General features: G+C 59.3%; 45 protein-coding genes, 1 tRNA gene and 1 pseudogene (2 of these 47 only partly in view). 22 read left to right on the forward strand and 25 right to left on the reverse strand.

The annotated features are described in order from the left end of the window. The 6 genes from AC3IT6_RS14210 to AC3IT6_RS14235 form a co-directional block, all read right to left on the reverse strand. On the reverse strand, positions 1-1,465 hold the 5' portion of the coding sequence (locus AC3IT6_RS14210) for a CoA-acylating methylmalonate-semialdehyde dehydrogenase (protein WP_489356370.1). It extends 44 nt beyond the left edge of the window; 1,465 of the gene's 1,509 nt are visible here — the first part of the coding sequence; it begins with the start codon at positions 1,463-1,465; its stop codon lies off the left edge, out of view. A 102-nt stretch (positions 1,466-1,567) separates the two neighbouring features. Continuing rightward, positions 1,568-3,271 carry an AMP-binding protein gene (locus AC3IT6_RS14215; RefSeq protein ID WP_489356372.1) on the reverse strand — a complete coding sequence of 568 codons (1,704 nt, stop codon included), beginning with the start codon at positions 3,269-3,271 and terminating at the stop codon, positions 1,568-1,570. 350 nt (positions 3,272-3,621) lie between these two features. Next, positions 3,622-4,872, reverse strand: coding sequence for an OprD family porin (locus AC3IT6_RS14220; protein ID WP_489356374.1), 1,251 nt, complete (start codon positions 4,870-4,872; stop codon positions 3,622-3,624). 347 nt (positions 4,873-5,219) lie between these two features. Further along, positions 5,220-5,942: a nitroreductase gene (locus tag AC3IT6_RS14225; protein WP_489356376.1), complete on the reverse strand. Its 723-nt coding sequence runs from the start codon at positions 5,940-5,942 to the stop codon at positions 5,220-5,222. 59 nt (positions 5,943-6,001) lie between these two features. Further along, complete coding sequence (locus AC3IT6_RS14230; protein ID WP_489356378.1) at positions 6,002-7,348, reverse strand: MFS transporter; 1,347 nt, start codon at positions 7,346-7,348, stop codon at positions 6,002-6,004. A 641-nt stretch (positions 7,349-7,989) separates the two neighbouring features. Then, positions 7,990-8,472, reverse strand: coding sequence for a MaoC/PaaZ C-terminal domain-containing protein (locus AC3IT6_RS14235; RefSeq protein ID WP_489356380.1), 483 nt, complete (start codon positions 8,470-8,472; stop codon positions 7,990-7,992). Between the two features lie 393 nt (positions 8,473-8,865). Here AC3IT6_RS14235 and AC3IT6_RS14240 point away from each other — a divergent pair, with 393 nt between their 5' ends. Further along, entirely contained in the window at positions 8,866-9,888 is a 1,023-nt protein-coding gene (locus tag AC3IT6_RS14240; RefSeq protein WP_489356382.1) for an AraC family transcriptional regulator, read from the forward strand. 424 nt (positions 9,889-10,312) lie between these two features. Then, positions 10,313-10,762, forward strand: coding sequence for a hypothetical protein (locus tag AC3IT6_RS14245; RefSeq protein ID WP_489356556.1), 450 nt, complete (start codon positions 10,313-10,315; stop codon positions 10,760-10,762). 356 nt (positions 10,763-11,118) lie between these two features. Here the strand turns inward: AC3IT6_RS14245 and AC3IT6_RS14250 are convergent, their stop codons facing one another. Next, positions 11,119-12,033, reverse strand: coding sequence for a LysR family transcriptional regulator (locus AC3IT6_RS14250; protein ID WP_008053644.1), 915 nt, complete (start codon positions 12,031-12,033; stop codon positions 11,119-11,121). Positions 12,034-12,303: 270 nt separating this feature from the next. On the opposite strand from AC3IT6_RS14250, the gene AC3IT6_RS14255 reads away from it, so the two are divergent. The 4 genes and pseudogenes from AC3IT6_RS14255 to pgm all read left to right on the forward strand — a co-directional run bounded on the left by AC3IT6_RS14255 (position 12,304) and on the right by pgm (position 18,582). Next, on the forward strand, positions 12,304-13,326 hold the full coding sequence (locus AC3IT6_RS14255) for a zinc-dependent alcohol dehydrogenase family protein (RefSeq protein ID WP_489356385.1): 1,023 nt from the start codon (positions 12,304-12,306) through the stop codon (positions 13,324-13,326). Positions 13,327-13,890: 564 nt separating this feature from the next. Further along, entirely contained in the window at positions 13,891-15,381 is a 1,491-nt protein-coding gene (locus tag AC3IT6_RS14260; RefSeq protein ID WP_489356387.1) for a hypothetical protein, read from the forward strand. Positions 15,382-15,421: 40 nt separating this feature from the next. Next, positions 15,422-16,822: pseudogene (locus tag AC3IT6_RS14265) on the forward strand (aminotransferase-like domain-containing protein). Between the two features lie 113 nt (positions 16,823-16,935). After that, the gene (gene pgm / locus AC3IT6_RS14270) at positions 16,936-18,582 is read left to right on the forward strand and encodes a phosphoglucomutase (alpha-D-glucose-1,6-bisphosphate-dependent) (RefSeq protein WP_489356389.1); all 1,647 of its coding nucleotides are present in this window, start codon (positions 16,936-16,938) and stop codon (positions 18,580-18,582) included. 189 nt (positions 18,583-18,771) lie between these two features. Here the strand turns inward: pgm and AC3IT6_RS14275 are convergent, their stop codons facing one another. Next, positions 18,772-19,467 (reverse strand): pirin family protein, encoded by a 696-nt coding sequence (locus tag AC3IT6_RS14275; RefSeq protein ID WP_489356391.1) that lies wholly within the window; start codon positions 19,465-19,467, stop codon positions 18,772-18,774. 279 nt (positions 19,468-19,746) lie between these two features. Between AC3IT6_RS14275 and AC3IT6_RS14280 the strand changes: the two genes are divergently transcribed. Beyond that, on the forward strand, positions 19,747-22,221 hold the full coding sequence (locus AC3IT6_RS14280; RefSeq protein ID WP_489356393.1) for a UvrD-helicase domain-containing protein: 2,475 nt from the start codon (positions 19,747-19,749) through the stop codon (positions 22,219-22,221). A gap of 173 nt (positions 22,222-22,394) precedes the next feature. On the opposite strand, the gene AC3IT6_RS14285 is transcribed toward AC3IT6_RS14280, so the two are convergent. Next, positions 22,395-22,667, reverse strand: a complete 273-nt coding sequence (locus AC3IT6_RS14285; protein WP_489356558.1) for a DUF1652 domain-containing protein — start codon at positions 22,665-22,667, stop codon at positions 22,395-22,397. A gap of 265 nt (positions 22,668-22,932) precedes the next feature. On the opposite strand from AC3IT6_RS14285, the gene AC3IT6_RS14290 reads away from it, so the two are divergent. From AC3IT6_RS14290 to AC3IT6_RS14305, 4 genes are all read left to right on the forward strand, one after another. Next, positions 22,933-23,748, forward strand: coding sequence for a helix-turn-helix transcriptional regulator (locus AC3IT6_RS14290; RefSeq protein WP_489356395.1), 816 nt, complete (start codon positions 22,933-22,935; stop codon positions 23,746-23,748). Between the two features lie 50 nt (positions 23,749-23,798). After that, entirely contained in the window at positions 23,799-25,205 is a 1,407-nt protein-coding gene (locus AC3IT6_RS14295) for an NAD(P)/FAD-dependent oxidoreductase (RefSeq protein ID WP_489356397.1), read from the forward strand. Positions 25,206-25,248: 43 nt separating this feature from the next. Continuing rightward, positions 25,249-25,590, forward strand: coding sequence for a cupin domain-containing protein (locus AC3IT6_RS14300; protein ID WP_489356399.1), 342 nt, complete (start codon positions 25,249-25,251; stop codon positions 25,588-25,590). A gap of 75 nt (positions 25,591-25,665) precedes the next feature. Continuing rightward, positions 25,666-26,751: a polyamine ABC transporter substrate-binding protein gene (locus tag AC3IT6_RS14305; RefSeq protein WP_489356401.1), complete on the forward strand. Its 1,086-nt coding sequence runs from the start codon at positions 25,666-25,668 to the stop codon at positions 26,749-26,751. 46 nt (positions 26,752-26,797) lie between these two features. Here the strand turns inward: AC3IT6_RS14305 and AC3IT6_RS14310 are convergent, their stop codons facing one another. Together AC3IT6_RS14310 and AC3IT6_RS14315 are read right to left on the reverse strand one after the other, a co-directional pair. Continuing rightward, positions 26,798-27,469, reverse strand: coding sequence for an MliC family protein (locus AC3IT6_RS14310; protein ID WP_489356560.1), 672 nt, complete (start codon positions 27,467-27,469; stop codon positions 26,798-26,800). A 137-nt stretch (positions 27,470-27,606) separates the two neighbouring features. Next, complete coding sequence (locus AC3IT6_RS14315; RefSeq protein WP_150723809.1) at positions 27,607-27,834, reverse strand: YgdI/YgdR family lipoprotein; 228 nt, start codon at positions 27,832-27,834, stop codon at positions 27,607-27,609. A 195-nt stretch (positions 27,835-28,029) separates the two neighbouring features. On the opposite strand from AC3IT6_RS14315, the gene AC3IT6_RS14320 reads away from it, so the two are divergent. Next, complete coding sequence (locus AC3IT6_RS14320; RefSeq protein ID WP_489356403.1) at positions 28,030-29,697, forward strand: VRR-NUC domain-containing protein; 1,668 nt, start codon at positions 28,030-28,032, stop codon at positions 29,695-29,697. Further along, entirely contained in the window at positions 29,694-31,961 is a 2,268-nt protein-coding gene (locus AC3IT6_RS14325) for an ATP-dependent DNA helicase (RefSeq protein ID WP_489356405.1), read from the forward strand. Before AC3IT6_RS14320 ends, AC3IT6_RS14325 begins: the two co-directional genes overlap by 4 nt. 79 nt (positions 31,962-32,040) lie before the next feature. Here AC3IT6_RS14325 and AC3IT6_RS14330 read toward each other — a convergent pair whose 3' ends face one another. Continuing rightward, a complete protein-coding gene (locus tag AC3IT6_RS14330; RefSeq protein WP_489356407.1) occupies positions 32,041-33,195 on the reverse strand; it encodes a MalY/PatB family protein in 1,155 nt (384 codons plus the stop codon). A 319-nt stretch (positions 33,196-33,514) separates the two neighbouring features. Here AC3IT6_RS14330 and fdnG point away from each other — a divergent pair, with 319 nt between their 5' ends. From fdnG to AC3IT6_RS14365, 7 genes are all read left to right on the forward strand, one after another. Next, positions 33,515-36,580, forward strand: coding sequence for a formate dehydrogenase-N subunit alpha (gene fdnG, locus AC3IT6_RS14335; RefSeq protein ID WP_489356409.1), 3,066 nt, complete (start codon positions 33,515-33,517; stop codon positions 36,578-36,580). After that, entirely contained in the window at positions 36,581-37,516 is a 936-nt protein-coding gene (gene fdxH / locus AC3IT6_RS14340) for a formate dehydrogenase subunit beta (protein ID WP_458369929.1), read from the forward strand. It begins immediately after the preceding gene. Then, positions 37,513-38,178 (forward strand): formate dehydrogenase subunit gamma, encoded by a 666-nt coding sequence (locus AC3IT6_RS14345; RefSeq protein WP_489356412.1) that lies wholly within the window; start codon positions 37,513-37,515, stop codon positions 38,176-38,178. Before fdxH ends, AC3IT6_RS14345 begins: the two co-directional genes overlap by 4 nt. A 3-nt stretch (positions 38,179-38,181) precedes the next feature. After that, complete coding sequence (gene fdhE, locus AC3IT6_RS14350) at positions 38,182-39,108, forward strand: formate dehydrogenase accessory protein FdhE (protein WP_489356414.1); 927 nt, start codon at positions 38,182-38,184, stop codon at positions 39,106-39,108. Positions 39,109-39,159: 51 nt separating this feature from the next. Further along, on the forward strand, positions 39,160-40,590 hold the full coding sequence (gene selA, locus AC3IT6_RS14355) for an L-seryl-tRNA(Sec) selenium transferase (RefSeq protein WP_489356416.1): 1,431 nt from the start codon (positions 39,160-39,162) through the stop codon (positions 40,588-40,590). Beyond that, positions 40,587-42,494: a selenocysteine-specific translation elongation factor gene (gene selB / locus AC3IT6_RS14360; protein WP_489356418.1), complete on the forward strand. Its 1,908-nt coding sequence runs from the start codon at positions 40,587-40,589 to the stop codon at positions 42,492-42,494. Before selA ends, selB begins: the two co-directional genes overlap by 4 nt. 32 nt (positions 42,495-42,526) lie before the next feature. After that, positions 42,527-42,622: transfer RNA gene (locus tag AC3IT6_RS14365), tRNA-Sec, on the forward strand. A gap of 118 nt (positions 42,623-42,740) precedes the next feature. Here AC3IT6_RS14365 and AC3IT6_RS14370 read toward each other — a convergent pair. From AC3IT6_RS14370 to AC3IT6_RS14385, 4 genes are all read right to left on the reverse strand, one after another. Further along, on the reverse strand, positions 42,741-43,031 hold the full coding sequence (locus AC3IT6_RS14370; protein ID WP_008015847.1) for a type II toxin-antitoxin system RelE/ParE family toxin: 291 nt from the start codon (positions 43,029-43,031) through the stop codon (positions 42,741-42,743). After that, on the reverse strand, positions 43,024-43,269 hold the full coding sequence (locus AC3IT6_RS14375) for a type II toxin-antitoxin system ParD family antitoxin (RefSeq protein ID WP_046043337.1): 246 nt from the start codon (positions 43,267-43,269) through the stop codon (positions 43,024-43,026). Before AC3IT6_RS14375 ends, AC3IT6_RS14370 begins: the two co-directional genes overlap by 8 nt. 148 nt (positions 43,270-43,417) lie before the next feature. Next, positions 43,418-44,734: an OprD family porin gene (locus AC3IT6_RS14380; RefSeq protein WP_489356562.1), complete on the reverse strand. Its 1,317-nt coding sequence runs from the start codon at positions 44,732-44,734 to the stop codon at positions 43,418-43,420. A 10-nt stretch (positions 44,735-44,744) separates the two neighbouring features. Further along, entirely contained in the window at positions 44,745-44,918 is a 174-nt protein-coding gene (locus AC3IT6_RS14385) for a hypothetical protein (protein ID WP_489356420.1), read from the reverse strand. 80 nt (positions 44,919-44,998) lie between these two features. On the opposite strand from AC3IT6_RS14385, the gene AC3IT6_RS14390 reads away from it, so the two are divergent. After that, a complete protein-coding gene (locus AC3IT6_RS14390) occupies positions 44,999-45,730 on the forward strand; it encodes a hypothetical protein (protein WP_489356422.1) in 732 nt (243 codons plus the stop codon). Between the two features lie 177 nt (positions 45,731-45,907). On the opposite strand, the gene AC3IT6_RS14395 is transcribed toward AC3IT6_RS14390, so the two are convergent. The 9 genes from AC3IT6_RS14395 to AC3IT6_RS14435 all read right to left on the reverse strand — a co-directional run bounded on the left by AC3IT6_RS14395 (position 45,908) and on the right by AC3IT6_RS14435 (position 56,491). Then, positions 45,908-47,398, reverse strand: coding sequence for a DUF1254 domain-containing protein (locus tag AC3IT6_RS14395; RefSeq protein ID WP_489356424.1), 1,491 nt, complete (start codon positions 47,396-47,398; stop codon positions 45,908-45,910). A gap of 109 nt (positions 47,399-47,507) precedes the next feature. Then, the gene (locus AC3IT6_RS14400; protein ID WP_489356426.1) at positions 47,508-48,575 is read right to left on the reverse strand and encodes an alpha/beta fold hydrolase; all 1,068 of its coding nucleotides are present in this window, start codon (positions 48,573-48,575) and stop codon (positions 47,508-47,510) included. Positions 48,576-48,800: 225 nt separating this feature from the next. After that, positions 48,801-49,442: a dimethylsulfonioproprionate lyase family protein gene (locus tag AC3IT6_RS14405; RefSeq protein WP_489356428.1), complete on the reverse strand. Its 642-nt coding sequence runs from the start codon at positions 49,440-49,442 to the stop codon at positions 48,801-48,803. Between the two features lie 117 nt (positions 49,443-49,559). Then, positions 49,560-50,711, reverse strand: coding sequence for an MFS transporter (locus AC3IT6_RS14410; protein WP_489356430.1), 1,152 nt, complete (start codon positions 50,709-50,711; stop codon positions 49,560-49,562). 97 nt (positions 50,712-50,808) lie between these two features. After that, the gene (locus AC3IT6_RS14415) at positions 50,809-51,843 is read right to left on the reverse strand and encodes a GlxA family transcriptional regulator (RefSeq protein ID WP_489356432.1); all 1,035 of its coding nucleotides are present in this window, start codon (positions 51,841-51,843) and stop codon (positions 50,809-50,811) included. Between the two features lie 48 nt (positions 51,844-51,891). Then, positions 51,892-53,241, reverse strand: coding sequence for an MmgE/PrpD family protein (locus AC3IT6_RS14420; RefSeq protein ID WP_489356434.1), 1,350 nt, complete (start codon positions 53,239-53,241; stop codon positions 51,892-51,894). Between the two features lie 87 nt (positions 53,242-53,328). After that, positions 53,329-54,372 carry a glycine betaine/L-proline ABC transporter substrate-binding protein ProX gene (proX, locus tag AC3IT6_RS14425; RefSeq protein WP_489356436.1) on the reverse strand — a complete coding sequence of 348 codons (1,044 nt, stop codon included), beginning with the start codon at positions 54,370-54,372 and terminating at the stop codon, positions 53,329-53,331. 67 nt (positions 54,373-54,439) lie between these two features. After that, the gene (gene proW / locus AC3IT6_RS14430) at positions 54,440-55,405 is read right to left on the reverse strand and encodes a glycine betaine/L-proline ABC transporter permease ProW (RefSeq protein WP_489356438.1); all 966 of its coding nucleotides are present in this window, start codon (positions 55,403-55,405) and stop codon (positions 54,440-54,442) included. Between the two features lie 48 nt (positions 55,406-55,453). Further along, positions 55,454-56,491, reverse strand: a complete 1,038-nt coding sequence (locus AC3IT6_RS14435; protein ID WP_489356440.1) for a quaternary amine ABC transporter ATP-binding protein — start codon at positions 56,489-56,491, stop codon at positions 55,454-55,456. Between the two features lie 448 nt (positions 56,492-56,939). Here AC3IT6_RS14435 and AC3IT6_RS14440 point away from each other — a divergent pair, with 448 nt between their 5' ends. After that, positions 56,940-57,671 carry the 5' portion of a LysR family transcriptional regulator gene (locus tag AC3IT6_RS14440; RefSeq protein ID WP_172435296.1) on the forward strand. It continues 222 nt past the right edge of the window, so 732 of the gene's 954 nt are visible here — the first part of the coding sequence; its start codon is at positions 56,940-56,942; the stop codon falls past the right edge of the window.

Consider the following 57,671-nt stretch of genomic DNA (forward strand, 5'->3'; position numbering starts at 1 on the left):
CCTCGTCGAACCAACGCTGGGTGACCGTCTTGGTCTGGGTGTAGAAGGTCACCACTTGCTTGCCGTAAGGGCCCAGATCACCGAGCTTGGAGGCGCGCGAACCGGAGAAGGAGAACAGCGGCACCGGTACCGGGATCGGCACGTTGATGCCTACCTGGCCGACGTCGATTTCTTCCTGGAAGTGACGGGCCGCAGCGCCGGAGCGGGTGAACAGGGCGGTACCGTTGCCATTCGGGTTGGCGTTGATGATCTCGATCGCCTCGCTCAGGCTGGCGGCGTGCATGACGCACAGCACCGGGCCGAAGATTTCTTCGCGGTACACCGACATTTGCGCAGTGACGCCGGAGAAGATGGTCGGGCCGACGAAGTTGCCGTCCTGGTAGCCAGGCACGCTCGGGTTGCGTCCATCCAGTTCGAGTTTGGCGCCTTCTTCGATGCCGCTGGCAATCAGGCTGTGGACGCGGTCCAGGGCTGCGCAGGAAATCACCGGACCGATGTCGGTGCCAGGCTCGGTGCCGCCATTGATCTTGAGGGTCTTGGTCCGCTCGATCAGGTCCGGTAACCAGGTCTGTGCTTCACCCACCAGGATCACCACCGGCAGGGCCATGCAGCGTTGACCGGCGGCGCCGAAGGAGGCTCCCAGCAGGTTGTTCAACGTCTGCTGCTTGTTGGCATCGGGCAGGACAATGGCGTGGTTCTTCGCGCCCATCATGCACTGTGCGCGCTTGCCGTTCTGGGTGGCGCGGTTGTAGACATGGGTACCGACTTTGGTCGAACCGACGAAGGACACGGCTTTGATGTCCGGGTGGTCGCAGATCAGGTTCACCGCGTCGACGCCGCCGTGGATAACGTTGAGCACGCCCTTGGGTACACCGGCCTCCAGGGCCAGCTCGACCAGGCGCATGGTCACCAGCGGGTCTTGCTCGGACGGCTTGAGGATGAAGGTGTTGCCGGTGGCGATGGCCATCGGGAACATCCACAGCGGGATCATCGCCGGGAAGTTGAACGGGGTGATGCCGGCGCACACGCCCAGCGGCTGCATCAAGGTGTAGGTGTCGACGCCGTTGGCGACGTTGTTGGCCAACTCGCCCATCTGCAGGTTGCCGATGGAGGTGGCGTGTTCGACCACCTCCAGGCCGCGGAACACATCACCTTCGGCATCCGGCAGGGTTTTGCCCTGTTCGGCGGTGAGCAGGGCAGCCAGTTCTTTGATGTTCTCGCGGATCAGCTGCTGGTATTTGAAGAAGATCCGGGAGCGGGCGCCGATCGGAGTCTTGCGCCAGGTCTTGAAGGCTTCCTTGGCGCTGGCCACGGCGGCGTCCATTTCCTCGGCAGTGGCGAAGGGTACGCGGGCCAGAACTTCCTGAGTGGCCGGGTTGACCACGTCGCGCCACTGAGTGGTGCGCGATTCAACGAATTCGCCATTGATGAGGAGCTTGACGGTTGGAATGCTGGAGGAGGTCATTTTCGGGTCCTGTCTACTTTCTTTGAGTCGAGTGAGGCCCCTCGGCCTGGTTGGCCGAGCGGTCGCGTTTGAATTCAGAAGGGCCGGCGTACCGGCCCGGGTTCAGCCCTTGAGGTGCGGGAAGTCTTCTTCGAAGTATTCTTGCGCGCCGCGTGCATCGCTCTGGCGGCGCTGCACTTCCATTTGCCGCAGTTCTACCCGACGGATCTTCCCGGAGATGGTCTTGGGCAGTTCGCTGACGAATTCGATACGTCGCACCCGCTTGTAGGGCGCCAGGTGCTCGCGGGCGAAGGCGAGGATGTTGGCGGCCAGCTCGGCACTGCCGGGTTCGTCATGGGCCAGGATCAGGAACGCCTTGGGCACGGCCAGGCGTAGCGGGTCTGGGCTTGGTACAACGGCCACTTCCATCACCGCCGGGTGCTCGATCAGCGCGCTCTCCAGCTCGAAGGGGCTGATGCGGTAGTCGGAGGCTTTGAACACGTCGTCGGCGCGGCCGACAAAGGTGATGTAGCCCTCTTCGTCGATTTGTGCGGTATCGCCGGTACGGTAGTAACCGTCGCGCATCACTTCAGCGGTTTTTTCCGGGCTGTCCTCGTAGCACAGCATCAGGCCGAGGGGACGCACGTCCAGCGGCAGGGCGACTTCACCCTCATCGCCGGGTACGCCGTCGGGGTCAAGCATAGTCACCTGGTAGCCCGGCAGCGGACGGCCCATGGAGCCGGGCTTGAGCAGTTGGCCGGGTGTGTTGCCGACCAGGGCGGTGGTTTCCGACTGACCGAAGCCGTCGCGCAGCGGCAAGTCCCAGGCATGCAGGATCTGCTCGATGATCTCCGGGTTCAGCGGTTCACCGGCGCCCACCAGTTCACGCAGGTTCAAGCGTTCCTTGTAACTGGCCAGGTCTTCCTGGATCAGCATGCGCCACACGGTGGGTGGGGCGCACAGGCTGGTGACGCCGTAACGCTCCAGCGCACCGAGCAGAGCCGTGGCGCTGAAGCGCGCGACGTTGTGGATGAAGATGCAGGCGCCGGCGTTCCACGGTGCGAAGAGGCAGCTCCAGGCATGTTTGGCCCAGCCCGGTGACGAGATGTTCAAGTGCAGGTCACCCGGCTGCAGGCCGATCCAGTACATGGTCGACAGGTGGCCGACCGGGTAGCTCTGGTGACTGTGCAGCACCATCTTCGGTTTGGAGGTGGTGCCGGAGGTGAAGTACAGCAGCATCGGGTCGGTGGCTAGCGTGCGGCCCTCAACTTCGAACTGCTCGGAATATTCGCTGGCGGCACTGTGCGGGGTCCAGCCAGCGGGAGCCGGGCCGACGCAGATGCGACTGCAGCCGTCTCCCAGGCCGACGAACTTGTCGACATGGGCGCTGCCGACCACCAAGTGACGAACCTGGCCACGCTCGATGCGGTCGCCCAGGTCATCGGGGGTCAGCAGGGCGGTGGCGGGGATAACCACGGCGCCAAGCTTGAAGGCGGCCAGCATGGTTTCCCACAGGGCCACGTCGTTGCCGAGCATCACCAGGATACGCTCGCCGCGGCGCACGCCAAGGGCACGCAGGTGATTGGCCACCTGGTTGGAGCGCGCGGCCAATTGCTGGAAGCTGTAGCGCTGTTCGCTGCCGTCTTCTTCGACGATCCACAGGGCGTTGGCCTGGTTGCCCTCGGCCATGGCATCGAAATAATCCAGTGCCCAGTTGAACTCGTTCAGTTGCGGCCAGCGGAAGTCACGCACGGCAGTGGCGTAGTCGGTACGGTGGGCCAGTAGGAAGTCTCGAGCGGCGAGGAAGGGTTGGCAGTTGCTGTTCATTGGAGTCTCCATCGATCGTGGTGACGATCAGCGCGGGTACAGGTACGGGATGGTCAGGCGGCGAGGGTGGCTTCGCTGCGGGCAGCAATGCGTACGAGACGCGTGCAGGTACCTGAGAGCGGGGAGACGGCGGCAAGCATGGATGTCTTCACGGTGTATGCCCTTGTTTATTTTTGTTGGGTCTGGCCCGGTTCATGACCAGGCGCTTGAGCCCAGTATATGCATGCAAAAATCAATTAAAAATGCTCATAAAAACCGGTGCGTTGTGCAAAAAAATCATAGGTGTGGCGCGTTGGATGAGGCCACTCGCGCCGTCTGGCGACGCGAGCGGCCCCGTCTGGCGGGGGGATTTACCAGAGCGCCAGGGTATAGCTGAGGATCAGGCGGTTTTCATCCAGGTCGCTGCCGAAATTGGTCGAGCGCACCGTCGCGTTGCGCCACTTCACCCCGACATTTTTCAGCGGTCCGCTCTGCACGACATAGCCGATGTCGGTATCGCGTTCCCATTCCTTGCCTTCCGGGCGATTGCCGCCCAGATCGATATTGTCGCCGGTGAGGTAGCGAGTCATGAAGGTCAGGCCTGGAATGCCAATGGCCGCAAAGTTGTAGTCGTAGCGAGCCTGCCAGGACTTTTCGTCCTTGCTGGCGAAGTCGCTGATCTGCACGAAGTTCACCAGGAACGCATCGGTGCCGTTGACGTAGGCGTAGCCGGTGTCGCCGCTCATGCCTTGGTAACCCAGGCCCAACGCATGCCCGCCGAGGCTGTAGGTGAACATCGCGCCAATCGCATCGTTATCGACATTGCTGCCGCCGTCATCCGTGGAGCGGGCGAAGCGCAGATCGGTCTTCAGCGACTGGCCGGTGGTGACCGGCAACACGTAGGTCAGGTTGACCAGGTGCTGGCTGTAGAAGTTGTCGAGGTGACCGTAGCTGTAGCCGGTGGCGAGGTTGCTGGTCCATTTGTAGTTCAGGCTGGCGAAATCGAAGCTGTCGCTGTCGAGATGACGTGTGGTGATGCCCTTGGCGCCGGTGCGGGTGATGCCCATGTCCTCGTAGTCCGAGGAGTCGCGCTGATTGACTTGCGTCAGTCGCCCGGCATCCACCGTCAGGCCTTCGATTTCCAGCGACGTCAGCTGACCGCCCTCGAAGGTTTGTGGCAGCAGCCGTGAATCGTTGGCCAGTACCGTCGGCAGTTTCGGCAGCAGCGTGCCGAGTTTCAGCGAGCTTTTTGAGGCACGCACTTTGGCCGTCAGGCCCAGTTCGCCGTACTCGTCCTGAGCACCTTTGCTTGTGTCGCGGTGACGTTTGAGCAGGCCGGAGCCTGCGCGATCAGGGCTGGAATCGAGCTTGACGCCGACCAGACCGAGGGCATCGAAACCCACACCGATCAACCCTTCGGTGTATCCCGACTCATAGCGCAGCAGGAAACCCTGCGCCCATTCCTCTTGCCTGGATTGGGGAGCGTTGGTCTGACGATAATCTCGGTTGAAGTAGAAGTTGCGCAGTTCCAGGCTGGCCTTGCTGTCTGCCAGGAAGTCCGCGTGGACTTGGGTGGCAAGGCTGCTGCCTGCCAGGAACAGGGTGAAAAGGGTGGGTTTCATTGCTTGTCTCTTATTGTTATGAGCAGTGTTGTTATAAGCAAGCCGTTCCCGCACTGGCCGGGGCTGGTAGAGGGAAGGCTCGTTGGAGGTACCCAAGCGCCAGGCGACGTAGGGCTGGAGCAAAAAAAGTGCGAAGCTTTGCCCACCAGCGCCGAAGCAAGCCGGTAGCAGCGCTCGCGGGTTTTCGCCCAAGTCCTCTGCAGCTCGCCATGGATGATGGCGACACGCTCAGGGCGAACCAGAGCGGCCCTGTCCAAAAAACCGAGGAGTGTCAGCGGGACCTGAATTGCCGGATTCTTAACGAGTCTGCGTTCGTAGGCTCCAGTAATCATGGACAGGCCTCCCTACTATTTATGGTGAAAAATGGTGAAAGCGCTGACCGGCTCACGAGCCGTGACCAGCGTGTTTTCAATGGACTCGGGATCGGCGTAGCCAAGGCTCATGCCGCACACCAGCATTTGCCCGACTGGAATGCCCAGAACCGCTGAAATGACTTTGTGATATTTGAGAAAGGCGGCTTGCGGGCACGTGTGCAAGCCTCGACCGCGGGCGGCCACCATCACGCTTTGCAGGAACATGCCGTAATCCAGGAGGCTGCCCTGCTCAAGCACTTTGTCCAGCGTAAACAGCAGGCCTACCGGTGCATCGAAGAACCGGTAGTTGCGTCCGTGCTGTTGGTGCATGCGTTGTTTGTCACCCTTGGTGATCCCCAGCAGCCCGTAGAGATCCCAACCCACTTTGCGCCTGCGATCAACGTAGGGGGTGACCCACTCACGCGGGTAGTACTCGTAGGGATCTTGCATATCGCTACTGAGCTGCGGATCGTTGTCGATGGCTTCGATCGCCACCGACAGACGTTCCTTCACGTCGCCGGTGACGACGTGAACGCGCCACGGTTGCATGTTGACCCCCGAGGCACTGAAGCGCGCGATGTCCAGAATCGCTTCGACTTCTTCACGCGCCACGGCAGTCGGCAGGAAGGCTCTGACACTGCGACGTGAGGCGATTGCCCAATCGACGGTGCGCTTTAGTTCTTGCGCTGACAGCGGCGGTAGTGACAAGCGATTCAAGGGACACATCCTTCAACTGATTGGGTCAGACGACTACGATCTGGATTGCGCAATGGCGGTCAGCGAGACAACGCTGGCGCGTTGCTGACCTGTGCGGAGTCCGCCCTTGCCTGGTTTACAAACGTCACCGCCACGGCTCCAATGAGGCCTGCGAGTGCGATCACCATGAAGTTCTGTTCGAGTGGCAAGGCCAGCGAGACGAGCCAGCCGATAAGCACTGGCGCAATGATTGCACCGATGCGGCCGACACCGGATGCAAAGCCTACGCCCGTGGAGCGGATGGAGGTCGGATAGAAATCGCCCGCATACGCGTAAGCAATCAATTGAGTACCTAAGGTTGAGGCGCCAACAATGAAGACGACCACGAACAACAACTCTGTCGAGCGTGTGAAGCCCATCACAGTCAACGCCACCGCGCCTACCAAGTAGAATGAAACCAGTACATATTTGATGTTGAACTTGTCGCTGAGCCATCCGCCGCCGAGCGCCCCTACAATCGCACCTACGTTGAAAACGATGACGAAATTGAGCGCCGAACCCAGGCTGTGGCCTGACATGGCCATCAGTTTGGTCAACCACGAATTGAGCGCGTAGACCATAAACAAACCGGTCATGAAGGCCGCCCAGATCATCACCGTACTGAAACCGCGGCCCTCGCTGAAAAGTCCTTTGATCGGGGCGTCGAGCGAGGCATCGTTCTCGGCAGGATTGCCCGCCAGCACAGTCTGGCTGTCCAATGGACACGCGGGGTCGATCCTTTTAATGATGGAGCGTAGTTCCTGCTGACGGCCCTGCTTGAGCAAGAACGCCATGGACTCCGGCATGGTCTTCAGGATAAACGGGATCAGCAGCACGGGGAGGCCCGCGACGTAAAAGACCGACTGCCATCCGTGGCTCTCGATCAGTTGCTTGCCCGTGAGTGCGACCAGAATGCCGCCCACGGAGTAGCCCGCAAACACCAGGGTCACCAGCCGGGTACGAAGTTTCGCTGGCGAGAACTCGCTCATTTGCGCGGTCACGATCGGCAGGACGCCACCGATTCCCAGCCCGGCGATGAAGCGGGCGATGCTAAAGCTGATCGGGTCGCTGGTGAGCCCCGCAGCCGCTGTGAACAGGCTGAACAACGCGACGCAGATGGCGATCATTTTTGGTCGACCGATGCGGTCGGCTAACGTCCCGAGAAAGATAGCCCCAAGCATCGTTCCCAGCAGCGCCGAGCCTGCCATGATGCCTGCGCTGGTAGGGTCAATTCCCATGTCCTGCATGATGGCGGGCAATGCAGCGCCAACCACGGCGAGGTCGTAGCCGTCGATGACCAATATCAGCACGCACCAGAAAAGAATCAGCCGATGGAAGCTATTGAACTTTGATTCGCCTGCGAGTGCATAGACGTTCACTGGTTGCATAGGGTGTCTCCTTCGATCTTGTTTTTTTTGTGAGTACACATTGGCTTCCGCACTACCAACTGGCGGCGCGTATCGGATGGGGACGAGACGCGCTGTATCGCTAGTCGATCGTTTCCGTCTGATTGACGCATCGTAAGATTTGGAGACGAGATGTCACATGCCCGGAGGCAGCGATCTGATTGACCGGTTTGGGCACTGGCGAGTGCGATAGCGGAATCTGCCCACCCCGAAGCGTGATTGGGTACTGAAAAAAAATGCTCGGTATCAGACGCGTGGGGTGTTGGACTCAAGATGACTCTTTACCCGGAAGGCATGGGCATCAAGTTCGCATTGGATCTCTCAAAAAGCTGATGCCTGGATGCTGCGTAAGAATTCATTGTGGTGATCGAGAAGATTGCTCGTGGGTAGGCCGGCACGCTTTGTTGGAGCTCGACGAGGAGACAGGTGACACCGCTGTGTTGTCCAGATAAGCAATCCTGCCAGTGAACGATCAACCACCACAGTGCCTGTGGGCTAATACCTGAATTTCCGCATACTGCGTCGCTTGCCGAGCAATGCGCAAAACCCAGGACGGCATTGCTGACGACCCCTTTAGGCATTAGGTTACTTATGACCAAGCAGTAGTGAATGGCGAATATGCTTCAACTGGGGCAGAATTCTTGAATGTCATGCATGTTGCGCATAATGAGGACAGACATCTCATAAACAAGTACAGTTTTCAGATCTGCGGTAGACACCTTCACCTCTAAAGTAACCCAGCCCTGATCCTTTTTTCGACGATGGGGCTTTGAGCCGATGACTTTGGTTGAAAGCTTAAGACGACTACCAGGCGTGACGGGGCTGAGCATGACGAAGCCATCGATCCGCCCGCCCACAACAAGGTGAGTCTTTAATAAAAGTACGTCACAAAGCATTCGCTGTGCCATACCCAGGGTGTGTACCCCACTTGCGCAATGCAAGCCTAAGGGACTGTTTAAAGCTTGTTCTGCATCCACGTGCATCTGCAGCGGATCGAATTCGCAAGCAAAGTCGATGATTTCATCATGAGTCACTGCATTCGGGCGCTCTATCTGCCAGGTGCGCCCAAGCGTGAAATCCTCCCAGAATAACAATTTGTCTGGCATGCCTATATCTCGGTACGGATGACTTCAATAGGTTCAGTCAAAATGAATCGGAGACGTAAGGTCGCCATCGAGCCAAAATCGAGTTTTTTGGATTGAGACCCTCGCTCCGAAGCCGATGGTGTTAAAGAAAAATTGGCACATAGCTACCAAGGCATCGCAACGTAACTCTTAAGGTTTATCCTCCCCGCTGGATACGCTGCATTGCAATGTCCAGACACGTCATTCAGGCTGACGATTTTAGGCAGCCAATATTTAAGTGCTTGATCTATATTTCTTTGCCGTTTGTCACCAGATATCTAGGGGCTAGAATGTGATGGGCATAGCGTCGCGCAGATTGTGGGGCTGCTGCCATCCGAACATCGAAAGTCCATATTTTTTGGCCTGGAGTGAAATATGGGAAATTCTGCTCACAAGGGGACGACCTCCATTGGTCTAGTGCGAGAGGCGCTTCACGGCGCTATTCGGCTGGGTGTGGATATTTCGCCAGCTTTGCACCAGGCAGGAATCGATCCAGATCTCTTGGATGCTTCTCAGGCGCGGGTACCTGCAGCATTGTTTTCAAGGTTATGGGTCGCCTTGTCCGACCTTCTTGATGACGAATTCTTTGCCATAGATAGCCACCCGCTTCGTCGGGGCAGTTTCAAGCTCATGTGCCAAATGACGATAGGGTGCGAAACTCTAGAGCAAGCTCTACGCAGGATCCTAGCGTTTCTCCGAGTAGTTTTAGACGACATCCATGGCGAGCTATTGTTCGAGGGTGACGTGGCGGTCATCTTAATAAACGATCATGGCACTGAGCGACGATTATTTTGCTACGGTACTTGGCTCGTCTTAGTGCATGGACTGCTTTGCTGGCTCGGCAACCGGCGGATTCCGATTCTACAATTGACGATGCGCCCCCAACGCCCAGTCGATGACAGTGATTACCGAATGCGATTTTGCGAGAACATCCTTTTTGGCGCCTCGCAGTCGACTGCCCGTATAGACCGAAGCTTTCTAAAACTCAAGGTCACTCAAACGCCAGCAACTCTATCCACCTTTCTAAGAGACTCTCCTGGTACATTTCTTGTGAAATATCGCAATGATGAAAGTATTAGCGCGCAGATACGGCGACGTCTCAAAATTATGCCCCCAGAGGAGTGGCCTGAGCTGGAAAAGCTTGCTCAGATCATGAGCATGTCCAACTCGACCCTACAACGTCGGCTGCAGGCAGAGGGGATAACCTACCAGCGGCTGAAGGACGACCTGCGCCGTGACATCGCTATCAACCTGTTGTGTAACCCAAATTTGACTGTTATCGACGTCGCTGTGCAAACCGGTTTCCAAGAAACAAGCGCGTTCCATAGAGCATTTAAAAAGTGGACGGGTGTCAGCCCTGGGGCATACCGCGGTCCTAAAGCCGACTACGTAGACTGATGACAACGCCCTTACCGTTTACTTCCCCATCAAACCTAAGTCTGCCACTCCTAATGGAGCAGTAACCGCCCTCGGGCGTGGCTTGCGTCGCGGGTTCTGTCTCATCTCCATCAAAACAGTGCCCCCATTTGGGTTACCAGTTCCAACATAATAGGACTGCTCATTGAACACCCCAAACCCACCGCTGCCCTCGATTGCCTGCCTGCATACTCATCCCAGCAACATCGCGGTCTTCGAATCGGCGGCCGCAGACCTAGGGCTGCTGCCTGGTACTCTCCAGCACTACGTCCGTGCCGACTTGTTAGCTGAGGTGGAGCGCGAAGGTTCGCTGACAATTGGGTTACGCGTTGAAACCCGTGCCACACTGTGGGCATTGGCAACGCAAGCACGCGCTGTGGTGTTGACCTGTTCCAGCCTAGGACCTGTGGTTGACGAACTGGAGCCGGGAGGTGCGGTACCGATTGTTAGAGCCGACGCCGCCCTGGCAGCTGCTGCGGTCTGCGGTGGCCAACGGGTAATTGTTTTGTGCGCAGCGCCGTCCACGCTCCAGCCGACCCGGCTGTTATTTGAACGAGCAGCACACGCAAGCGCATCTAATATAGACGTCCGGTTGGTGGAAGGCGCTTGGCCCTTGTTCAAAGCCGGTGACCTACCTGGCTATTTCACTTGCCTTCAACAGGCGTTATCGGCCGTCAGTGGCGATCCCGCGATGGTTATTGTCTTGGCGCAAGCTTCGATGGCGGCCGCCGTGCGCCATATCGATCCGTCGGAGCGCCCCCTGACTAGTCCCACAGTCAGCCTGCAAGCCGTACTCAATCATCTTGCAAAACGACAGTCGATACCAATGCCTAACCGTCGTGGCCTCGGCAGTTAGTTGATGTTGCCGCGTTTCGTTCACTGGCGGCAGGTAACTGCCGTCCCTACCGCGACCAAGGCTCGGGATCTTCGCGCTGGCGAAAATCCCGCTCGATGGCGAGGACACTTGGACAAGCTTTTGCCTCAGCCATTAACTGAGGTGATCGGATAGCGCCCGACTGCGGCAGGGAACAGCAAAGGGTGATTTTTTCCAGAAGGGAACTGTTGGACCTTGGGCTGGGGGCATCCCTTTCAAACCATCCAAAGCATGCCGTCAAATATGCCCCCTAATGTGGCAATCCACTGGAAGTGCATGGATCTCCATAGTCTATGAAAAGGCAGAAATGATCAGCTTGACAGCCTGCCCGACGACGCCTAGAGACTCTCAGGGTCGCCGAAAAACATCTGAATCCGCGACCGCAACCAGCGCTCCCCCGGATCATTATCCTGCGACCCGCGCCAGGCCATATGCAGTTCGAAACTGCGCACCGGCAACGGCGGATCTTCAGCCCGCACACCGCCCGCGGCAGTCAGCGCATCGGCTGTGTAATCCGGCACCGTCGCCACGATGTCAGTTCCGGCGAGCAAGGTGCTCAGCCCGTTGAACTGCGGCACGGCGAGTACCACATGCCGTTTGCGCCCGAGCTTTTCCAGTTCTTCATCGATGAAGCCGCTGAGGTCGCCGGCGAACGACACCAGTGCATGGGGGCGAGCGCAGTAATCATCCAGGCTCAACGGCCCCGGCACGGTGTCGGCGCGCAACAGCTTCGGCTGGCTGCGGCGCAGTACCTTGCGCTTGGCGTTGGCCGGCAGGTCGGTTGTGTAGCTGACACCGATGGATATCTCGCCGGATGCCAGCAACCCCGGCATCAGGATGTAGTTGACCCGGCGCACCACCAGCACAATCCCCGGCGATTCGGCACGCAGGCGCTTGAGCAGCATTGGCAGCAAGGCGAACTCGACGTCGTCCGAAAGGCCGATGCGGAACACGGCGGTACTTGTGGCAGGATCGAACTCGGCCGCACGGCTGACGGCGGTTGAAATCGAATCCAGCGCCGGCGAGAGCAGGGCGAAGATCTCGACCGCCCTGGCGGACGGCTCCATGCTGCGGCCGGTACGCACGAACAAAGGGTCATCGAACAGGCCGCGCAGGCGCGAGAGCGCCGCACTGATGGCGGGCTGGCCGAGGAACAGTTTTTCCGCAGCACGGGTCACGCTGCGTTCGTGCATCAATGTTTCGAAAACGATCAACAGGTTCAGGTCGACACGACGCAGGTCATTACGATTCATCTGGAGTCCTGGCAGAGTCAGCAAGCTTGACGTGGGCGGCCATATGAGAACAATGGCCAGCAGGAATATTACGGGGAAAGGCTGGTACTCTGCACCGGGTAATTCAGTTTTTCCTACATAGGCTGCTTCGGTTTCTTACGACATTTGACGATGTTGCCGCCGCTGCGGAATCAATGACAGGCATGTCGACTATTAATAGCCACAGATAGTGTTGGGTTGAAAGCCCAGCTAGAGTTCAAGGCATTAGAGGTTCATTTGGCGAGGTTTGCGATGTCCCGCACGATCCGTTTTCACAAGTTTGGTCCAGCCGAGGTGCTCAAATGCGAAGAGCATGCGACGGCTCTGCCTGCACCGGGCGAAGTGCAGGTGCGCGTCGAAGCGATCGGCATCAGCTGGTATGACACTCTCTGGCGCCAGAACCTGGCCCCGTCCCATGCCCGTCTGCCTTCAGGCCTGGGCCAGGAGATGGCCGGTATCGTCACCGCTGTCGGTGATGGCGTCGATGACCTGGAAGTGGGTGACAAGGTCGCCAGCTTCCCGGCCCAAAGCCCGAACGACTATCCGGTCTACGGTGAGCTGATCGTTCTGCCACGCTCGGCAGTCACCCGTTATCCGGATGTGCTCAGCCCGATTGAAGCCAGCGTGCACTACACGCCGTTGTTGATCGCCTATTTCGCCTATGCCGATCTGGCTCGGGTCAAACCCGGGCAGTTTGCCCTGGTGACCGACGCCAGTCACTGCGCCGGACCTTCGTTCGTACAACTGGGCAAGGCCTTGGGTGTTCGAGTGATCGCCGCGACCAAGACCGAGGAGGAGCGTGAATACCTGCTGTCGCTGGGTGCCGAGAAAGTGATTGTCACCGAGGAAGAAGATCTGCTGATGCGGATCAACAAAATCACTGACAACCGCGGCGTGGACGTGGTATTCGATGGTTTGGGCGGTCCGCAGATGTCGTTGCTGGGCGATGTGCTGGCACCTCGCGGCAGCTTGGTGCTGTACGGCCTGCAAGGTGGCAACCAGACGCCTTTCCCGGCCTGCGCAGCCTTCCAGAAGAACATTCAGTTTTTCGTGCACTGCATCGGCAACTTCACGGGCAAGCCGGAACTGGGCATCACCCAGGACCAGGCCGCACTGCAACGTGCCTTGCGTGACATCAATCAGTTGACCGCCGACCGCGTTCTGCTGCCGCTCAAGACTCGGGTCTTCCCGTTTGCCGAGTTTGTCGAAGCACACCGCTACATGGACGAATGCCCATGTCGCGAACGGGTCGCGCTGCAGGTCGAACCGGCCTGACACTCACCCAACAGCCCTCCCAAGAGTCCGTGCCCGCACGGACTCTTTCGTTTGAGCCCCCCCCTCCCCAAAAAAAAGCCGTCGACCCGCAGGCCGGTCCAGCAACTGAACTGGTTTTTGCCCGTAATCTGTAGCTTCTAATCAGCCACTAAGCCCTGATAATTGAATGATTACTTTCATCTCAAGGAATGAGTCATGGCTGGGTGTCAGGCTGAAACTTTTCAATGTGCGCCGTCGGTGCAAATCTCCAAATTAGTTTGTTGTTGTTTAGTTGCCAAAACCACAGCGACCACTTCCTTCTTTATTTCTTGTATTAAGTGTCTGTGGGACTTTGTCGGACATTTCCTAGGACTTCGCTTTCAATCGGGAAAACCCCTGCCAGCCGGGCACTACAGCCTTACCTCCGTTGTTAAATCGAGGAGGTGTTGCGATCGTTTCAAATGATTTCAAGAAAATTCAAGTGTTAGCATTTGGCAATAAAGTCCATGACTCCATTCGCCCCGACAGTCCAACGGGATTTGCTGTCTGCGCGATGTTGAACTTACGAGTATCAGGTAAATAAAGATGACCAGCATCCATGACCAAGCGATGAACCATGTCTATCAACAAGTGCTGCAGCGATTGCTGGGTTTTTTCTCCCGTGCCGAACGCACTGCATTGCAATTGTTGATTCAGCGTCTGGCGGTAGCGGCGGGGGGCATGGAGCACATTGGCGATTACAAGGTGTTGGCGATCCAGTCCGGGGCCCGTGACAACTGCTACACCCTGGCACTGTTGCGTGCTGCGCAGTTGACCATTGCCACTCGGTCGCCGGCGACATTCCAGTTGCGCATAGCCTCCTTGCGGTTGAACGGGGCAAACTGCGCGGCCGTGGAAAACATGCACCGGACCAACAGCGCATTGTTTGTCTATGACGATCCACGGGTCGAGGTGTTGATGGTCGATGATCGGGAAGTCTTGCCGTTCAACCACCTGACGCCGATCTCCGACGCCGGTCGCGAGTCCAGTCGCCTGAACCTGCTGCTGATCGGCCATCGACGGGAGTGGCGTGGCGGGTTCGACCTGTGGGATGACGGTTATCTGGCCACGGGAGAGTTCTACGGACAAATCGCCCGCTGGGACGCTGGTGTCGACGCCTTGCTCAGCAGTGACACGCCGCGTCAACAGAAGCAGTTCATCGACGGTTTGAAGCGTGCCGCCACCAAGGCAGGGCTCAAGCCTTCGCCCGCAGGCGAGGCCGGTTATGCGGGGTTGTTTGCATTGCTCGATGAACTGGGCAGCGACTGTTATCACGCGTTCTACGCCGATTACGGCCAGGCCCGGTGGCGTCCGCAAGAGCGTTTTGAGACCTGTCGTCGTACGGCCTGCATCGACATTCACGACCTGCTGGTCAGCAACCTGGAAGAGCGCTGGCCATTGCTGACTGAGTTTCTCCGGTTCCAGCCTGACGAACTGTCCGCGCAGATCAGCGACAATGAATTCGTCAGCCCGTCGATCTCGGCGCACGTCAGGGGGTTGCAGGCGTGCTACATGCAAGGCCGCAATTACGAGTCCGGCATTGCGCAATACCTGCAACGCGCCTTGGTGATGATGCGCCGCAAGCGCTTGCCCGAGCGTTTGTGCGAGCAGGCCATCGAGGTCTTCGGTAACCCGGCGACACTGACCGAGCAGCGCGCCCGAGCGGCGGCCGAAGCGCAAAAGAATCTGGGCCTCAGCGAAGCACAACTGGTGTGCCTGCTTTTTTCTCCTTTCATCGAACAAGGTGCGGGGCTTGAGCGTTTCCTGCGTCAGTGCCATCCCGGCATGCTGGTGGCCATGCCCGAGTTGCATCGGGCCATGCAGGGGCATCCGGTCGCCGAACAGATCATGCAATGGATGACTGATGTCAGCGGATTGCCCGTCAGCCTGATCGGCCAGCTCTACCGCATGGAGTGGACGCCCGCAGGCGATGGCGGGGCGGCTGAAGCAAACAAACGGAGGGCCGCGTCGCAAAATACGCTGGGCGATCCTGATGCTGACAGCACGTTGGCGGATGAATGGTCAGCGGGTCACTGAACGTGGGCGGATTTTCAGCCAGAGCGGTTGGCCTTCGCCCATGAAAGGTCCACGAGAAACGGATTTCGCCTATCAGGCGGTTTATCGATACCTGGTCAGCCTGATCAACGAGTCTGAAGGAGATTCGCGCATTCGCCTGCCGTCGCTGCGGCATCTGGCGGAGCGTCTCAATGTGTCGATCTCGACCATTCAGTACGCCTATTCGCTGCTGGAGAAAGAAGGGCGCGTCTAGTCGGTAGCCAAGTCCGGTTACTACGCGTTGCCAGTGTCCTCAATCAACCTGCAGGACAGCGGCAGCGATCTGCTGGAAGCGGTCTACGTCAATGCCAGGCGTCCGGGGATGCTGGTCTTGAGCGCCGATGAACCGGCGTTGCTGCAGCCGCTCGACAGCCCTTTGTTGTTGCTGGAGCGGGAGTTGCTGCGCCAGTATCCCCGACAGCCGCAGTCGCCTTCGCAACCCTGTGGCGAACTCGAACTGCGCACCGCCCTGGCAGCACGCTACACCACGTCTCCGATGCGTTACTGGCACGCCGATGATGTCTACATCGGCGCCGACCTGCGTGGCGTACTGGAAATCCTGATCGCCGTGCTGGGCTTGAAAGACGCCACGGTGGTGGTCGAATCGCCGTGCGACTGGACGATCCTGCGTTTGCTTCAAGCTGCCTGCGTGCGGGTGATCGAGCTGCCTGTGCAGGCCGATGGCTGCCTGGATCCGGAACGGCTCAACATGCTGCTGGATACCGAGCCGGTAAGGCTGGTGATGCTTTCATCGGCCCTGAACATGCCCCGCGGCAGCCAGGCGCCTGACGAAAACAGGCAGGCCATTGCCCGGCTGTTGGCCGCGCATGACAGTTGGGTGCTGGAGAACGACTGTTATGGCGAACTTGGATTCGACCTGGGTGGCGTGCGCTTTCGCGACTTGCTGGACCCTGAACGGCTGATGGTGTTTTCCACGTTCGAGAAAATCATCGGGCCTGAAGCGCCCTATGGTTATCTGCTTTCAAGGCATTTGAGCGCGGAACTGCAACGGCACTTTCTGCTGCGCTCCTTCCGTCTCTCGCCGATTCGCCAGAAAGCCATCGCCCGTTTGTACAGCAGCGGTCGCATCGACCAACACCTGCTGGTGCTGCGCCGGCTACTCAAGGAGCGCAAGAGTCAAATGACCCTGTTGTTGCAGGAGCGATTGGGGGATGCCTTGCATTTCGTCGAGCCAGAAGGTGGTGCAACGATCTGGGTGCGCTCGTTGCGTCGGGTCAATGTCCGTCGTGTGTTCCAGCGCCTGCTGGCCCACCAGGTGGTCATCGCGCCGGGTGAACTGTTCAGCCTCCAGGGTCTGCACGGACAGCATTTGCGCTTGAGTCATACCTTCGGTGGCGATCACAATCTGGCTGTCGCACTGGGCTTGTTGGGGGATGCGCTGCGTCTGGAATCGATCGAGTGAGTGAGACAAAAAATAACACCCTCGACTCTGTTGGATCGATCCCATCGCCTTGCGGTCAAACTGCCAGTAAACTGCGGCCCAATTCCTGAACCACTCTATTCCAGAGGTTTTGCATGACACTCAGTCCTTTTGCGGGTAAACCGGCACCGGCACAATTGTTGGTCGACATCCCGCGACTGGTAACGGCCTATTACACCGGCCAGCCTGATGCTGCGATTTCGACCCAGCGCGTTGCCTTTGGCACGTCCGGGCACCGGGGCAGCTCGTTCGACTTGAGTTTCAACGAATGGCACGTGCTGGCGATCAGTCAGGCAATTTGCCTGTACCGCGAAGCTCAAGGCATCGATGGCCCGCTGTTTGTCGGCATCGACACCCACGCGCTGTCCACGCCGGCCGGCGCCAGCGCCCTCGAAGTATTGGCGGCCAACGGCGTGACCGTGATGATTGCCGCTGGCGACGAGTACACACCGACACCGGCCATTTCCCATGCGATTCTCTGCTACAACCGCGGTCGCACCAGCGGCCTCGCCGACGGCATTGTCATCACGCCGTCCCACAACCCGCCGCAAAGCGGTGGCTACAAGTACAACCCAACCAACGGTGGTCCGGCCGATACCCACATCACCAAGTGGATCGAAGCCAAGGCCAACGAACTGCTGGCCAACAAGCTCGCAGGCGTCAAGCGCATCAGCTACGAGCAGGCACTGAAGGCCAGCACCACCCATCGTCACGATTACCTCAACACCTATGTCGCCGACCTGATCAACGTGATCGACTTCGACGCCATCCGCGATGCCAAGTTGCGCCTGGGTGTCGATCCGTTGGGTGGAGCGGGGGTGCGCTACTGGTCGGCGATTGCCGAGCATTACCGCCTGGACCTGGACGTGGTGAACAAAGAGGTCGACCCGACCTTCCGCTTCATGACCGTCGACTGGGACGGCCAGATCCGCATGGACCCATCGTCCAGCCACGCCATGCAAGGCCTGATCGGCCTGAAACAACGCTTCGACGTGGCGTTTGCCTGCGATCCGGACCACGACCGCCATGGCATCGTCACGCCGTCCGGTGGATTGCTGGCACCGAACAACTACCTCGCCGTTGCCATCGACTACCTGTTCCAGAACCGTCCGCAATGGCGCGCCGATGCCGCCGTGGGTAAAACCGTGGTCAGCAGCGGCTTGATCGATCGCGTGGCCAAGCGCCTGGGTCGTCGCCTGTACGAAGTGCCGGTCGGTTTCAAATGGTTCGCCGATGGCCTGTTCGATGGATCCCTCGGTTTCGGCGGCGAAGAAAGCGCTGGTGCCTCGTTCCTGCGCAAGGACGGCGGCGTCTGGAGTACTGACAAGGACGGTTTGATTCCGGCCCTGCTGGCCGCCGAGATGACCGCGCGCACCGGCCGCGACCCGAGCCAGGCGTATCGCGCCTTGACCGACGAACTGGGGGAGCCGTTCTCGGTGCGGGTCGACGCCAAGGCCAATCCGGAGCAGAAAGCGCTGTTGAGCAAGTTGTCGCCGCAACAGGTCACCTCGACCCAATTGGCCGGCGAGCCGATCCAGAGCATCCTCAGCCACGCACCGGGCAATGACCAGGCCATCGGCGGCCTCAAGGTCATGACCGAGAACGGCTGGTTCGCGGCGCGTCCGTCGGGCACGGAAGACATCTACAAGATCTACGCCGAAAGCTTTGTCAGCGACGACCACCTCAAGCAACTGGTGGCCGAGGCGCAAACGCTGGTCGATGGTGCCATTTCCGCGAAGTAAACACACAACCCTGTGGGAGCGGGCTTGGTCCGGGCGGCGTTCCGACGAAGGCGGTATCAGCTTCAACATCAATGTTGACTGAAACACCGCTTTCGCGAGCAAGCCCGCTCCCACAAAGGGCTCGCTACAGCAACTAAAAAAGGGGTGACCAATACGGTCGCCCCTTTTTTTTGGATTGCACTCAGAAGATCAAGCCAGGTCCACCAGAACGATCTCGCTGTCCTCAATGGCCGTCACCCGCAGCACATGCTCATTGGCAACCGCGACACCATCTCGAGCTTGTGCACGCAAGCCATTGACTTCAATGACCCCGGTGGCCGGCACCAGGTACGCACGACGGCCCTTGTCCAGCGGATATTCGGCAGACTCGCCGGCCTTCAGGTTGGCCGCTACCAGCCGGGCATCGGCGCGGATGCGCAGGCTCTGATCGTCGCCTTCCTTGCCGCTGGCCAGGGTGACGAAACCTTCGCGGTTGCCTTTCGGGAACGGCTTGGCGCCCCAGGACGGCGCCAGGCCGGACTCGTTCGGGATGATCCAGATCTGGAAAATCCTGGTCGGTGTCGCTTCCAGGTTGTATTCGCTGTGGGCGATCCCGGTGCCGGCACTCATGACCTGGACGTCACCGGCTTCGGTGCGGCCCTTGTTGCCAAGGTTGTCCTGGTGGGTAATGGCGCCTTCGCGGACATAGGTGATGATTTCCATGTCGCGGTGCGGGTGTTGCGGGAAACCGGTGCCCGGGGCGATCACGTCGTCGTTCCAGACCCGCAGGTTGCCCCAGTTCATGCGCTTGGGATCGTAGTACTCAGCGAACGAAAAATGGTGGTGAGCATCCAACCAGCCGTGGTGAGCGCCGCCGAGCGAGTTGAAAGGTCTGAGTTCAAGCATGATCGTCTCCAGAAAAGGTTCGTCATGGGGCCAGGTGCCAGAGCCACGAAGCGAGACCGGTGAGTGATGACGGCCATCATCCAATAGGCAACAATCGATAAAAAGCGTAAAAAATGCAGCATTCCCATCGAATGGATTGATATAAAACGAACTCGAAAGTTTCTCATCCAGCTTTCACTTCATCGCATAAGCCAATGAGTCATAAGCAATTCACTAGAACTCAAGGGCAAATGCAGACACCATAGCGCTCAACAGCCTCACACCCTGGAGTCAGTCCGCGTGCCGCAACACACCCCCGATCTTCCGCCTGAACTTCGCCCCCTGGCCGAGATGCCGCTGATCAAGCGATTGCTCGCCCGATTCTTCGGCTACAGCCTGACCCGCCTGCACGCACAGCATCGTGCGTCGTGGTTGCATGGCCAGGCCGACGGTTTTCGCAGCGGTCACAGCGCCGGGGTCGATTACGGCTACAAGGAAGGCAAGCTCGAAGGGCTGGAGGAGGGTCGGCAGGTCCTGCTGATCCGCGACTCGCGCTGCACTGAACACCGACCGCCGAATGTCGATGACCTGCTGTTCGACGATTGGCGCCTGCCATTGAGCGCCGAGTTGAAGAAGCGCATGAAGGCCGATGTCGCCCGGTTGTTGCCGGCCCATGCCCAACCCAGCGCCGCACAGTGGAAAATGATCTTCAGCGACACCCCGTCCACCTCGGTGATCGCGGGTGCCGGTGCAGGCAAATCCACCACCCTGGTGCTGCGTATCTTGCTGTTGACCCATTACCTGGGCTTCGAACTGAGTTCGATGACGGTGGTGACCTTCACCCGTGAGTCGCGCAAGGACTTCATCAACAAGCTGATCGAACTGTTTGCGCTCTGGGGCCGCGCGATCAGTTTCAAGGAGGCGCGGGATCTGGTGCGCACCTTTCACTCGCGGATCCTGCCGATGGTGCGCAGCCTTCCGGGTTTCGAGCGCCTGCAGGCTTTTGAGAACCTCAGCCTGCGGGCTGCACAGGGTGATGAGGAGGTCGACAGCAATCCGTTCGATCTGCGCATCAACGACGCTCAACGTCAGCAGCTCAACGCCTGCTATCACCGACTGCACAGTGACGATGAGCGCTTTCGCGAGCTGATCAAGCCATTGTCCCGGCATGCCCTGCAACTCAAGGAGCTGGAGCGCGATCACCCGGATGTGCAGAAACGCATGGGCGTTACCGAGCTGGCGGCCAAACGCGATGAAGAACTGTGCGACGCCATCGAGGACCTGTGGTTTCGCGCCGGTGCCTGGCCCATCGAGGGCATCGAACCGAATCGCCAGGCGTTCGATATCAATGGCTCGACATTCCATTGCCACGGCTACATCCCGTCCCTGGATGCCTGGGTGGTGCTGGGGTTCGATTCTCGGGAAAACCCGCAGGTCACGCGACCGAACGCCAAGCTGACGGTGCGTGCAGAGTGGGCAGTAAAGCGCACCCTGTTTCAAGCTTTCTGTCGTAAGCCTTTGATATGGCTAGATAGTTACGAATCATCAAAACGTGTCCTGGCCTCGCTCGCCGGCGATGCCAGCGCCGGGCCTGGCTTCGATTACAAGGTCAAGGGCGAGCTCGCTTCCGCGCCGCTGCTCGATTGCTTTGTCGCCGCCGCCGGGTTCATCGAAAACCTCGGGCTGGACGTGCCGGGCGCGGTAGGCCAGATGAGTTTCGCCAAGGACGATCCCGATCGGTTCTTCTTCGAAGCCTTGAGTCTGTACTGGCGGGCACTGGAAGATCACTTGTTGGATCAGAAGCCGCCGATCATGACCTACAACCGGATGTTCGCCCTGTTCAGCGAACATTCGCCGGAGAACCTCAAGCTGCTCAGCGATGAGTTGCTGCGGCCGCTGTCACACCTGATGATCGACGAATTCCAGGATGTCTCGCCGCAGATCGTCTCCTGGATCAGGGCCAGCCTGGCAGAGATCCGCAGTCGCGGGCCGGCCATGCACGTCGGGCGCGGCGCCCAGCGTTCCTCGCTGCTGTGTGTGGGCGATGACTGGCAGTCCATCTATGGGTGGCGCGGCAGTTCGCCGACCTACTTCATGGAATTCAACAAGGAGTTCCCGTCGCCGAGCACCACCAAGGTCATGCTCAGCGACAACTACCGCAGCCACCAGCACATCATCGATGCCGCCGAGCACATCGTGCGCGCAGCACCGGCGATTGCCGGGAAGAAAGCCAAGGCCAGCGGTGAGCCCAAGGCATTGCTGCCGGTGAACGTCCTCGATCGAGATGACCAGGGCATGGCCCAGCGCCTGATGGAGCATTACCGAAAGGGCGATTCGATCTTGATGCTCTATAGAAAAAGTAGCGATAAGTTATTGATAGAAGAGCATATTCAGTCTGTAGTTAATGTTGATTCGAGCTTGCCGTATGAAGCTCGCAGGCTCAAGCAACTGACGTATCACAGTGCCAAGGGCCTCCAGGCCGATGCGGTGTTTTTGCTGGGCGACTGCCAGCACCTGACCAGTTCACCTTACAAGAATCAGGTTTACCGGATGGCGGGCCTGGGTAAGGCCGGTGACAGTGAGGCCTACGACAACGCCCAGAAGGACGAGATCCTGCGGCTGGCCTACGTGGGTATTACCCGCGCCGTCAGCCATTGCTACTGGTACGTCGAAGCCCAAGACACTCAGGCTGCGAACATGCCCAAGGCCTCCGACCGGATCGGCAAGGGCAAGGCGTTCTTTGTCGACCATCGTGGAAGCCAAATCACCGTCTGACTTCTGAATCGAGACTTTGTAGGAGCGAGCTTGCTCGCGATGGTCGTTAACGATAACGCGTATTTACTGGTTAAACGCGGCGCTCTTGAGTCCATCGCGAGCAAGCTCGCTCCTACAGGGAACAGCGCTCAACAAAAAGCCCACTTTAAGTGGGCTTTTTAATAACTGAGCCTTCAGGCATAACTCCTGAGGGCTTGTGGTGGTACGAAGGTTTCAAGCTCATCCTCCACCGCTTCGATTATTCGCTCTACATCCGCGGCATTCATGACGGTGGCGCACGGAATACCGGCAATGGCGATCATGGTCTCGCCAGTGGCACGATCAAAAAGACGGGCAATCATGCTGCCCGGGGCGTCCATGCTCGCCTCGAAACCCATGGGATGAAAATGCCAGCGCATCAGCTGGCAGGCGTTTGGAAACGTGACCTTACTGAACCCTCTATTCATGTGTAACCCGCCTTCATTTTCGAGCGCTTCCTTTAGCTCATGGTAGGAGGGAAGAACCTTCATTGGTTCAACCAGTGACAGTGTTTAAAAGTAGCAGCCGGATGTGAAAATAATGTGGAGTTTTCAGGCCGTTTGGCGATTGCCGCCATTTTTTTGATTCAGCTCACGCTTATCGGCAACTTGCGCGCACCTGCCCTCATCGGTTTAGTCGTTGAAGACAAAGCCGAAGTTGGGCAAGCTCGGTGTTTTCCCGTCGAGATGTTCAATGCACGCCGATGATGATGGCCCGCTGCAAACCCAGGCCACGGGCGCGACGGTCATGCGCTATCACTTGCGCTGGAAGCACCGGGACCTGGATGGCGTCATGGCGCTCTATCACCCTGAAGTCCAGTACAACGACTTTTTCCAGAACCGGGTCATGGGCCTGGCCGAGTTGCGCGAGTACGTGCGCAGCAGCATGCCCCGGGATCCGGATGAAGCGCTGGAGCATTCCGACCGTATTCGACTGGACGGCAATACCGCGTTCATTCAGTACCGCATCACCTTGCGCGGCGGTGAAAGGTTGGTGTCGTTTCGCGCCAGCGAAGCGATCACCGTCAAGGACGGGCTGATCTGGCGGGTCAATGAATATGCGTCATTGGTGCACGAACAACCCGGCAGCAAAACGTCCGGCAACCAGCGCCCGGCGGTCAGCCGGCTCGGCCTGTCGCCGCGCCAATTGAGCTTCATGGCCGATGACCTGCAGCAGTATTTCCAGGGTCAACAGCCTTATCTGGACCCGGAGCTCGATCTGCAACGAGTGGCGAAGGAGTGTGGCTACAGCCGCAACCAGATTTCCTACCTGTTGAACCAGGTGCTGGGCCAGAGCTTCTACCGCTACGTCAACCAGGCACGCCTGCAACATTTGCTTGCAGCGCTGGATGCCGCCACACCGCCACTGCGCATCGATGAGCTGGCCTTCGCTGCCGGATTCAATTCGCTGTCGGCGTTCTACAGCTGTTTCCGCCAGCACACCGGTCAGTCCCCCAAGGCCTACGTCAAACAAATTTCTTTGCGTGCACGCGCGCAAGACAGCGCCTGAGCCCACGCACTAGGATCGACGCCATCGAAGTTTGAGTGGCGGAGTCTTGCATGCCGGCGTGGCGCACTATCAGTTTGTGGATGGACCAGCTCGACGAGCCGCTATTGGCGCGTCCGGCACTGGAGCGGGACCTGGATGTCGACGTGGCGATCATCGGCGCGGGCTACACCGGGCTCTGGACCGCGTACTACCTTAAACAGCACAAACCTGACCTGAACATCGCCATCGTCGAAGCGCAAACTGCCGGTTTCGGCGCGTCGGGGCGCAATGGCGGCTGGCTGATGGGCAATTTGCTGGGCGAAGATCGCCTGTTGGCCGGTCTGTCGGCCGAAGAGCGCCGCGCCTCCTACGCTTTGTTGCACAGCATTCCGGATGAAGTGAAGATTGTCCTCGAACGTGAGGGGATCGACTGCGATTACCGTAAAGGCGGAGTGCTGTATTGCGCCGCGCGCTATCCGGAGCAGGAGGCCAGCCTGCGTCACTACCTGGACGATCTCCACCGCCAGGGCCTCAACGACAGCCACTATCGCTGGCTGACCCCGGAGCAACTGGCGCAACAGATTCGCGTCGCCAAACCCTACGGCGGCATCTACGCGCCGCACGTGGCGACCATCCACCCGGCCAGACTGGTACGGGGGCTGGCCCGGGTGGTGGAGCGCCTGGGCGTCAGAATCTACGAAAACAGCCCGGTCACCCATTGGCAGTCCGGCGGCCTGCGCACGGCGAATGCGTCGGTGCGCAGTCGCTGGGTGGTGCCGGCGGTAGAAGGCTATTCCGTCACGTTGCCGCCATTGGGGCGTTATCAGATGCCGGTGCAGAGCCTGATCGTCGCGACCGAGCCCTTGTCGGCGGCCACCTGGGACGAAATCGGCCTGAGCCGCGGCCAAGCGTTCAGTGAAGCCAGTCGCCAGGTCACCTACGGTCAGCGCACCGCTGACAACCGATTGATCTTCGGCGCCCGGGGCGGCTACCAGTTCGCCGGCAAGCTGCGCCACGACTTCGACCTGACCACTGACGAAATACAGCTGCGGCGCTATCTGTTCGGCGAACTGTTCCCGCAGTTGAAGAACGTGCAGATCACCCATTCCTGGGGCGGCAACCTGGGCATGTCCCGGCATTTCCAGCCGCACATGCTTTGCGACCGGGCCAACGGCATTGCCCTGTCGGGCGGCTATGGCGGGGAGGGTGTTGGCGCCAGCAACCTGGGGGGCCGCACGCTGGCCGACCTGATCCTGGGGCGCGATACCGAACTGGTGCGCCAGCCGTGGGTCATCCCGCAGCGCGGCCTCGACGCACTGCGGGCCTGGGAGCCGGAGCCGATCCGCTGGCTCGGCTACAACGCGATCATCCGCAGCTTTGTCCATGAGGACCAGACCCTGGCCAACCCGGCCACTGCGCCCTGGCGGCGCAAGCTGGCCAGCGGGGTGGCCGGTTTCATGGAAGGTTTCATGCACTAAACGGCGCGCTCTTCATCTACAGGCTACATCGACAGGTATTCCCATGAGCATCACGCAATTCAAGAACACCGCAACCCTGAAACTGGACGAATCCAATCCGGTCGCCGTGCCCCTGGGTAGCCTAGTGGCCGTGGCGTCGACCACCAGCGTCGAACGCGACGACGGCGTCGAGACCGGCGTCTGGGAATGCACCCCGGGGCGCTGGCGCCGGCAGATCGTCGCCCAGGAATTCTGTCACTTCATCCAGGGCCGCTGCACCTTCACCCCGGACGGCGGTGAGCCGCTGCACATAGAAGCCGGCGACGCACTGATGTTGCCGGCCAACAGCCTCGGTATCTGGGACATCCAGGAAACCGTGCGCAAGACCTACGTTCTGATTTTTTGAATTTTCAATTCTTTGAAATTTGAAAGCTGATCCTTTGATTGCCTGCCAACAAAAAAAACCTACAGGAATCGACTTATGCTCCGAAAGACTCTGACTCTGGCCCCGCTGATGCTGGCTGCATCGATCAGTCAGGCCGCCGAAACCGTCAAGATCTACAACTGGTCGGATTACATCGCGCCAGACACCACGAAAAACTTCCAGAAAGAAACCGGCATCGGCTTCACCTACGACGTCTACGACAGCAACGAGACCCTTGATGGCAAGCTGATGACCGGCAAGTCCGGCTACGACGTGGTGTTCCCGTCCAACCACTTCATGGCCCGGCAGATTGAAGGCGGCGCGCTGAAGAAACTCGACAAGAGTCAGCTGCCGAACTGGAAGAACCTCAACCCGGTGTTGCTCAAGGCGTTGCAGACCAACGATCCGGGCAACGAGCACGGCTTCCCGTACCTGTGGGGCAGCACCGGCATCGGCTACAACATTGCCAAGGTCAAGGCCGTGCTGGGGGACAACGCCCCGGTGGATTCCTGGGACCTGATCTTCAAGCCCGAGAACATGCAGAAGTTACAGAAATGCGGCGTGGCCATTCTCGACAACGGCCCCGAACTACTGCCGGCCGCGTTGAACTACCTTGGGTTGCCGCCTCACAGCAAGAACCCGGAAGACTACAAGAAGGCTGAAGCCCTGCTGCTGAAAGTGCGGCCGTATGTCAGCTATTTCCACTCGTCCAAGTACACCAGCGACCTGGCCAACGGTGATATCTGTGTCGCGGTCGGTTTCTCCGGTGACATCCTGCAGGCGGAAAACCGCGCCAGGGAAGCCAACAACGGCATCGACATCGGCTATTCGATTCCCAAGGAAGGCGCCGCGATCTGGTTCGATATGGTCGCGATGCCGGCCGACGCTCCGGACGAAAAAGCCGGTTACGCCTTCATGAACTACCTGCTGCGCCCGGACGTCATGGCCAGCGTCAGCAACTACGTGCATTACGCCAATGGCAACGAGACGGCCGACAGCCTGATCGACCCGGCGATCAAGAACGACACCAAGGTTTACCCAAGCCCGGAAATGATGGGCAAGCTGTTTGCCCTGCAAGCCATGCCGCTGAATATCGACCGGATACGCACGCGAGTGTGGAACAAGATTCGCACCGGCAGCTGAAGACTTGCTCAGGCGATCGGGACAGGACGTCCCGTTGCCACCGTCATCAGCCGACCGGCTCGGCTGCGCAACTCATCTGGCCTGAGCCGGGTATCTGGAAAAACACGTCATCGTCGATTTGCCAGAAGCTGTAGCTGCCTTTGTAATCCTTGCCCGTGTACTGGGTTCCGGAATTGTTCGGCACCTGGTTCAGCGTCACCGAGGTGTTGGCCCATTTCAGGAACACCACGCCCGGTTCGACCGTAAAGAAGGTGGCGGCAATCAATGAGTTAAACCCTGCGCAACGATAAGCCAACGGGCCTTCCGTGAGCCTGCTTGGGTCCTTGGTTCTGGCAATGGCCGAACCCTGGCGCAGTTGAAACGCCCGCTCGGCATAACTTCGCACGACGCACGCCTTGGCTTGAGTCCCGCCACCACACTGGTTACGGGACTCAAGCCAGAACCGCTGATCGATCTCGACTTTATTCGGGCGCGGCACTGAATGTTCGTCGGTGAGCGCCAGGAGATAAAGACGATCGAGTTCCAGGTCCATGCGCGCCAGTTGAGCGTCGTGACAGATAAGCTTTTCGGCGGATGCCTGGGGCGTGGCGCAATCGAAACTGGTTTTGTACGTTGGCAAGGGCTTTGGCTTGGCCTTTTTGGCGGCGTCACACACGCTCGCCGTCACGCATGCGCTGACGGCGAGCACAGAGGCCAGAAGTGGCATGACCATTTTCATTTCGGCGTCACCTGAGTCTTTGCGTGATGCCCGTATTGCAACGCCTGTGTCGAAGCGTTGCACAGTCATTCGGTCGCACGGGGTCTATCGAGTGTAAAGCAGTGCTCGAAACCTGCCACATCGTGCCAGGAGAAACGTCAGTCTTCTTCTTCGCGAATCGTCGCCACTTCATCGGCCCTGACTTTCACCATCGCACCGGAAATGTCCTCAAACTCAAAGAAGCCGTCCTTGGTTTTGGTTTTCGGTATGTCTTTGGTCAGGTATTGAGTGCCGTTCTGCAGCGTCACCACCGTTGGCGTCGAGCAACCGGCCAGCGCCAGCAGGGCCGCTGCAGCCAGGGGCAAGCCCAATGTCTTGATGTCCATGATCACCTCCCGTTCGTTTAAAGCAGCGCCATCAGCCCGAGGCTGTCACTGCACCTGTATGGCGGTTGGTGCCGCCAGGGGGCAGAAAGTTCTACTGTCCGAGGAAAATTCCGTACAGCGCCGCCATTTATCCTTTTCCGATTGCGCCACGCGGCGTGGAACTGGTATCTGTATGCATAACCAGTACCTCTCGCTATGGCCCATTTCCCAGTGACCGCAAATCCCCTCGACGATCCGTTCTATTACTTGAACAACTTCATGCAAGTGCTTGATTGGCTTGAGCAACGCTTTGCCGATGTGCTGAGCGTCGACGAGCAGCGTTTCATTAATCAGTTTAAGCGGTTGCCCCGTGAATCGCAGGCACTGCTGGTCAGAATGGTCATGCGCAAGGGCGTTCATTTCAGGGCGAGCAAACTGCACTACGACGAAATCGGCGATACCGGCAGCGCCGTCGGGCCGCTGCTGGCACTTGGCTGGGTCGATGAGCAAATGCCGTTGGCGGTCGAAGCGCTGTTCGAGGTGCTGCTCAAGGGTGAAATCCTCCAGGCCTTTGGCCCGGTCATCGATCAGCCCAATGGCAAGAAAGCCGATTGGTTGCCGGCGCTGTGCGAACAGTTTCCCCAGGTGCAAAGCTTCAACGATTGGTGCCCGAGTCTGGACGAGCGCCTGTTCAGCCTGACCATCATGCAATTGTGCGACCGCCTGCGCCTGATGTTTTTCGGCAACCTGTATCAGGACTGGTCGGAGTTCGTGTTGGCCGACCTCGGTATCTACACCTACGAAAAAGTCGAATTCAGCGCCGAGTCCCGTGGCTTGCGCAGCCGCGAAGACGTGAATGCCTGCGTCCTCCTGCACACGTACCAGCAACAATTCGAGGCCGGTGAAGCGCTGGAGGAGGTGGCCGAACGGATCAAGGGCCTGGCGCTGGATAATCCGTGGTTGCAACGCCGGCGCGGCAAGCTGCTGTTCCAGATGGCCCAGTACTGCGAACGCATCGCGGATTTCTCCATGGCCCTGAACCTGTACCGCGAATGCGTTTATCCGGGCGCGCGGGCACGGCTCATTCGCGTGCTGGAACGCAGCGGTCAGTTTGAGCAGGCCATGGGCCTGGCCGAGCAGGCCGAACAGGCACCGGAAAGCGCCGCCGAACACCAGCAGTTGCTGCGCGTGCTGCCACGCCTGCGGCGCAAGCTCGGCGGGCCGCCCATCAAGCGGGCTGCGCCGCGGGAAATGCAGCGCCTTGACCTGCAATTGCCCAGGACAGACCCGGCGTTATCGGTGGAGTTCTACGTTCAGGCGCATCTGGCGCAAGAGTCGGCGCCGGTGCACTACGTGGAAAACAGCCTGGTCAATTCATTGTTTGGCCTGCTGTGCTGGCCAGCGATTTTCGCGCCGTTGCCGGGTGCGTTTTTTCACCCGTTCCAGCGCGGGCCGGTGGATCTGCTCAGCGAAGACTTCCAGGTCCGCCGGGCCGAACTGTTTCAGGCGTGCCTGGCCGAACTCGACGACGGGCGCTACCGGCAGACCATCCGCGAACGTTATGCCGCCAAGTGGGGCGTGCAGTCGCCGTTCGTGTTCTGGAGCGTACTCAGCGAAGAGTTGCTGGAGCAGGCCCTCGATTGCCTCCCGGCCGAGCACCTCAAGCACTGGTTCAACCGTCTCTTGCTGGACATCAAGGCCAATCGCGCCGGCATGCCGGACCTGATCCAGTTCTGGCCGCAGCAAAAGACCTACCGCATGATCGAAGTCAAAGGCCCGGGCGATCGCCTGCAGGACAACCAGTTGCGCTGGCTGGAGTTCTGCCATGAACACCAGATGCCCATCGCCGTGTGCTATGTGCAATGGGCGGAGCAGGGCGATTGAGCTACAGCATTGCGGTGCGGGCGCTGTGCGAGTTCACCGCCAAGGTCGGCGACCTCGATCTGCGTTTCACTCCGTCACCGACTGCGCTGGAAGGTATCGTCGGTCACCGCACCGTGGCCTCGCGGCGCAGCGAGGGCTACCAAAGCGAAGTTGCCCTCGAGGGCCAGTATCAGACCTTGACGGTCAAGGGCAGGGCGGATGGCTATGACCCCGGGCAAAACTGTCTGGAGGAGGTCAAGACCTACCGCGGCGACTTGAGCAAACAACCGGCCAACCACCGTCAATTGCATTGGGCCCAGGTGAAAATCTACGGCTGGTTGAAGTGCCGGAAACTGGATCTGCCGCAGATCAATCTGGCTCTGGTGTACTTCGACATTGTCAGCGAAAAGGAAACCTGCCTGGTCGAGCCTTTCGACGCCACCGAGCTGCAACAATTCTTCGAACAGCATTGCGCGCGGTTCCTGCAATGGGCCGAACAGGAAGTCGCCCATCGAGAAGGGCGCAATCTGGCCGCCCAGGGCCTGGCCTTTCCCCATGCCGGTTTTCGACCGGGGCAGCGCCACCTGGCCGAGTCGGTGTTCAAGGCCGTCAGCACGGGGCGCTGCCTGATGGCCCAGGCGCCCACGGGCATCGGCAAGACCCTGGGCACCTTGTTCCCCATGCTCAAGGCCCTGGCGCCACAGCAACTGGACAAGGTGTTCTTCCTCACGGCGAAAACCCCGGGACGCAAACTGGCCCTGGACGCCGCGCAAGTGATTCTTGCCAGCACCGATGCGCCACCGTTGCGGGTGCTGGAGATGATCGCCCGGGACAAGGCCTGCGAACACCCGGACAAAGCCTGCCACGGCGAGTCCTGTCCGCTGGCCCGGGGTTTCTACGATCGACTGCCCGCCGCACGGCAGGCGGCCAGCCAATTGAGCCTGTTGAACCAGAGCGCCTTGCGCGAGGTTGCCCTGGCGCACGATGTCTGCCCGTATTACCTGAGCCAGGAAATGGCGCGTTGGGCCGACGTGGTGGTTGCCGACTACAACTATTACTTCGATTTCAGCGCGCTGCTGTTCGGCCTGGCCCAGGCCAACAACTGGAAGGTCGCGGTGCTGGTCGACGAAGCCCACAACCTGGTGGAACGTGGCCGGCAGATGTACAGCGCCAGCCTCGATCAGGCGACCCTCAATGGCGTGCGCAAAACCGCGCCCGACGTGCTGAAAAAACCGCTGCAGCGGGTCAATCGCGAGTGGAATGCCCTGCATAACGCGCAAAACGGCGCCTATCAGGCCTATGACAAGGCGCCGGAAAAGCTGCTTCAGGCACTGTCATCGTGCAGCGCCCGCATCGGTGACTACCTCAACGATCACCCTCAAGGGCTGGACAGTGCACTGCAGGGGTTTTACTTCGACATGCTGCACTTTTGCCGGGTCGCCGAACTGTTCAATGAGCAGTTCCTGTTCGACATCAGCAAGCGCGACCTCGAGCGCCAGCGCAACCTCTCGCAACTGTGCCTGCGCAATGTGGTCCCCGCCGGGTTCATCCGCCCGCGCCTGACTGCCGCACGCAGCACGGTGCTGTTTTCCGCGACCCTCAGCCCCCGGCACTATTACGCCGATTTACTGGGTACGCCGGCGGACACGGTGTGCATCGACGTCGAGTCGCCGTTTCACGCCGATCAACTGCAAGTGCACATCGTCGACCAGATCTCCACCCGGTTCGTGCATCGAAAGGAGTCTCTGGAACCGATCGTGGACTTGATCGCCAGACAGTTCTGCGAGCGCCCCGGCAATTACCTGGCATTTTTCAGCAGCTTCGAATACTTGCAGCAGGTGGCGCAGTTGCTGGCCGAGAAACATCCGCACATCAGTCTGTGGTCGCAATCCCGAGGCATGGGCGAAGCGCAGCGCCAGCAGTTTCTCGATCAGTTCCACGCCGACGGCCAAGGGGTCGGCTTTGCGGTGCTGGGAGGGGCCTTTGGTGAAGGCATCGATTTGCCCGGTGCCAGGTTGATCGGCGCATTTATCGCTACGTTGGGGCTGGCGCAGCTCAATCCGGTGAACGAGCAACTGAAACGGCGCATGGCCGCCATTTTCGGTGCCGGTTATGACTACACCTATCTTTATCCCGGTGTGCAGAAAGTGGTGCAGGCCGCTGGGCGGGTGATCCGTACGCAACAGGATCAAGGGGTGGTGATGTTGATCGACGATCGTTTTGGCGAGAGCAAGGTCAAACAGTTGCTGCCGCGTTGGTGGGCCATGGCAGGCAATTATTCGTAGCATCACAGCATCGGGTTATCGCCTTGTGGGAGCGAGCTTGCCCGCTCCCACAGGGATCTTCGTTGTTGCTGAGGGGGGATCAGGCCTTGAGATGGCGCAAGCTGCGCTCCATCCGCGCAATGCCTTCTTCCAGCAGCGACCGTGGGCAGCCGAAGTTCAGGCGTACGAACTGCTTGCAGTCATCGCCGAAGTCCAGGCCGGCGCTCAAACCGACTTTGGCCTGCTCCAGGAAGAACTGCTGCGGGTCGTCCAGCCCCAGTGCCGTGCAGTCGAGCCATGCCAGGTAAGTGCTTTGCGGCCGGTTCATGGTGATGCCCGGCAGGCGGGTACGCACGGCCTCGGCCAGGAAGTCGCGGTTGCCTTGCAGGTAGACCTTCAGCTCGGCCAGCCATGGCGCGGCTTCGCTGTAGGCGACGCGGGTGGCTTCCATGCCCAGCGGATTGACGCTGTCGACCATGCCGCAACGGGCGTGGTTGACCTTCTCGCGCAGGTGGCGGTCCTGGATGATCATGAACGAGGTCTTCAGGCCGGCGATGTTGTAGGCCTTGCTCGCCGACATCAGCGTGATGGTGCGCTGGGCGACTTGCGGGCTCAGGGTCGCCATCGGAGTGTGCGTGCGGCCGTCGAAGCACAATTCGGCGTGGATCTCGTCGGAAATGATCCAGGCACCGTGCTCAAGGCAAATGTCGGCAATGGCTTGCAGCTCTGCGCGGGGGAAGGCCTTGCCCAGCGGGTTGTGCGGGTTGCTCAGCAGCAGTGCGCCGCCACCTTGCAGCGACTGGCTCAGGGTATCCAGCGGCGTGGTGTAGGTGCCGTCGGCTTGCGCATCGAAATTCAGTTCGACCTTGTTCAGGCCCCAATGCCCGGGCGCATGGCGCAGCGGCGGGTAGTTCGGCACCTGCACAACGACATTCTGTGGCGCCTGCACCAGTGCCTTCAGTGCCATGTTGAAACCGGACTCGACGCCCGGCAGGAAAATCAGCTCCTGGGGCTCGACGCGCCAGGCGTATTTGTTCCAGAGGTCGGCAACGATCGCCTCGCGCAGGTCATCTTGGGCCACGCTGTAGCCGACCATCGGGTGTTCCAGTCGCTTTTGCAGGGCCTGGATGATCACCGGCGGCGCGGCGAAATCCATGTCGGCGACCCACATCGGCAACACGTCGGCGGGGTAGCGGCTCCACTTGGTACTGCCGGTGTGGTGGCGGTCGAACACCTGATCAAAATCGAAAGTCATGCGTAGTCTCATGAAAGCTGGGTTGGAATGCTGACCATGATAAACGCCAAGCCCTGTGGGAGCGAGCTTGCTCGCGAAGAGGCCGGCAGATCCAGCATGAGTGTTGGCTGACACTACGCCTTCGCGAGCAAGTCGGATCGCCGCACCGCCGCTCCCACAGGTTTTTTGTGTGCTGCAGGATTGGAGCCGACGGTCGGCTGTCATGGTGAATTCGACAGCATTGACTACAGTTTGTAGTGTCGGCAGCCAGACTGCCGCTACCGTGGTTGTTCAAAAAAACCCGGCCATGTACCGGGTTCCACCTGATCAGGAGTGCACGATGGACCTCAGCCGTCGTCAGTTCTTCAAGGTCGCCGGTATCGGCCTTGCAGGCTCTAGCCTGGGCGCGTTGGGCATGGCCCCGACGACAGCCTTTGCCGAACAGGTGCGTCATTTCAAGCTCGCCCACACCCATGAAACCCGCAACACCTGCCCGTATTGCTCGGTCGGTTGCGGCTTGATCATGTACAGCCAGGGCGATGCGGCGAAGAATGTCGCGCAAAACATCATCCACATCGAAGGTGACGCCGACCACCCGGTCAACCGCGGGACCCTTTGCCCCAAAGGCGCAGGCCTGCTGGACTTCATTCACAGTCCCAGTCGTCTCCAGTACCCGCAGGTGCGCAAGCCTGGCACCAAGGAGTGGATACGAATCTCCTGGGATGAAGCGCTCGATCGCATCGCCGACTTGATGAAGGCCGACCGCGACGCCAACTTCATCGAGAAGAACGCCCAGGGGCAAACGGTGAACCGCTGGCTGACCACCGGTTTTCTCGCGGCGTCGGCCTCGTCCAACGAATCGGGTTATATCACCCATAAGGTGATTCGCAGTCTCGGCATGCTGGGGTTCGATAACCAGGCACGTGTCTGACATGGCCCGACGGTGGCAAGTCTTGCCCCGACGTATGGCCGTGGTGCCATGACCAACCACTGGACCGATATCGCCAACGCGAATCTGGTTCTGGTGATGGGCGGCAACGCAGCAGAAGCGCACCCGTGCGGTTTCAAATGGGTGACGGAAGCCAAGGCGCACAACAAGGCGCGGCTGATCGTGATCGACCCGCGATTCACCCGAACCGCCTCGGTGGCCGACTATTACGCCCCGATCCGCACCGGCACCGACATTGCCTTCATGGGCGGGCTGATCAATTACCTGCTGACCGAAGACAAGATCCAGCACGAGTACGTGCGGGCCTATACGGACGTGTCGTTCATCGTCAAGGCCAGTTACGGTTTCGAGGACGGGTTGTTCAGCGGTTACGACGCGAGCAAGCGCATCTACACCGACAAGTCCGGCTGGGGCTATGAAATCGGCGAGGACGGTTTCGCCAAAGTCGACCCGACCTTGCAGGACCCACGCTGCGTCTACCAATTGATGAAACAGCATTACAGCCGCTACACCCTGGAGCTGGCCAGTCAGGTCTGCGGCATGCCCACAGACGCGATGCAGAAAATCTGGGAAGAGATCGCCACCTGCTCGCAACCGGGCAAAACCATGACGATTCTCTACGCCCTGGGCTGGACCCAGCATTCGACCGGCTCGCAGATGATCCGCAGCGCGGCCATGGTGCAACTGCTGCTGGGCAACGTCGGCATGCCGGGCGGGGGCGTCAATGCCCTGCGCGGGCACTCCAACATCCAGGGCCTGACCGACCTGGGATTGCTGTCCAACCTGTTGCCCGGTTACCTGACTCTGCCGTCCGAAGCCGAACAGGATTACAACGCCTACATTGCCAAGCGCGCACTCAAGCCGCTGCGTCCCGGGCAGATGTCTTACTGGCAGAACTACGGCAAGTTCCACGTCAGCCTGATGAAAGCCTGGTACGGCGCCAATGCCACCGTCGAGAATCACTGGGGTTACGACTGGCTGCCCAAGCTGGACATTCCCGGCTACGACATCCTGAAAATGTTCGACATGATGGGCAAGGGCGAGGTCAATGGCTACATGTGCCAGGGCTTCAACCCGATCGCCGCCTTGCCGGACAAAAACCGGGTGATGAAGGCGCTGGCCAAACTCAAGTGGCTGGTGGTGATGGACCCACTGGCTACCGAAACCTCGGAGTTCTGGCGCAACGTCGGGCCTTACAACGACGTGGAAACGGCCAACATCCAGACCGAGGTCATCCGCCTGCCCACCACCTGCTTCGCCGAAGAAAACGGTTCGCTGGTCAACAGCGGCCGCTGGCTGCAATGGCACTGGAAGGGTGCCGATGGCCCGGGGCTGGCGCGCACCGACGTGAAAATCATGGCCGAGCTGTTCTTGCGCCTGCGCAAGCGTTACCAGGCCAACGGCGGTGCCTGGGCCGAGCCGATCCTCAAGCTCGACTGGCCCTACAAAATACCGGATGACCCGACGCCGGAAGAGCTGGCCCGGGAATTCAACGGCTACGCCGTCGCCGATGTCACCGACGCCTCGGGCGCGGTGGTCAAGGCCGGTCAGCAGCTGTCCGGCTTCGCCCAGCTCAAGGACGATGGCAGCACGGCGTCCGGTTGCTGGATCTTCTGCGGCAGCTGGACCGAGCAGGGCAACCTGATGGCCCGGCGTGACAACAGCGATCCTTTCGGCATGAAGCAGAACCTGGGCTGGGCCTGGGCCTGGCCGATGAACCGACGGATCCTCTATAACCGCGCCTCGTGCGACCCAAAAGGCAAACCATGGGACGCGAACAAACGGCTGGTGTGGTGGAACGGCAAGGTCTGGACCGGCACCGACGTGCCCGACTACAAAGCCGATGCACCGCCGGAAGCCGGAATGAACCCGTTCATCATGAACCCCGAAGGGGTGGCGCGTTTCTTCGCCCTCGACAAGATGAACGAAGGGCCGTTCCCGGAACACTATGAGCCGTTCGAGACGCCCATCGGTATCAACCCGATGCACCCCAACAACAAGCAGGCGACCAGCAACCCGGCCGGGCGGATCTTCGATTCAGTCTGGGAAACCCTCGGGCAGGCCAAGGACTTCCCGTATGCGGCGACCAGCTACCGACTGACCGAACACTTCCACTTCTGGACCAAGCATTGCCCGATCAACGCCGTTACCCAACCCGAACAATTCGTCGAAATCGGCGAGGTGCTGGCCAAGGAGAAGGGCATTGCTGCCGGTGACCGAGTAAGGGTCAGTTCCAAGCGCGGGCATATCGAAGCGGTGGCGGTGGTGACCAAGCGGATTCGTCCGCTGCAGGTCAACAATCAGGTAGTTCACCAGATCGGTATTCCCTTGCACTGGGGCTTCACCGGCGCCACCCGTCACGGCTACCTGACCAACACCCTGGTGCCGTTCCTCGGCGATGGCAACACCCAGACCCCGGAATCCAAGTCATTCCTGGTCAACGTGGAGAAAGTCTAAATGGCCAGCCAAGACATCATTGCCCGCTCGGCCACCACCACCCCCGCGCCGTCGATACGCGGAGTGGAGGAAGTCGCCAAGCTGATCGACACCACCAAATGCATCGGCTGCAAGGCCTGCCAGGTCGCCTGCTCGGAATGGAACGAGTTGCGTGACGAGGTCGGCCATAACCATGGCACCTACGACAATCCTCAGGATCTCACCGCAGAAACCTGGACGCTGATGCGCTTCACCGAGCATGAAACCGACGCCGGCAACCTCGAATGGCTGATCCGCAAGGACGGCTGTATGCATTGCGCCGAACCCGGCTGCCTGGCGGCATGCCCCAGCCCGGGGGCGATCATCAAGCACGCCAATGGCATCGTCGATTTCGATCAGGACCATTGCATCGGTTGCGGCTATTGCATCACCGGGTGTCCGTTCAACATTCCACGGATCTCGCAAAAGGATCACAAGGCCTACAAATGCACCTTGTGCTCGGACCGGGTGGCGGTAGGCCTGGAACCGGCCTGCGTGAAAACCTGCCCGACCGGCGCCATCGTGTTCGGCTCCAAGGACGACATGAAGGAACATGCCGCCGAGCGCATCGTCGACCTCAAGAGCCGGGGCTTTGAAAACGCCGGCCTGTACGACCCCGAAGGCGTTGGCGGCACTCACGTGATGTACGTGTTGCACCACGCCGATACGCCAAGGCTGTACGCCGGCTTGCCCGATCACCCGGCGATCAGCCCGTTGGTGGGACTGTGGAAAGGCATCAGCAAACCCTTGGCGCTGCTGGCCATGGGCGCGGCGGTGCTGGCCGGGTTCTTCCACTACGTGCGCGTCGGCCCGCAAATCGTCGAAGAGGATGAACATCCGGAGCCGCCGGACACCGCTGTGCATGAAGTCGATCCGTCGGTGCATACCTTCGATCCCCGTGGGGAGGGCAGGCCATGAGCAACAAGACGATCCTGCGCTACACCAGCAACCAGCGCACCAATCACTGGCTGGTGGCGATTCTGTTCCTCATGGCCGGGCTGTCCGGGCTGGCGCTGTTCCACCCGGCACTGTTCTGGCTGAGCAACCTGTTCGGCGGCGGGCCGTGGACACGCATCCTGCACCCGTTCATGGGCGTGCTGATGTTCGTGCTGTTCCTCGGCCTGGTGCTGCGCTTCTGGCGCGCCAACTACTTCATCGCCAATGATCGCCTGTGGCTCAAGCGCATTGATCGGGTCATGAAGAATGAAGAAGAGGGCGTGCCGCCCATCGGCAAATACAACCCCGGGCAGAAGCTGCTGTTCTGGACTTTACTGCTGTGCATGCTGGTGCTGTTATTCAGCGGTCTGGTGATCTGGCGTGCGTACTTCAGCGAGTATTTCGGCATCACCACGATACGCTGGGCGATGTTGCTGCATGCGTTGGCCGCATTCGTGCTGATCCTGAGCATCATCGTGCACATCTATGCCGGCATCTGGATCAAGGGCTCGGTCAGCGCCATGTTGCACGGCAGGGTCAGCCGCGACTGGGCCAGGAAACACCACGAACTCTGGTATCGCCAAGTGGCTCAAGATGAGACCCGCGACGAAGCGCCTGAGCGACCGATCACTAAAAAGGGCTGACTTTTGCCAACCATCCTTGAACCCGGAGAAATCGAAGCGGCGGCCAGTTCGCCGCCGTTTCTGTACATGACGCCGCCTAATCTGTTCAGCCTGCGCGCGCAGCGCCTGGAAACCCTGGCCGAGGGGCACCCGCTGGCCGACTACTTGCGTCTGATCGCCGGGTTGTGCCGGGTGCAACAACAGGTGCTGGACGACCCGCCGTCAAGCGAACCTCTTGACCGACAACGCATCGAGTTGTGCCAGCAACACGGTTTGCCGCCGTTCGCGGCCGACAGCCTGGCGCGCGAAGACGATTGGCAGCTTTACCTCGATGCCTTGTTGCAGCGCTATAGCGCACCGTCACAATCTGCCGTGGCCGATGCCGTGGAAACCTTGCGCCTGGCCGGTACCGGGCAACGCCGCGCCTGGGCAGTGGCACTGGTCAGCGGCCAGTATTCACTGGTGCCGGCAGCGCTGGTGCCGTTTCTCGGTGCGGCGCTGCAAACTGCCTGGAGCCACTGGCTGTTGAGTACACCGAACCTCGCGCTGACCGCCGGCGACAGCCTCAGCCAGTGCCCGGCCTGTGGCTCGCCGGCGATGGCCGGGGTGATCCGCCATCGCGGCAAGCACAATGGCTTGCGTTATCTGGTCTGCTCGCTGTGTGCCTGCGAGTGGCATGTGGTGCGGGTCAAGTGCGTGTATTGCGAGCAGAGCAAGGGCCTGGAATACCTCAGCCTTGAAGATGATCGGCATGCCGCCAACCAGGCGCCGTTGCGCGCCGAAGTCTGCCCCGGTTGTAACAGTTATCTGAAGTTGCTCTATCTGGAGAACGATGCGGACGCCGAAGCGTTGTCGGCCGACCTGTCCAGCCTGGTGCTCGACATGCGCCTGGCCCAGGACGGTTATCAGCGTTTGGCACCCAATCTGTTGCTGGCGCCGGGAGACGAGTAACCGCAGCGTCTACACTCTGGCGCGACGGTCATTCGTTTTCAGGAGCGCCAGATGTCTGCACGCAGTGCCAGCCAACCCCTGCGTCTACCTTCCATCGACAGTCTGTTGCGTCACCCGGCGTGCCAGCCGTTGGCCGAGCGCTATGGACGCGACGCCTTGCTGGGCGCCTTGCGGCAATTGCTGGATGAATTGCGCGAAGGGGTACAGCAAGGTTTGCTCGAACCTGCAGAAGTCAGCGCCGACGTGCTGGCGGGCAGGGTCGGCGAGCGATTGGCCATCCAGCATCGCAGCCAGGTGCGTCGGGTGTTCAACCTTACCGGTACGGTCTTGCACACCAACCTCGGCCGGGCGCTGTTGCCCGAAGAAGCGATCGAGGCGGTGCAAATGGCCGCGCGCTATCCGCTCAACCTGGAATTCGACCTGCGTAGCGGCAAGCGCGGAGACCGCGACGACCTGATCGAAGGCTTGATCCGCGAACTCACCGGCGCCGAAGCGGTGACCGTGGTCAACAACAATGCCGCAGCAGTCCTCTTGACTCTCAACAGCCTGGGTGCGCGCAAGGAAGGGATTATTTCCCGGGGCGAACTGATTGAAATCGGCGGCGCCTTCCGCATTCCCGACATCATGGCCCGCGCCGGGGTGAAGCTGGTTGAGGTCGGCACCACCAACCGCACCCATGCCCGCGACTACGAGGCTGCCATCGGCCCGCGCAGCGGCTTGATCATGCGCGTGCATGCGAGCAACTACAGCATCCAAGGCTTCACCACGAGCGTGCCGACTGCCGAACTGGCGCAACTGGCCCACCAGCACGGCTTGCCGCTGCTCGAAGACCTCGGCAGCGGCAGTCTGCTGGACTTGACCCGCTGGGGTTTGCCGGCAGAGCCGACTGTGCGTCAGGCGCTGCTGGATGGCGCGGACATCGTCACCTTCAGTGGCGACAAACTGCTCGGCGGACCACAGGCCGGGTTGATTGTCGGGCGCAAGGATTTGATCGCCAGGATCAAGAAAAACCCGCTCAAGCGTGCGCTGCGGGTCGACAAAATGACCCTGGCCGCCCTGGAAGCAGTGCTGGGTCTGTACCGCAACCCGGACCGACTGGCCGAGCGCTTGCCGAGCCTGCGCCTGCTGACCCGGCCACAGGCCGATATCCTCGCCCAGGCCGAGCGTTTGCGGCCAGCGCTGGCCCAGGTGCTGGGTGATGGCTGGAGCGTCAGTGCCATGCCGGCACTGGGCATGATCGGCAGCGGCAGCCAACCGGTGGCACGGCTGGCCAGTGCAGCGCTGTGTCTGCGCCCGTTGACGTCCAAACGCTTGCGCGGGCGCACCCTGTTGACGCTGGAAGAAGCCTTTCGCGCCTTGCCGATTGCGGTCCTCGGGCGCATCGACGATGACGCCTTGTGGCTGGACCTGCGGCAACTGGACGACGAACCGGCATGGCTGGCGCAGCTTGATCAATTACAGGTGGAGGGCCGGGCAGGGTGATTGTCGGCACCGCAGGGCACATCGACCATGGCAAGACGGCGCTGCTCCAGGCGCTGACCGGGCAGGCGGGTGACCGACGCCGCGAAGAGCGGGAGCGCGGCATGACCATCGACCTCGGCTACCTGTATGCCGCGCTGGAGACGGATGCGCAGCTGACCGGTTTCATCGACGTTCCCGGCCATGAGCGCTTCACCCACAACATGCTGGCCGGGGCGCAGGGCATCGATCTGGTGTTGCTGGTGGTGGCCGCCGATGACGGGGTGATGCCACAAACCCGCGAGCACCTGGCGATTGTCCAGTTGCTGGGTATCCCTCGGGCACTGGTAGCGATAAGCAAGTGCGACCGGGTCGACAGCGCACGGGTGCAGGACGTGCGCGAGCAAGTCCGCACCTTGCTGGCGCCCGGACCCTATGCCGAAGCACCGTTGATTGCGCTGTCGAGCGTGACCGGCGAGGGCATCGAAACCTTGCGCCAAGAATTGCTGCAAGCCCAGCGTGAAGTTCAGCAACGCAGTACCCAAGGTGGTTTTCGCCTGGCGATTGACCGGGCCTTCAGCGTCGCCGGGGCCGGTATCGTGGTGACCGGCACGGCGCTGTCCGGTCAGGTCGCGGTGGGCGATACCCTGCTGTTGGGGCCACAAGGCAAACCGGTGCGCATTCGCGGCCTGCACGCGCAAAACCAGGCCGCCGACCACGCTTTTGCCGGCCAGCGCGTGGCGTTGAACCTGAGTGCCGAACGGCTGGCCCTGGAACACATTCATCGGGGCCACTGGTTGCTGGCCGAGGGCTTGTACGCGCCTACCCAGCGCCTGGACATCGACATGCAGTTACTGGCCGGCGAACCCCGGGCCTTCGAACACTTTCAACCGGTGCATGTGCACCTCGGCACCCAGGACGTGACCGGGCGCGTCGCCCTGCTGGAAGGCACCAGCCTGGCGCCCGGTGGACGGATGTTTGCGCAACTGCTGCTCAACACAGCGGTGCATGCGGTGAAGGGCGACCCGCTGATCCTGCGCGACCAGAGTGCTCAACGTACGCTGGGTGGCGGCCGGGTGCTCGATCCGTTTGCACCCACCCGGCAACGCCGCAGCCCCGAACGTCTGGCGCAACTGGGTGCGCTGGCGAACAGTGTCGGGCTGGAAGATGTTTTGCCGGCGTTGCTGGCCCATAGCGACACCGGGCTCGATCCGCAGCGCCTGGAGCGGCAGTTCAACCGACCACGCAACAGCTGGGTGTTGCCCGCTGACGTGCGCCTGATCGATACCCGGCAGGGCCCATTGCTGTTCAGTGCAAGTCGCTGGGAAGCCTTGAAAGCGCCTTTAGTGGATCAACTCGCGCGTTTCCATGAACTCGAACCGGATCAAATGGGCCCGGATCGGGATCGCCTGCGTCGATTCACCGGCAGCACGCTGGAACGCCCGACATTCATCAGCCTGCTCGATGAATTGCTGGCCAGCGGCGACATTGCCAGCAGCGGCCCGTGGTTGCACCTGCCCGGGCATCAGGTGCGCTTGAGCGAAGAGGACGAAGCCTTGTGGCTACAATTGCAGCCGCTGTTCGACGCGGCGCAGATCAATCCGCCCTGGGTGCGCAACCTGGGGCATGACGAAACAACCGTCCGCGCATTGCTACGCAAAATGGCGCGCCTGGGCTTGATGCATCAAGTGGTGCGCGACCTGTTTTACACCGACAGCATGATTCGCCGATTGGCGGCTATGCTGTTGCAACTGGCAGACGTCAACCCGGTGATTCAGGTGGCGGCGTTTCGAGATGCGGTGGGCCTGGGTCGCAAGCGCAGCATCCAGATACTGGAGTACTTCGACCGTATCGGCCTGACCCGGCGCTTTGGAGATCGTCGGCAGATACGCCTGGACAGTGCGTTGGCTCAGCGCACAGAGACATGATTCTGAGGCATGATTTAGAGGTATGAATTCAAGGAAGGCAATCGCGCCCGGTGGCGCGGCCGGGCTTCAAACCCGGTTGGGGACGGCATCCGTTCCCGGGCAGGTTCGACTCCGGCTGCCTTCCGCCAATCAACCCCAAACCTTCTGACTCAACCCCATCCCCTGTGGGAGCGAGCCTGCTCGCGATGGCAGTTGGTCGAAGCAACACATTCGTCCACTTTTTACACGAGGTTGTGAAATGGGTCGTCAGAGATTGCGCTGCGCTTCCATCCGATCATGAAGGACCCTGATGATCGCAATTCCGTACGCAGTGATTCGAAAATAGATCATGTGCCGCTCCACACTGCAGCGCCGATAACCAGGACGGATAGTGTCGCAGGCCGGCGCCTTTTTCGGGCGCTCGGCCAATTGCGCAAATGCTGAGGTAAGGATGTCAATGTAGCGATTGGCCTGATCCAGGCCCCACTGGCGAGCGGTATAACTCCAGATTGCCTCAAGGTCACCCTCTGCGGCAGGCGTTAGACGATACTCAGCCATGCGCGGTTAACATTCTCTGTTTGAATGCAGCTGGATCGAATGGGCGAGGTTTTCCGCTGGATTCACCTTCCCGAAGGGCGGCACGGATCGTTTCGAGTTCAGCGCTGCGCTCCTGTTCACGACGGATCAGATCGCGAATATATTCGCTGTCGTTGGTGTAATGGCCCGCTTCTATCTGCGCTTTGATCCAGTTGTCCTGCTGGTCAGTCACAGTGATGGTTTTTCGTACGGTTCCCATGATTGGGCCTCCACGGAGATGGTCGACTGCGTGCAAACTATCATACTATTGGTGCGGTATCGAGCAATCGAGCCTCTATTGCGATCCATCTAATCCCAACAGAAATTGCAGCTTTGCGGCAAGTCCGAATCATTGCCGAATGCTTTCCTCAGAACCCCAGCGGGTACTGAATCACTAAATATATCCGGTCTATGTCATCACCCGCCTGCGCCTCGTTGGCCCGGTGCGAAACGTGCGACACCTGCACCGACAAGTCCCTCGCCTCACCCGTTTGGACGATGTACTTCAAATCAATGTCCCGCTCCCAGTGCTTGCCCCCATCACCTTGTTGCGGCACGAAGGTGCCGGTCGCCGGGTCGAACGGGTTGTAAGCCCCGCCTTGTGGCGCATGGGTGCCGTCGATCTGGTCGCCAGTGACGTAACGGATCATGAACTTCAGGCCGGGTACCCCGAAGGCAGTCAGGTCCAGGTCGTAGCGAACCTGCCAGGAGCGTTCGCGGGCGCCGTTGAAGTCGGCGTACTTGATCGAGTTGGCGAGGTAGATGGAATCGCCACCGACGAAATCGAACGGTGTATCACCGTTGATTTTCTGATAAGCCAGTGTGAAACCATGGGCGCCCAGCGTGTATCTGCCGGACAGGCTGTACGCGGTGTTGTCGATGGCGCCGGCCAGCGCCTGGCCGGTGTCCCGGGTGTGATAGAGGTTGGTGTCGAGGAACACCTCGGCCTGCTTGAAGTGCAGGTTGCCGTAGTACTGATGCCAGGTGTCGGTCAGCTCCGAGGTATACAGCGCACCGCCAACCGGGCTTTGGGTAAACAGATCGGCGCCGACAAACGAAATGCCGCCGGCCTCGGTATTGGCGCCATAACCGAAAAAGTTGCCCTTGCCTGAAGCACTGTCCTGATTCTTGAATGCCGTGAAGTGACCGGCCTGCAGGTTCATGCCGTCGATTTCGCGGCTGTTGAGCAGAAAACCGCTGGCGTACTCCGGTTGCAGGCGTTTGTCCGCAGTGTCGAATACCGGGGATTCGACCTCCATTTCGCTAAACGTCAGGGTGGTCTTCGATGCCTTGAGCTTGATCGCGCCCCCACCGCTGGAGTAGTTGCTTTCGCTACGACCGTCACTGCCCACCGGCAGCAATCCGGTCCCGGAATGGCCCTTGCCACCGTCGAGTTTCAATCCCACAAAAGCATGGGCATCGAGGCCGAAGCCGACCGTGCCCGGTGTAAAGCCGGATTCAAAAGCGCTGATGAAACCTTGAGCCCATTCGGCCTTGTAGCTCTTGCCGGTCGGCGAGGGGGATCGATAGTCGCTGTTCAGATAGAAGTTTCGGCTGAGCACGCCAAGCGTTGCTCCCTCGAAAAACCCTTGCGGGGCTTGTGCTGACTCCTCGGCCAGTGCGTGGTTGGCCAACAGGCAGAAGCAAAGGGCAATGGTCGCCCTGGAGTCTTGCGGGGAAAGGATTATCAATGGCTCACCACAGGGGCAGGGTTTTGCCAGGTACTGCCTTTTCAATGGCCATGACACTGTCCTTACGGGGGTAAGTGAGGTGGTCATGGTTGCGTAGATCGGCGCGGGAATATTGAATCGGTGTGCTGTGTTTGATGCCGGGTGCGCAAAGTGGTTTGACCTCAATCCGGCTGTCCATCGGCCCGGTCCTGCACGCGGCCGGCTATCCATTATTCTGGTAATGATGCAAGCGCTAACGGACGAAGAGGGGACGCAATCATGTCTGCACAGGATCGCGAACTGCTGGACCAGGTACTGACCGCTCATGGCGGCCTGGTGCGCTGGAACAGTTTCAATAAGGTCTGCGCCACGATCGTCACCGGCGGCTCGCTCTGGGGCATGAAAGGGTTGACCCAGGACAGCGCGCCACGCCAGATGAGCGTGTGGCTGCATGAACAAAGAGCCTCGGTGAAACCCTTCGGCTCACCGGAGCAATTCACGGCCTATACGCCGAACCGAATCGCTATCGAGAATACCGCGGGCAAGGTGATTGCCGAGCGCCAGGCACCCCGGGCATCCTTCAAGGGCCATGGGGAACACACGGCCTGGGATCCGTTGCACCGGGCCTACTTCAACGGCTATGCGATGTGGTCCTACCTGACCATGCCCTTCCTGTTCACCTTGCCGGGCGTCACCTGCGAGGAAATCGAGCCCCTGCAAGAGGGCGCCGAGCTCTGGCGGCATTTGCGGGTGCACTTCCCCGACAGCATCGCAACCCACAGCGCCATCCAGGACTTCTACTTCGGCGATGACTTTCTGCTGCGCCGCCACGACTACAACGTCGATGTGAGTGGCGGCATGCCCGCTGCCCAACTGGTTTATGACTACGTCCAGGCCGACGGATTGCGCATGCCAGGCAAGCGGCGAGCCTATCGGCGCAAGGCCGATGGGCAGGTCAACAAGGAAGCGTTGCTGGTGTCGATCGACTTGAGTGAGATCCATTACTCGTAGCGAAAGTCGTGTTTTGGCGTACACCGGCGGGAGCCGATATACCCTGTGGGAGCGAGCTTGCTCGCGATGAGGCCGGCATATCCAGCATTGATGTTACCTGACACACCGCCTTCGCGAGCAGGCTCGCTCCCACGGGGCTCTGGGTTTTCCATGTCGCCAAAAATCAAATGAGCCTGTTCATCTGGTTTTCACCACCGCCGGTGGAGTCCAGTCGCCGTCGAGAGCATCGGCTTGCGGCCAGTAGGCGCGGATATACAGCGAAAATTCGGCGCCTTTGGGCGAGGGCAGCCAGTTGCTTTCCTTATCCTTGCCCGGTGATTCGCTTTGCACATAAATAGTCAGCGAGCCGTCAGGATTGGTTTGCAGGGATTTGTTCTTGGTACCGATGGAGTAACGCTTGAGCTCGTTCGGCGAGAAGAAGTGCTGTTCGTTGTACAGCGTCAGCGACCAGAACCCTTTGACCGGCGGCAGCTTGCCTTTGGCGAACGTGACGCTGTAACCGTACTGACCGTTGAGGCGCAGGCGGTTCTCATCCAGGTCCTGGTAGAAGTATTTGGTCTCTTTCTGCTGATTGACGAATATGTTCGAGCGCGCGACGGCGGTACGGGTGAAATAGTCAGTGCCGAACGCTGCGCCGTTGCTTACGGTGCTCCAGTGATTGGGCAATTGCAGGCCGTAGTTGCGGAACTGCAACAGCGGGTCGATCACTTCTTTATCGGCCTTTTTCGCCTCGTCGATCATCGCGGCGCGCAGTTGCGGGTCGGCCTTGGCGACGGCCGCGAGGGCGGCCATTTGCGCATAGCGGGCTTCTTCGCCCGGCAATGGCTTGGCGTCCTTGAGCAGGGCCGGCAGTTCATCGAAGAACTTCTCCGGTACCACCCATTTGGTTTCGGCATTGCCTTCAGAAGCCTGGGCCGGGAATTTCGGCTGCCTGGCCCAGTTGCGCTTCTTCATCTTGCCGTCGTATTGCGACAGCGGGTACATGTCGATGCCCGACAATGCCGGCTGCACGGCCTGGCGGTCGGCGGCGGTGTCGTCCTGGAACACCCGGGGGATCACGAACCCGGTGTTCGTGCGCGAGCGGTACACCCGTTTGATGCCGGGCGGCACCTTGCCGTTCCAGTCCGGGCCGACCAACAGGTAGAAACCTGGCTGGGTGTTATACATTTTGCCCAGTTCGGCGAAGCTGTCGGAACGCAGGTCGACCACCTGATACACCCAGAAGCGGCCGTCGAAGTCCGGCACTTGCAGCACCACCGGTTCAAGGTCCAGGGCGATGCTGCCGGCGCCGTACACCACGTCCTGGTTCGGGCAGGCCACCAGGCGTTCGGCCGGATCGATGTAGTCGCTGAGCATCGACAGCCGATTGATCGGGGCCACGGGTACGATTCCGCCCATCAAGCCGGGTTCCGGCAGGTCCTTGAAGGCCTGGCGACGATTGAAGATGTTGGCCATCGGCCAGGCCCAGAAATACGCCTCGCGCGCCATCATGCGTACGTACGGCTCGGTTACTTTGGTACCGGCGACAGGGCCTGAGACAGTGCTGGCGACCGGAGCGGCGACAGTGGCTTGCGCTGCGTAAACCGGAGTACCCGACAGGACTGCGGCTGTGAGCGTACTGGCGAAAGTCAAGGCGAAGAGGGCATGGCGCCGGGGCAAACGATTCATGAAGCGTCCTTACTTGTTGGCAGTCACCTGATGCAGGTGAGTCGCTCTCAAGATAGCTCATCTTTACCCCGGTGCTGTTCAACGCAGGCGCGAAGACGTCAGATCGCCCTCAAAGATGATCGGCATCGATCACCGCCTTGGCGAACGCCTGCGGATCTTCTTGCGGCAGGTTGTGGCCGATGCCGCCGCGGATCAGCCGGAACTGGTATTTGCCGGTAAAGCGCTTGGCATAGTCTTCAGGCGCCGGGTGCGGTGCGCCGTTGGCATCGCCTTCAAGGGTGATAGTCGGCACGCTGATGGACGGCACCGTGGCCAGTTTCTGCTCCAGCGCTTCGTATCGGCTCTCGCCCTGGACCAGACCCAGGCGCCAGCGGTAATTGAACACGGTGATGTCGACATGGTCGGGGTTGTCCAGCGCCTTGGCACTGCGGTCGAAGGTGGCGTCATCGAAGGCCCATTTCGGCGAAGCCAGTTGCCAGATCAATTTGGCGAAGTCGTGGGTGTTCTTCTCGTAACCGGCGCGACCACGGTCAGTGGCGAAGTAGAACTGATACCACCACTGCAATTCCGCCTTCGGTCGCAGCGGGTTCTTGCCGGCGGCCTGGTTGCCGATCAGATAGCCGCTGACCGAGACCAGCGCCTTGACCCGCTCCGGCCACAGCGCCGAGACAATGTCGGCCGAACGCGCACCCCAGTCATAGCCACCGAGCACCGCTTGCTTGATCTTCAGGGCATCCATGAAGTCGATGACATCACTGGCCAGTGCAGCCGGTTGGCCATTGCGCAGGGTTTTGTCTGACAGGAAATGCGTATCGCCATAGCCGCGCGCATAGGGCATCAGCACCCGATAACCCTTGGCGGCCAGCAACGGCGCAACTTCGTCATAGCTGTGAATGTCATACGGCCAGCCGTGCAGCAGGATCACCACCGGCCCGTTGGCCGGGCCTGTTTCAGCGTACGCCACGTCCAGCAGCCCGGCGTTGACATGCTTGAGCGGGCCGAACGGCGAGGGCGCCACCTGGGTGGTACCGGCAGGGGTTACCGCGGGCTGCGCGGTGACGGCCGTTTGTGCGTGGGCCGCGCCGAGTACGCCGAACAGCGTCAGCGCGAGGATCGAAGGGCCGACCAGGTGGCGGCGTGTCTTGCCGGGGTTGCTGTTGCGCAGTGCCATCTTCATGGGATCTCTCCATTACCAGCCATGGGTCAGGGGTTCCGTCCGAGCCCCTTCAAACCTTGCTTGCATTGAAGCGCGGCAACGTATCTGGCCTGTGTCCAATCGTCGGCCGGATGAAAGTCTGTGTATCGAGGTGTCGTGCTGACACACTGTGATACCAAGTCCCGGGGCCGAGTCGGCAGCAGTCATAAGCTTGGATAGTCGAGCAGTCTGCTGATTGTCGGTGCATCAATCCACTGCATGGGAAAGTCCCCAAAGTGCCAGCAACGGCTTGTCGGTTGACCTCATGGAATGGACAGCCGATGGTGGGTTGAACACTACGCCGCCCGGCCCGGGATTCCACCAGCCGACATCTTTTCGGTACCAGTAACCTTCCGATAAAACGACATAAAACTCTGCCGGAGGATGCTTGTGGTACGGATAGCAAAGTTCGGGCTCCATTACCGCCAACCCCACTGTCAAAGTTGAACATTCAAGCAGTGCGCCCTTGCCGAGAATCAGTGCATGTCGATGCCTTTCTTCAAACGCATCATCGTCCCCTTCTGAAGCGGATCGCTTTATCCAGCGACTACTGGACAGCAGGGTCTCAAGAGCCGATAGCAGAATCTTGAAGTCCCGATCCGTTCGGGGAGCATCCGCCAATGCCCGCGCTACCGTGGGCTCCAGGCAAGCGGGCAGGGAAGTGCCCGAGAACGGAGGCAAGCCGATGTCCAAGCGCGCATTGCTCAAGGCGCGAACACAGATTTGTGTATCCACGCCATCAACACCACTCACTTGAGAATGACGGGCCAGGATTCGCAGGAGTGCCTCGCGCATCACCACGCCCTGTATCAGGAGTTCTTGTTCCGACATCTGTGAAGACGACTGCATGACCGTTTACCTCTTGAACGTACCTGGCAGGTCACTTTGAGAAATGCCTTCTGGTTTTCTGGGCGAAGAGTTCGATTCGCAATGGCCAATGCTGATATCGCGCCGGAAACGATTGGGTTAATTGCGAAGAAATCGTGCTGTTGCACTGACAAAAACGAGGAGAACAACAAGACCGCCCAGAGCGAACGACAAGGTGCTCAGATGGGCGACCGCCCCAATAAACACGGGACCGATCAGAATGCCCGCGTAACCCATCGAGATGACAGCGGGGATGGCTACCGCCTGTGGCATACGTTGCTGGCGGCCTACAGCGGTAAAGAGCACTGGGACAATGTTCGAGCAGCCAGCCCCGACCAGGGCGTAGCCGACCAGGGACGCGGGCCAGCCGTCGATTCCAAGCGACACAATCATGCCCGCGGCTGCGCAAAGCCCGCCAAGCGCGACGACGCGCACGCCGCCCAGTTTGCTGACGATGGCGTCCCCCGTCAGGCGGCCCACCGTCATCGCGGCGGCGAAGGATGCGTAGCCCAAACCGGCGATGCTCGGCTCTAACCCTCGGTTTGAGACAAGGAAGACTGCGCTCCAGTCAAGCATTGCACCTTCGGTGAGGAAGACGATGAAGCAGAGCGTCCCTAAAAGCAGCACGATACCTCTGGGCACCGCGAACAATGGCCCGCCCCGTTCAGCGCCATAAGTCAGCAAAGCAGGCGCAGCCTTGTAAAGCGATCCCAAAACGATAGCAACGATACAGAGCGCCGCAATCAGTGGATCCAGCCCTAAGGTCAATAAAGCGGTCATGGCCCCGGCGCCCACGATGCCTCCGACGCTGTAAAGGCCATGGAAGCCGGACTGAAGTGCCTGCCCGCTGTTTTTCTCGACGATGACGGACTGTATGTTCATGGCGCAATCAAGCATGCCCATACTGGCACCGAAGAGAGTGACAGCGATGACCAAACCAGGCAGCCAGGCCACGGTGCTCAACAGCGCAAGAACGGCACACAAGACAATCGTCGCCCAGATTACGACCGGTCGGCATCCATAGTGTGCAGTGAGATACCCAGCGAAGGGCATGGCCACAATAGATCCACCGCCAAGGCCAAGCAGCAGCAACCCCAGGCCACCATCGTCCAGGCCGGCGCGTGCTTTAACCAAGGGAACCAGAGGTGCCCAGGCGGACATGAGTAAGCCCGCGATGAGGAAGGCAATGCGTGTAGACATCCGCTCGCTGTAGTTAGCCGTAGGTATCAACACCGGCGATGGAGCATTCATAATTCTCGGTAATCCTTATCGATGATGCCAGCCACCGGTTACTCGGCTTGGACAGTTGCGGGTTTCGTATGTTTTACGCGTGCCCGGGTTTCGAAACTCAGCGCCTGCGCTCATACGTTGCTCTATAACTGCTCGGCGCTACGCCAAAGAAGTCACGAAAGCGCATATGGAAGTTGGCGAAACTACAGAAGCCGGTCGCAATCGCGATATCGGTGATCGGTCGATTGCTCTGCAGAATAAGCTGCCGGGCTCGAGTCAAGCGCAGCTCAAGGTAGTAACGCGTAGGCGTTGCGCCCACGAAACGACAGAAGCGACGCTCCAATTGTCGTCGGGAAATGTTCACACATTCAGCCAGCTCGTCGATCGATAGCGGCTCTTCGATATTCTTTTGCATCAGTTCTAAAGCGAGCTTCAGGGTTTGTGGCAAGGTGGGGTCAGAGTCAACGATGACAGTCGAAATCCCGGAGACTTCAGCGGTTTGATCGCAACTGAGTATTTCCTCGACAGCATGGGTCAGCGACACGCCTTGTTTTGCGGTGATGAGCTCCAGCATCATGCGTAACGAGCTGCTGGCGCCGGCGCACGTGATACGGTTTCGATCGATTACGTGCGTTCGACAAGAGACGAGCACCTTGGGGAAGACATCCTCCATCATCGCTCGCCCATCTGGATGGAAGGCACACTCGACACCGTCCATTAACTGAGCTTCCGCCAGAAAATACGCACCATTCCACAAACCGCCCATGGTCGCGCCAAGAGAGGCGACGTTACGTAGCTTGCGCCGTAACAGCGGGTCGCTGATCAGCTTCACTCGCAAACCACCAGCGACAATGAGAACATCGATACGATCCGGTAGTTGGGATAACTCCAGGTCCGCTGAAATTGCGATTCCCAGATCGCTCATCACAAGACGGTTCTTGATGCCGACCGTCAACACCTCAAACGCCGGTGTCTCGCTAATCAGGTTGGCGGTCACCAGCGCATCGATAGCGCCGGTGAACGACATCATCGAGAAATTGTTCAAAAGCACGAAAGCTACACGAGTCACCGCCTGCGGCTTTATTGGTTTCTGCGCCGTATAGGAGTACCCCATGTTCTTGTCTTTAAGCACGCTCTCGAATACGAATGGCATAAGTCCTCTTTGACACCTTTACCAATAGCTACGAAACCGTTGCTCAATCTAGACAGCGTTTTTTGGCGCAGACAGCAACAAATCAAAGAATGACTGGCAGTCATCGCTCTCAGACAGTGCTTCAACACTGTTCTTGATCGCATTGCTTCGCGTGGATCCCAGGCTGTCATCCGCCAGCAAATGATATTTAGCCGTGAGTTCGGCACTCGACATAGGGTTGCCGGGGTCGCCCTTGGCCGTCGCGGTTGGGCTCGTAAGACGCGTGCCGTCTTTCAGGGTAACCGTGACGCGGGAGAGGATTTCCTCAGGGAACCTGGCGGAGAGGTCGGGCGCCTCATGAAGGGTTATCTTCCCGCTGATGTTCAGGATGTCCGGTGCATGAATGGAGTCCCCGGTGACTTCGTCAGGGCCCAGCTTTCCGCGAACGATCAAAGCGGCCAGTGGAAACGCCAGCGCATACTGGGCCTCGTCCGCATTCTTCGGAAAATGCCCCTGCAGGCACACAGACTCGTGGAATGTCTCGACATCGATGGTCTCGATCAACTCAGCAGTGATGACTGGATGTGCTCGCATCAAGTCGGTCATGGCCGTGAGTGCCGGTTGCGCCCAGCGACATACCGGCCACGGTTTGAAATATTGCTCGTCGATCTCCCAACGGGTTCCGATGTCCTGCCAGAAAGTGGAAATCTCCAAAGGTTCAACGGTGGCGGCTGGAGCGCCAGTGACACCGAGCTGTGCCATCAGTAATGCGTTCAGTCCGGCATACGCCCCGGCGCCGTGGGCATCGCGCAACATGCTCGGAAAGCTCACCAGGCGCATCATCGGGCACCTCGGGCCGAAGTATTCCGCGATGCCCAGCGCATGACGGAAAGTCGTTTCATCAAGCTTCAGCAGGCGGGCTCCGGCGCAAACGACCCCGATCCCGGAAAAGGCGCCTGAGGCATGATATTCCGGGGCGGTGGCCATCAATGCCTGGCCCGCCCGCAAGGCAGTCTCGTAACCGATGCACAGTGCACTGAGGAGTTCTTCGCCGCTGATGTCTTTGCCCTGACTGCGGTACGCATCTACCAATGCCACAATGGCCGGGACAACGGTTGCACCCGCATGCCCCTTGGAGGTGAAGTGACCTTCATGTGCATCGAGGCTATCAACGCAGAAACCGCCGGCATACGCGGCGCCCAATGGATGTACGGCTCTGCCGTCGAACCAAAGGCGGCTGGACAGCTTGTTGGCAGAGTAGTGGGTGTCAGCGTAGGTTTTGAGCATCACGCTGGTTTGATTATTGCGAGCTCCGGCGGCCACGCCAATGATGTCGAGCAGGCAAGTTTTGACCAACTCGCGTGTATGCAGGGGTGCGTCCTTATAACTGAAATTCTGGACGAATGAATACAACTGCATTTCAATATTCCCGAGTGATGAACGCCGAAACGGATAAAAAAGTTGCCCTGTGAAGGGCAACCTTTTACGCAGCTTTATAAGAAGGGACTAGTTCTTTGCGGTGGCGGTATTTGCCGCGGCGCGTGCGTCTGCCAGCCAGCTGTCGTATTTCGCGCGATGAGCCGCGATCCATTCTTTGGCGTGCCGGGTAATGTCAGCCGCACTTTTTTCGCCATCGTGCATTTTGAGATTTTGCGCGCTTTCATCGTCGGTAGTGATCTGCATTTCAGACAGGAACTTCACGGCAGCCGGATTTTTCTCGGCAAACTCTTTGTTGATTACCGCTTTGACACTGTCTACCGCGAAACCAAGGTTTTTACCATTAAAGGTAGTGTTGACATCGTTTTTGCCACCTGGAAGATCCGTACGCGGCACGGTCAGCCAGACAACATCTTTGCCTTCGACCAGAACACCGGAGATCCACTGAGGCACCCAGGTGTAATAGAGAATCGGCTTACCTTGTTTATAACGAGCGATGGTGTCAGCCATCAGGGCAAAGTAGGAGCCCTGGTTATTGGTAACGGTCTTTTCCAGGCCATAGGCTTTCATATGGTGGGCAATGATGAGTTCACAGCCCCAACCAGGGTTGCAACCAGTGAGGTCAGCTTTACCGTCACCATTAGCATCGAACAGTTTGCCAATTTCCGGTTTCTGTAAATCTTCGATAGAGGTGATGTGGTGTTCATCAGCCGTTTTCTTGTCAATCATGTAGCCCTGCAACACGCCCGGCATAATGTCGCCGGTTTTCACCATCGTCTCATCGCCGCCGGCCTTCTGGTAGAAAGATTTGTGCAGTTCCTCCCACAGATGTACCGAGAAATCAGCGTCACCATTGGAAATCGCCACCATCATGGTGGAGTACTCGGTTTCCTTGGGAGTCTCAACGTCGTAGCCCAATTCCTTGAGTCCCGCCATTGCAATCTCTCCGCGGAATCGCTCTTCGGCGATTGACGGGAAAATGGGAGTGATCGATACCCCTTTTCCGGGCAACTGCGCCGTGGCGGCCGATGCGAAAACAGGTGAAACCGCTAGTACTAAAAGCGCCACAGAATGAATGAATTTCTGTTTTATTCCGACTGTTGTGAAGTTCATTATTGTTTACCTTGGCTGGATTACGAAGTTGGCATTTCTTTTGGTTCACGACGCGCCACTGAGCGGGTTAACTTTCTTTGGGACTAACTTCTATTTTTGTAATCGTGTTTTTTCTTTTCAGGCGATAAATGACACCCGCCGGGCCGGTCTGATACCAGTGCTCACCTTTGGTTGCTCTGTTACTGCGCTCCCCCATCGCCTGGGTCAGGCGGTCAAGGAAAATCGCCAGCAATACCAGGCCCAAGCCACCGACGGTTGCCAAGCCCATATCAAGGCGGCCAATCCCGCGAAGCACCATCATCCCCAACCCACCAACCGAAATCATTGATGCGATCACCACCATCGACAGTGACAACATCAATGCCTGATTCAAACCCGCCATGATCGTTGGTGCAGCTAAAGGAAGTTGAACTCGCCTCAGCATCTGGCGTGGGGTACATCCGAAAGCCCGGGCGGCCTCAACCTTGTCTTCCGGTACCTGGCGAATTCCCAGATTGGTGAGCCTGACCAGTGGTGCTACCGAAAAGATGATCGTGACCAGGACCCCCGGTACGTTGCCGATACCAAACAGCATCACCACGGGTACCAGATAAACAAAAGCAGGCAGTGTTTGCATGGCGTCGAGCACCGGCCGCAGAAGCATCTCCAGCCGGTCACTCCGGGCACACAGGACACCCAGCGGTATGCCAATAACTGCACAGAAAAACAGTGAAGTGAGCACCAGCGCGAGGGTGATCATGGCGTCACTCCATACGCCGATCACTCCTAAGAGGGTGAGGGTGACGAGACAAAGGATTCCTATCTTTTTCCCTCCTACCTGCCAACCGAAGAGCGTCGCAATAATAATGAATATTGAGGGAGGAATAGCCAACAATCCGAACTGAATACCATTAAGTACTTGGTCGATTGGCCATCTAATCGAGCGGAATACCTCGCGGAAATTATGAACCAGATAATTCAGGGCAACTTCTACCCATTGGCCCAAAGGGATGTTGATGGATTGAAACGGGTCTAGAAAACTGAATTCGTTCATGCTAATCACCTGAATGTCCGAGCCTGGCAAGCCAGCTAATAGAGACTATTAGTGTCGGCTCATTGTCTGAAGCAGTAGGCTCTTGGAGATCGTGCCTTTGAACACACCCTGGCGATCCAGGACGGCAACTGGATTAACTGCATCGGCAACGATGTGAAAGACGTCCTGCAGGAGTACATCGTCGCGCAGCGTAGGCGTGGATTGATCCACGGCGTACGGATGCTCTGCACAAATCCTGGCAACATCGCCAGCCTTCAGGATCTTCGAGGCATCGAAACCTTTGAAGAAAGCCCTGACGTAATCGTTCACCGGGTTGCAAAGCAGCTCTTGCGGGGTACCGATCTGTACTACCCGGCCACCCTCCATGATCGCTATGCGATGGCCGATGCGAATCGCCTCGTCAATGTCATGGGAGATGAAGATGATGGTGCGATGCTGTTCTGCCTGCAGGCGGATCAGTTCACCCTGCATTTCGTGGCGAATCAACGGGTCGAGCGCCGAGAAGGCTTCGTCCATCAGCAGGATGGCTGGGTCGTTAGCCAGCGCTCGGGCCAGGCCTACCCGCTGTTGCATACCGCCGGACAGTTGGTGCGGGTAGCTGTAGGCGTGGCCATCGAGCCCCACCTGTTTAAGTGCCTCGAGTGCACGTTTATGCCGTTCGCTTTCCTCGACACCCGAGATTTCCAGGCCGAAAGCAACGTTGTCGATCACACTCATGTGGGGCATCAGGGCAAACGACTGAAACACCATGCTCATGTCTTTGCGACGAACGCTGAGGAGATCGGCATCCGACAGACCGGTGATTTCCTGGCCGTTGAGATGGATTGTTCCGGAGGTTGGCTCGATCAGTCGATTGAACAAGCGGACCATCGTCGACTTCCCGGAACCGGAAAGCCCCATGATGACAAAAATCTCTCCACGTTTTACGGAGAAACTGGCGTCAAAAACGCCAACGACTTGACCGGTTTTGCTGAAAATTTCACTTTTATCAGCACCGTGCGCCAGCATCTCCATCGCGAGTTTTGGCTGAGCACCAAAGACTTTGTAAATGTTTTTTACCGAGAGTATCTCGTCACCAAGACTCATAACCCCTCCTGCTGCAATTACGACATAAGATCAAGAATTCAGGTGTACGTGTCTTGATCAGTTCAGACGGTGCTTGTGGGGGCAGTCAAGCTGGGAGAAAGGTTGGGAAATAGTCATAGTGACCATCCTCTTTATTATGTGATGTTTATTATTTTTGTTTTATCGGCGCTGAATTAAGCAGTACCTTGAGAACCAAGTTATTACCTTATAGAGTCAGCGTCTAACAACATTTCTTCCAGCCAATCAATAACGTCATGTTATCAATTATTGAGTCATGTCAATTTGCGACTGCGGCAGTGCTAGTTGCGAAGACGACTACGGCTGGCCCTGTCTTAGACCCTTTGTTTCAGCTACGCTCCAGCATTGGCTCTAGGTGGAACCCTCTCGCCGATCTCGTCCCTAACGGCCCTCCAAAGGGCCCCGAACCGGATATTCAATACTCTAGGTTATGGTTAAGCACATCGATCCAGACATGACGCTGCTGAAAATGCCGTCTCTGAAAGCAGTGAAGTCATTCGTAGCCGCCGCCAAATATCAGAGCTTTACGCGTGCGGCTGAAGCGCTGTGCGTTACTCAGGCGGCAATCAGCCGTCAGATTCGGGAGCTTGAGGCGTACCTTGGGGTGGATCTCTTCAAGAGGGTGGGGCGAGCTGTCGAGTTGACGGAAGCCGGATCCATCTTTTTTGATGCGGCACAGCTATCTTTCGTCAACATTTCCCAGGCGGCGGAGCGCATTCGCACCAACAATGCAGGCAAGCGCACGTTGACGCTTTGCTGTTCTCCCGCGTTTTCAGCCCTCTGGCTCGCAGCGAAGCTGCCAGGTTTTTTTACCAAGAACGCAGACATCGACCTCAATCTGGTCACCACTCAAAACTTTTTGTCGATGGAACCGGGTGTAACTCCGGACATCTTCATCACCAAAATGGCCAGGATTCAGGATGGCTACCGTAGTTATCCGTTGTTTCATGACGTCATCTATCCTGTGTGCACACCTCGCTACAAAGAGGAGCACCCTGAGCTGTCCAGCCTGGAAGGATTACGCGACGGGGTTTTGCTCAACCTCAGCCCCTATGGCAGATCCCAGGTAGCGGAGCACGTTGATTGGGGTGTTTGGCTGGCTTATCACGATGTTGATATCGAGAAACGCCCCCACGACAGCCCTCACGTTTTCAACGCGAAC

Source organism: Pseudomonas sp. KH_017, from assembly GCF_057840285.1.

Bases quoted from the DNA above. Each gene is read 5' to 3' on its own strand.
- AC3IT6_RS14215 (WP_489356372.1), bottom strand. From the start codon at position 3,271: ATGAACAGCAACTGCCAACCCTTCCTCGCCGCTCGAGACTTCCTACTG.
- AC3IT6_RS14220 (WP_489356374.1), bottom strand. From the start codon at position 4,872: ATGAAACCCACCCTTTTCACCCTGTTCCTGGCAGGCAGCAGCCTTGCC.
- AC3IT6_RS14230 (WP_489356378.1), bottom strand. From the start codon at position 7,348: ATGCAACCAGTGAACGTCTATGCACTCGCAGGCGAATCAAAGTTCAAT.
- AC3IT6_RS14235 (WP_489356380.1), bottom strand. From the start codon at position 8,472: ATGCCAGACAAATTGTTATTCTGGGAGGATTTCACGCTTGGGCGCACC.
- AC3IT6_RS14240 (WP_489356382.1), top strand. From the start codon at position 8,866: ATGGGAAATTCTGCTCACAAGGGGACGACCTCCATTGGTCTAGTGCGA.
- AC3IT6_RS14250 (WP_008053644.1), bottom strand. From the start codon at position 12,033: ATGAATCGTAATGACCTGCGTCGTGTCGACCTGAACCTGTTGATCGTT.
- AC3IT6_RS14255 (WP_489356385.1), top strand. From the start codon at position 12,304: ATGTCCCGCACGATCCGTTTTCACAAGTTTGGTCCAGCCGAGGTGCTC.
- AC3IT6_RS14260 (WP_489356387.1), top strand. From the start codon at position 13,891: ATGACCAGCATCCATGACCAAGCGATGAACCATGTCTATCAACAAGTG.
- pgm (WP_489356389.1), top strand. From the start codon at position 16,936: ATGACACTCAGTCCTTTTGCGGGTAAACCGGCACCGGCACAATTGTTG.
- AC3IT6_RS14275 (WP_489356391.1), bottom strand. From the start codon at position 19,467: ATGCTTGAACTCAGACCTTTCAACTCGCTCGGCGGCGCTCACCACGGC.
- AC3IT6_RS14285 (WP_489356558.1), bottom strand. From the start codon at position 22,667: ATGAATAGAGGGTTCAGTAAGGTCACGTTTCCAAACGCCTGCCAGCTG.
- AC3IT6_RS14290 (WP_489356395.1), top strand. From the start codon at position 22,933: ATGCACGCCGATGATGATGGCCCGCTGCAAACCCAGGCCACGGGCGCG.
- AC3IT6_RS14295 (WP_489356397.1), top strand. From the start codon at position 23,799: ATGCCGGCGTGGCGCACTATCAGTTTGTGGATGGACCAGCTCGACGAG.
- AC3IT6_RS14300 (WP_489356399.1), top strand. From the start codon at position 25,249: ATGAGCATCACGCAATTCAAGAACACCGCAACCCTGAAACTGGACGAA.
- AC3IT6_RS14305 (WP_489356401.1), top strand. From the start codon at position 25,666: ATGCTCCGAAAGACTCTGACTCTGGCCCCGCTGATGCTGGCTGCATCG.
- AC3IT6_RS14310 (WP_489356560.1), bottom strand. From the start codon at position 27,469: ATGAAAATGGTCATGCCACTTCTGGCCTCTGTGCTCGCCGTCAGCGCA.
- AC3IT6_RS14315 (WP_150723809.1), bottom strand. From the start codon at position 27,834: ATGGACATCAAGACATTGGGCTTGCCCCTGGCTGCAGCGGCCCTGCTG.
- AC3IT6_RS14320 (WP_489356403.1), top strand. From the start codon at position 28,030: ATGGCCCATTTCCCAGTGACCGCAAATCCCCTCGACGATCCGTTCTAT.
- AC3IT6_RS14330 (WP_489356407.1), bottom strand. From the start codon at position 33,195: ATGACTTTCGATTTTGATCAGGTGTTCGACCGCCACCACACCGGCAGT.
- fdxH (WP_458369929.1), top strand. From the start codon at position 36,581: ATGGCCAGCCAAGACATCATTGCCCGCTCGGCCACCACCACCCCCGCG.
- AC3IT6_RS14345 (WP_489356412.1), top strand. From the start codon at position 37,513: ATGAGCAACAAGACGATCCTGCGCTACACCAGCAACCAGCGCACCAAT.
- selA (WP_489356416.1), top strand. From the start codon at position 39,160: ATGTCTGCACGCAGTGCCAGCCAACCCCTGCGTCTACCTTCCATCGAC.
- AC3IT6_RS14370 (WP_008015847.1), bottom strand. From the start codon at position 43,031: ATGGCTGAGTATCGTCTAACGCCTGCCGCAGAGGGTGACCTTGAGGCA.
- AC3IT6_RS14375 (WP_046043337.1), bottom strand. From the start codon at position 43,269: ATGGGAACCGTACGAAAAACCATCACTGTGACTGACCAGCAGGACAAC.
- AC3IT6_RS14385 (WP_489356420.1), bottom strand. From the start codon at position 44,918: ATGGACAGCCGGATTGAGGTCAAACCACTTTGCGCACCCGGCATCAAA.
- AC3IT6_RS14390 (WP_489356422.1), top strand. From the start codon at position 44,999: ATGTCTGCACAGGATCGCGAACTGCTGGACCAGGTACTGACCGCTCAT.
- AC3IT6_RS14395 (WP_489356424.1), bottom strand. From the start codon at position 47,398: ATGAATCGTTTGCCCCGGCGCCATGCCCTCTTCGCCTTGACTTTCGCC.
- AC3IT6_RS14400 (WP_489356426.1), bottom strand. From the start codon at position 48,575: ATGAAGATGGCACTGCGCAACAGCAACCCCGGCAAGACACGCCGCCAC.
- AC3IT6_RS14405 (WP_489356428.1), bottom strand. From the start codon at position 49,442: ATGCAGTCGTCTTCACAGATGTCGGAACAAGAACTCCTGATACAGGGC.
- AC3IT6_RS14410 (WP_489356430.1), bottom strand. From the start codon at position 50,711: ATGAATGCTCCATCGCCGGTGTTGATACCTACGGCTAACTACAGCGAG.
- AC3IT6_RS14415 (WP_489356432.1), bottom strand. From the start codon at position 51,843: ATGCCATTCGTATTCGAGAGCGTGCTTAAAGACAAGAACATGGGGTAC.
- AC3IT6_RS14420 (WP_489356434.1), bottom strand. From the start codon at position 53,241: ATGCAGTTGTATTCATTCGTCCAGAATTTCAGTTATAAGGACGCACCC.
- proX (WP_489356436.1), bottom strand. From the start codon at position 54,372: ATGAACTTCACAACAGTCGGAATAAAACAGAAATTCATTCATTCTGTG.
- proW (WP_489356438.1), bottom strand. From the start codon at position 55,405: ATGAACGAATTCAGTTTTCTAGACCCGTTTCAATCCATCAACATCCCT.
- AC3IT6_RS14435 (WP_489356440.1), bottom strand. From the start codon at position 56,491: ATGAGTCTTGGTGACGAGATACTCTCGGTAAAAAACATTTACAAAGTC.